The sequence below is a fragment of the Bacillus sp. 179-C3.3 HS genome (assembly GCF_047229225.1).
In the GTDB taxonomy this organism is placed as follows: domain Bacteria; phylum Bacillota; class Bacilli; order Bacillales; family Bacillaceae; genus Bacillus.
On sequence record NZ_JBFEFT010000020.1, the window covers coordinates 1 to 57,671 of the forward strand.

Annotated in this window: 57 protein-coding genes, 3 pseudogenes and 1 other annotated feature (1 of these 61 running past the window's edge); of the genes and pseudogenes, 10 read left to right on the forward strand and 50 right to left on the reverse strand. The window is 41.3% G+C overall.

Going from position 1 to position 57,671, the window contains the following annotated elements; all coding sequences use genetic code 11:
• Positions 1-96 precede the first annotated feature (96 nt).
• Entirely contained in the window at positions 97-1,056 is a 960-nt protein-coding gene (coaA, locus tag AB1K80_RS12580; protein ID WP_412856967.1) for a type I pantothenate kinase, read from the reverse strand.
• Positions 1,057-1,235: 179 nt separating this feature from the next.
• Here coaA and AB1K80_RS12585 point away from each other — a divergent pair, with 179 nt between their 5' ends.
• Entirely contained in the window at positions 1,236-2,564 is a 1,329-nt protein-coding gene (locus AB1K80_RS12585) for a CoA-disulfide reductase (protein ID WP_412856968.1), read from the forward strand.
• 84 nt (positions 2,565-2,648) lie between these two features.
• Here the strand turns inward: AB1K80_RS12585 and AB1K80_RS12590 are convergent, their stop codons facing one another.
• Both AB1K80_RS12590 and AB1K80_RS12595 read right to left on the reverse strand, forming a co-directional pair.
• Positions 2,649-3,425: an SDR family NAD(P)-dependent oxidoreductase gene (locus AB1K80_RS12590; protein WP_412856969.1), complete on the reverse strand. Its 777-nt coding sequence runs from the start codon at positions 3,423-3,425 to the stop codon at positions 2,649-2,651.
• Between the two features lie 13 nt (positions 3,426-3,438).
• The gene (locus AB1K80_RS12595; protein ID WP_412856970.1) at positions 3,439-4,389 is read right to left on the reverse strand and encodes an MBL fold metallo-hydrolase; all 951 of its coding nucleotides are present in this window, start codon (positions 4,387-4,389) and stop codon (positions 3,439-3,441) included.
• Between the two features lie 154 nt (positions 4,390-4,543).
• Positions 4,544-4,755: a binding site (T-box leader), on the forward strand.
• A 41-nt stretch (positions 4,756-4,796) separates the two neighbouring features.
• On the opposite strand from AB1K80_RS12595, the gene proC reads away from it, so the two are divergent.
• Positions 4,797-5,624 carry a pyrroline-5-carboxylate reductase gene (proC, locus tag AB1K80_RS12600; RefSeq protein WP_412856971.1) on the forward strand — a complete coding sequence of 276 codons (828 nt, stop codon included), beginning with the start codon at positions 4,797-4,799 and terminating at the stop codon, positions 5,622-5,624.
• A 66-nt stretch (positions 5,625-5,690) separates the two neighbouring features.
• Here proC and AB1K80_RS12605 read toward each other — a convergent pair whose 3' ends face one another.
• Together AB1K80_RS12605 and AB1K80_RS12610 are read right to left on the reverse strand one after the other, a co-directional pair.
• A complete protein-coding gene (locus AB1K80_RS12605; RefSeq protein WP_412856972.1) occupies positions 5,691-6,179 on the reverse strand; it encodes a DinB family protein in 489 nt (162 codons plus the stop codon).
• 44 nt (positions 6,180-6,223) lie between these two features.
• The gene (locus AB1K80_RS12610; protein ID WP_412856973.1) at positions 6,224-7,855 is read right to left on the reverse strand and encodes a M20/M25/M40 family metallo-hydrolase; all 1,632 of its coding nucleotides are present in this window, start codon (positions 7,853-7,855) and stop codon (positions 6,224-6,226) included.
• Positions 7,856-7,997: 142 nt separating this feature from the next.
• Here AB1K80_RS12610 and namA point away from each other — a divergent pair, with 142 nt between their 5' ends.
• Positions 7,998-9,014, forward strand: a complete 1,017-nt coding sequence (namA, locus tag AB1K80_RS12615; RefSeq protein WP_412857041.1) for an NADPH dehydrogenase NamA — start codon at positions 7,998-8,000, stop codon at positions 9,012-9,014.
• Between the two features lie 118 nt (positions 9,015-9,132).
• The gene (locus AB1K80_RS12620) at positions 9,133-9,897 is read left to right on the forward strand and encodes an alpha/beta fold hydrolase (protein WP_412856974.1); all 765 of its coding nucleotides are present in this window, start codon (positions 9,133-9,135) and stop codon (positions 9,895-9,897) included.
• Positions 9,898-9,940: 43 nt separating this feature from the next.
• Here AB1K80_RS12620 and AB1K80_RS12625 read toward each other — a convergent pair whose 3' ends face one another.
• Together AB1K80_RS12625 and rnz are read right to left on the reverse strand one after the other, a co-directional pair.
• Complete coding sequence (locus tag AB1K80_RS12625; protein ID WP_412856975.1) at positions 9,941-11,248, reverse strand: aminotransferase class I/II-fold pyridoxal phosphate-dependent enzyme; 1,308 nt, start codon at positions 11,246-11,248, stop codon at positions 9,941-9,943.
• Positions 11,249-11,389: 141 nt separating this feature from the next.
• Positions 11,390-12,322: a ribonuclease Z gene (gene rnz / locus AB1K80_RS12630; RefSeq protein ID WP_412856977.1), complete on the reverse strand. Its 933-nt coding sequence runs from the start codon at positions 12,320-12,322 to the stop codon at positions 11,390-11,392.
• 193 nt (positions 12,323-12,515) lie between these two features.
• On the opposite strand from rnz, the gene zwf reads away from it, so the two are divergent.
• On the forward strand, positions 12,516-13,991 hold the full coding sequence (gene zwf / locus AB1K80_RS12635; protein WP_412856978.1) for a glucose-6-phosphate dehydrogenase: 1,476 nt from the start codon (positions 12,516-12,518) through the stop codon (positions 13,989-13,991).
• Positions 13,992-14,114: 123 nt separating this feature from the next.
• On the opposite strand, the gene gndA is transcribed toward zwf, so the two are convergent.
• Complete coding sequence (gene gndA / locus AB1K80_RS12640) at positions 14,115-15,524, reverse strand: NADP-dependent phosphogluconate dehydrogenase (protein WP_412856979.1); 1,410 nt, start codon at positions 15,522-15,524, stop codon at positions 14,115-14,117.
• A 97-nt stretch (positions 15,525-15,621) separates the two neighbouring features.
• Positions 15,622-16,878: a DNA polymerase IV gene (locus AB1K80_RS12645; RefSeq protein ID WP_412856981.1), complete on the reverse strand. Its 1,257-nt coding sequence runs from the start codon at positions 16,876-16,878 to the stop codon at positions 15,622-15,624.
• Positions 16,879-16,996: 118 nt separating this feature from the next.
• Between AB1K80_RS12645 and AB1K80_RS12650 the strand changes: the two genes are divergently transcribed.
• Both AB1K80_RS12650 and AB1K80_RS12655 read left to right on the forward strand, forming a co-directional pair.
• Positions 16,997-17,278, forward strand: coding sequence for a hypothetical protein (locus AB1K80_RS12650; RefSeq protein ID WP_412856983.1), 282 nt, complete (start codon positions 16,997-16,999; stop codon positions 17,276-17,278).
• A 26-nt stretch (positions 17,279-17,304) separates the two neighbouring features.
• Positions 17,305-18,123 carry a membrane protein insertase YidC gene (locus AB1K80_RS12655; protein WP_412856984.1) on the forward strand — a complete coding sequence of 273 codons (819 nt, stop codon included), beginning with the start codon at positions 17,305-17,307 and terminating at the stop codon, positions 18,121-18,123.
• Between the two features lie 144 nt (positions 18,124-18,267).
• On the opposite strand, the gene AB1K80_RS12660 is transcribed toward AB1K80_RS12655, so the two are convergent.
• The 4 genes from AB1K80_RS12660 to mce are packed head-to-tail and all read right to left on the reverse strand — an operon-like array spanning position 18,268 to position 21,764.
• Entirely contained in the window at positions 18,268-18,732 is a 465-nt protein-coding gene (locus AB1K80_RS12660) for a chemotaxis protein CheW (protein WP_412856986.1), read from the reverse strand.
• A gap of 14 nt (positions 18,733-18,746) precedes the next feature.
• Complete coding sequence (locus tag AB1K80_RS12665; protein ID WP_412856987.1) at positions 18,747-19,868, reverse strand: tripeptidase T; 1,122 nt, start codon at positions 19,866-19,868, stop codon at positions 18,747-18,749.
• A 16-nt stretch (positions 19,869-19,884) separates the two neighbouring features.
• Complete coding sequence (locus tag AB1K80_RS12670; RefSeq protein WP_412856989.1) at positions 19,885-21,354, reverse strand: acyl-CoA carboxylase subunit beta; 1,470 nt, start codon at positions 21,352-21,354, stop codon at positions 19,885-19,887.
• Positions 21,351-21,764 (reverse strand): methylmalonyl-CoA epimerase, encoded by a 414-nt coding sequence (gene mce, locus AB1K80_RS12675; protein WP_412856991.1) that lies wholly within the window; start codon positions 21,762-21,764, stop codon positions 21,351-21,353. The genes AB1K80_RS12670 and mce overlap by 4 nt, the downstream gene beginning before the upstream one ends.
• A 101-nt stretch (positions 21,765-21,865) precedes the next feature.
• Between mce and prli42 the strand changes: the two genes are divergently transcribed.
• Positions 21,866-21,958, forward strand: coding sequence for a stressosome-associated protein Prli42 (gene prli42 / locus AB1K80_RS12680; protein WP_149865350.1), 93 nt, complete (start codon positions 21,866-21,868; stop codon positions 21,956-21,958).
• A 35-nt stretch (positions 21,959-21,993) separates the two neighbouring features.
• Here the strand turns inward: prli42 and AB1K80_RS12685 are convergent, their stop codons facing one another.
• The 6 genes from AB1K80_RS12685 to AB1K80_RS12710 form a co-directional block, all read right to left on the reverse strand.
• Positions 21,994-22,506 carry a L,D-transpeptidase gene (locus tag AB1K80_RS12685; RefSeq protein WP_412856993.1) on the reverse strand — a complete coding sequence of 171 codons (513 nt, stop codon included), beginning with the start codon at positions 22,504-22,506 and terminating at the stop codon, positions 21,994-21,996.
• Positions 22,507-22,559: 53 nt separating this feature from the next.
• Positions 22,560-23,513, reverse strand: coding sequence for an aromatic acid exporter family protein (locus tag AB1K80_RS12690; RefSeq protein WP_412856994.1), 954 nt, complete (start codon positions 23,511-23,513; stop codon positions 22,560-22,562).
• 118 nt (positions 23,514-23,631) lie between these two features.
• Positions 23,632-24,354: an amino acid ABC transporter ATP-binding protein gene (locus AB1K80_RS12695; protein WP_412856995.1), complete on the reverse strand. Its 723-nt coding sequence runs from the start codon at positions 24,352-24,354 to the stop codon at positions 23,632-23,634.
• Positions 24,347-25,000, reverse strand: coding sequence for an amino acid ABC transporter permease (locus AB1K80_RS12700; protein ID WP_412856996.1), 654 nt, complete (start codon positions 24,998-25,000; stop codon positions 24,347-24,349). Before AB1K80_RS12700 ends, AB1K80_RS12695 begins: the two co-directional genes overlap by 8 nt.
• A 114-nt stretch (positions 25,001-25,114) precedes the next feature.
• Complete coding sequence (locus AB1K80_RS12705; RefSeq protein WP_412856998.1) at positions 25,115-25,882, reverse strand: transporter substrate-binding domain-containing protein; 768 nt, start codon at positions 25,880-25,882, stop codon at positions 25,115-25,117.
• 199 nt (positions 25,883-26,081) lie between these two features.
• The gene (locus tag AB1K80_RS12710; protein WP_412857000.1) at positions 26,082-26,519 is read right to left on the reverse strand and encodes a BrxA/BrxB family bacilliredoxin; all 438 of its coding nucleotides are present in this window, start codon (positions 26,517-26,519) and stop codon (positions 26,082-26,084) included.
• 168 nt (positions 26,520-26,687) lie between these two features.
• Between AB1K80_RS12710 and AB1K80_RS12715 the strand changes: the two genes are divergently transcribed.
• Entirely contained in the window at positions 26,688-27,581 is an 894-nt protein-coding gene (locus AB1K80_RS12715; protein ID WP_412857001.1) for a YegS/Rv2252/BmrU family lipid kinase, read from the forward strand.
• 12 nt (positions 27,582-27,593) lie between these two features.
• Here the strand turns inward: AB1K80_RS12715 and AB1K80_RS12720 are convergent, their stop codons facing one another.
• From AB1K80_RS12720 to AB1K80_RS12765, 10 genes and pseudogenes are all read right to left on the reverse strand, one after another.
• On the reverse strand, positions 27,594-27,887 hold the full coding sequence (locus AB1K80_RS12720; RefSeq protein WP_412857002.1) for a YesK family protein: 294 nt from the start codon (positions 27,885-27,887) through the stop codon (positions 27,594-27,596).
• 71 nt (positions 27,888-27,958) lie between these two features.
• Positions 27,959-28,897, reverse strand: a pseudogene (locus AB1K80_RS12725) (dihydrolipoamide acetyltransferase family protein); the annotation flags it as partial.
• Between the two features lie 147 nt (positions 28,898-29,044).
• A pseudogene (locus AB1K80_RS12730) lies at positions 29,045-29,215 on the reverse strand (biotin/lipoyl-containing protein); the annotation flags it as partial.
• A gap of 18 nt (positions 29,216-29,233) precedes the next feature.
• Entirely contained in the window at positions 29,234-30,217 is a 984-nt protein-coding gene (locus AB1K80_RS12735; protein ID WP_412857004.1) for an alpha-ketoacid dehydrogenase subunit beta, read from the reverse strand.
• A gap of 12 nt (positions 30,218-30,229) precedes the next feature.
• Positions 30,230-31,222 carry a thiamine pyrophosphate-dependent dehydrogenase E1 component subunit alpha gene (locus AB1K80_RS12740; protein WP_412857005.1) on the reverse strand — a complete coding sequence of 331 codons (993 nt, stop codon included), beginning with the start codon at positions 31,220-31,222 and terminating at the stop codon, positions 30,230-30,232.
• A 17-nt stretch (positions 31,223-31,239) separates the two neighbouring features.
• Complete coding sequence (lpdA, locus tag AB1K80_RS12745) at positions 31,240-32,664, reverse strand: dihydrolipoyl dehydrogenase (protein WP_412857006.1); 1,425 nt, start codon at positions 32,662-32,664, stop codon at positions 31,240-31,242.
• Positions 32,654-33,775 carry a butyrate kinase gene (gene buk, locus AB1K80_RS12750; protein WP_412857007.1) on the reverse strand — a complete coding sequence of 374 codons (1,122 nt, stop codon included), beginning with the start codon at positions 33,773-33,775 and terminating at the stop codon, positions 32,654-32,656. Before buk ends, lpdA begins: the two co-directional genes overlap by 11 nt.
• A gap of 34 nt (positions 33,776-33,809) precedes the next feature.
• Positions 33,810-34,904, reverse strand: a complete 1,095-nt coding sequence (gene bcd / locus AB1K80_RS12755; RefSeq protein ID WP_412857008.1) for a branched-chain amino acid dehydrogenase — start codon at positions 34,902-34,904, stop codon at positions 33,810-33,812.
• Between the two features lie 25 nt (positions 34,905-34,929).
• Positions 34,930-35,823, reverse strand: coding sequence for a phosphate butyryltransferase (gene yqiS / locus AB1K80_RS12760; protein ID WP_412857010.1), 894 nt, complete (start codon positions 35,821-35,823; stop codon positions 34,930-34,932).
• A 125-nt stretch (positions 35,824-35,948) separates the two neighbouring features.
• Entirely contained in the window at positions 35,949-38,024 is a 2,076-nt protein-coding gene (locus tag AB1K80_RS12765; RefSeq protein ID WP_412857011.1) for a sigma 54-interacting transcriptional regulator, read from the reverse strand.
• A gap of 149 nt (positions 38,025-38,173) precedes the next feature.
• On the opposite strand from AB1K80_RS12765, the gene AB1K80_RS12770 reads away from it, so the two are divergent.
• Positions 38,174-38,434, forward strand: coding sequence for a DUF2627 domain-containing protein (locus AB1K80_RS12770; RefSeq protein ID WP_412857012.1), 261 nt, complete (start codon positions 38,174-38,176; stop codon positions 38,432-38,434).
• Here the strand turns inward: AB1K80_RS12770 and AB1K80_RS12775 are convergent.
• The 21 genes and pseudogenes from AB1K80_RS12775 to spoIIIAF form a co-directional block, all read right to left on the reverse strand.
• The gene (locus tag AB1K80_RS12775; protein ID WP_412857013.1) at positions 38,431-39,183 is read right to left on the reverse strand and encodes a glycerophosphodiester phosphodiesterase; all 753 of its coding nucleotides are present in this window, start codon (positions 39,181-39,183) and stop codon (positions 38,431-38,433) included. The genes AB1K80_RS12770 and AB1K80_RS12775 overlap by 4 nt on opposite strands.
• Positions 39,184-39,407: 224 nt before the next feature.
• A complete protein-coding gene (locus AB1K80_RS12780) occupies positions 39,408-40,508 on the reverse strand; it encodes a tetratricopeptide repeat protein (RefSeq protein WP_412857015.1) in 1,101 nt (366 codons plus the stop codon).
• Between the two features lie 486 nt (positions 40,509-40,994).
• Complete coding sequence (locus tag AB1K80_RS12785; RefSeq protein WP_412857016.1) at positions 40,995-41,507, reverse strand: hypothetical protein; 513 nt, start codon at positions 41,505-41,507, stop codon at positions 40,995-40,997.
• Positions 41,508-41,534: 27 nt separating this feature from the next.
• Positions 41,535-41,770: pseudogene (locus AB1K80_RS12790) on the reverse strand (IS1595 family transposase); the annotation flags it as partial.
• Positions 41,771-41,850: 80 nt separating this feature from the next.
• Positions 41,851-42,651 carry a sporulation transcription factor Spo0A gene (gene spo0A, locus AB1K80_RS12795; protein WP_412857017.1) on the reverse strand — a complete coding sequence of 267 codons (801 nt, stop codon included), beginning with the start codon at positions 42,649-42,651 and terminating at the stop codon, positions 41,851-41,853.
• Between the two features lie 285 nt (positions 42,652-42,936).
• A complete protein-coding gene (spoIVB, locus tag AB1K80_RS12800) occupies positions 42,937-44,214 on the reverse strand; it encodes a SpoIVB peptidase (protein WP_412857018.1) in 1,278 nt (425 codons plus the stop codon).
• Positions 44,215-44,410: 196 nt separating this feature from the next.
• A complete protein-coding gene (recN, locus tag AB1K80_RS12805) occupies positions 44,411-46,147 on the reverse strand; it encodes a DNA repair protein RecN (RefSeq protein ID WP_412857019.1) in 1,737 nt (578 codons plus the stop codon).
• Positions 46,148-46,182: 35 nt separating this feature from the next.
• Positions 46,183-46,632 carry a transcriptional regulator AhrC/ArgR gene (ahrC, locus tag AB1K80_RS12810; RefSeq protein ID WP_412857021.1) on the reverse strand — a complete coding sequence of 150 codons (450 nt, stop codon included), beginning with the start codon at positions 46,630-46,632 and terminating at the stop codon, positions 46,183-46,185.
• A 151-nt stretch (positions 46,633-46,783) separates the two neighbouring features.
• Entirely contained in the window at positions 46,784-47,647 is an 864-nt protein-coding gene (locus AB1K80_RS12815) for a TlyA family RNA methyltransferase (RefSeq protein WP_412857022.1), read from the reverse strand.
• Entirely contained in the window at positions 47,644-49,545 is a 1,902-nt protein-coding gene (dxs, locus tag AB1K80_RS12820) for a 1-deoxy-D-xylulose-5-phosphate synthase (protein WP_412857023.1), read from the reverse strand. Before dxs ends, AB1K80_RS12815 begins: the two co-directional genes overlap by 4 nt.
• 150 nt (positions 49,546-49,695) lie before the next feature.
• On the reverse strand, positions 49,696-50,592 hold the full coding sequence (locus tag AB1K80_RS12825) for a polyprenyl synthetase family protein (RefSeq protein ID WP_412857024.1): 897 nt from the start codon (positions 50,590-50,592) through the stop codon (positions 49,696-49,698).
• Positions 50,576-50,836: an exodeoxyribonuclease VII small subunit gene (locus tag AB1K80_RS12830; protein ID WP_412857025.1), complete on the reverse strand. Its 261-nt coding sequence runs from the start codon at positions 50,834-50,836 to the stop codon at positions 50,576-50,578. Before AB1K80_RS12830 ends, AB1K80_RS12825 begins: the two co-directional genes overlap by 17 nt.
• Positions 50,833-52,179 carry an exodeoxyribonuclease VII large subunit gene (gene xseA / locus AB1K80_RS12835; protein WP_412857027.1) on the reverse strand — a complete coding sequence of 449 codons (1,347 nt, stop codon included), beginning with the start codon at positions 52,177-52,179 and terminating at the stop codon, positions 50,833-50,835. The genes AB1K80_RS12830 and xseA overlap by 4 nt, the downstream gene beginning before the upstream one ends.
• Positions 52,180-52,250: 71 nt before the next feature.
• Entirely contained in the window at positions 52,251-53,102 is an 852-nt protein-coding gene (gene folD, locus AB1K80_RS12840; protein WP_412857028.1) for a bifunctional methylenetetrahydrofolate dehydrogenase/methenyltetrahydrofolate cyclohydrolase FolD, read from the reverse strand.
• Positions 53,103-53,116: 14 nt separating this feature from the next.
• On the reverse strand, positions 53,117-53,509 hold the full coding sequence (gene nusB / locus AB1K80_RS12845) for a transcription antitermination factor NusB (RefSeq protein WP_412857029.1): 393 nt from the start codon (positions 53,507-53,509) through the stop codon (positions 53,117-53,119).
• A gap of 210 nt (positions 53,510-53,719) precedes the next feature.
• Complete coding sequence (locus tag AB1K80_RS12850) at positions 53,720-54,127, reverse strand: Asp23/Gls24 family envelope stress response protein (protein WP_412857030.1); 408 nt, start codon at positions 54,125-54,127, stop codon at positions 53,720-53,722.
• A gap of 22 nt (positions 54,128-54,149) precedes the next feature.
• Positions 54,150-55,502, reverse strand: coding sequence for an acetyl-CoA carboxylase biotin carboxylase subunit (gene accC / locus AB1K80_RS12855; protein WP_412857031.1), 1,353 nt, complete (start codon positions 55,500-55,502; stop codon positions 54,150-54,152).
• An 11-nt stretch (positions 55,503-55,513) separates the two neighbouring features.
• A complete protein-coding gene (gene accB / locus AB1K80_RS12860) occupies positions 55,514-55,990 on the reverse strand; it encodes an acetyl-CoA carboxylase biotin carboxyl carrier protein (protein ID WP_412857032.1) in 477 nt (158 codons plus the stop codon).
• Between the two features lie 193 nt (positions 55,991-56,183).
• Positions 56,184-56,819 (reverse strand): SpoIIIAH-like family protein, encoded by a 636-nt coding sequence (locus AB1K80_RS12865; protein WP_412857042.1) that lies wholly within the window; start codon positions 56,817-56,819, stop codon positions 56,184-56,186.
• The gene (gene spoIIIAG / locus AB1K80_RS12870; protein ID WP_412857033.1) at positions 56,819-57,490 is read right to left on the reverse strand and encodes a stage III sporulation protein AG; all 672 of its coding nucleotides are present in this window, start codon (positions 57,488-57,490) and stop codon (positions 56,819-56,821) included. The genes AB1K80_RS12865 and spoIIIAG overlap by 1 nt, the downstream gene beginning before the upstream one ends.
• Positions 57,483-57,671, reverse strand: partial view of a stage III sporulation protein AF gene (gene spoIIIAF, locus AB1K80_RS12875; RefSeq protein WP_412857035.1) — the final stretch only. It continues 444 nt past the right edge of the window; the window shows 189 of its 633 coding nt (coding positions 445-633); its start codon lies beyond the right edge, outside the window — the gene reads right to left on this strand; the stop codon is at positions 57,483-57,485. The genes spoIIIAG and spoIIIAF overlap by 8 nt, the downstream gene beginning before the upstream one ends.

Here is a 57,671-nt window from a genome sequence, read left to right on the forward strand (position 1 = left end):
CCCTCCTAATTAACACTTTGTTTAAGTGTATCACTAGAAGGGTGTTTTTTTATGTCCCATTTGACTAGGTTAGTCTACTTCAATGAGCGGCTTTTTTTATACACGGCGGATCGCGATCTCCTTCACCTTATGGTGATCCCCTTTTTTCAAAATCAAATCAGCTCTATATTTGGTTGGCAGTATGTTTTCATATAAATTAGGTCGATTCACTGTATTCCAAATCTTGCTGGCCATCTGATCTGCCTCTTCATCTGTTAAATCTTTGTATTGATGAAAGAAAGATTCAGGGTCTTGGAAAGCCGTTTCTCGAAGCAAGCGGAAGCGTTCTTTATACCAAGATTGAATTTGTGTTTCATCAGCATCCACATAGATAGAGAAATCAAAGAAATCTGAAACAAATACGCGCGGTTCACCTTTCAAATCGTCTAGCGCCGGTGATTGAAGAACATTAATTCCTTCAATGATCACAATATCTGCATCCTCCACCGTTTCATAGATGCCTTCAAGCCGATCATAGGTTAGATGCGAATAAACCGGTGCCTGGACGTTCTCCTTCCCCGATTTCAATTCATTCAAAAAGGACAGCAATGCTTTAACATCATAGCTTTCCGGGAATCCCTTTCTTTCCATCAAGCCTCGGTCCTTTAGCTCTTTTTGTGGATACAAAAACCCATCCGTTGTGACAAGACTGACCTTTAATCCATCTCCAATCCTTGATAAGAGCGTCTCAATGATTCGTGCTGTCGTACTTTTTCCAACGGCCACACTTCCAGAAATCCCAATTAAAAAGGGAATTTTCGCGTGATGCGGGTAATTCAAAAAAGCATTGACATGTTGGTTTTTTTGTTTTTCCGCAAAAACATGTAATGTCAGAAAACGAATCAGTGGTATGTAAATATCTTGTACTTCTTCAAGTGATAAATAATCGTTTAATCCTTGAAGCGCCCTTGCTTCTTCTTCTGAAACTGATACGGGCATATATTCTCCAAGAGCAGCCCAAGCCTCTCTCGTATGGCGTGTATATAGCGTATTAAAATTCAGTCGCTCGTCACCCAATGTCTTTCCCACCAATCTTTACTAAAATCGTAACCTAAAAGACGATAATCCGATTGTAGCTTAAAATGAAGGCGCTGTCTTTATTTTTCATCTAACTTCTTTTGAAAAAAAGCATGAAAAAATGGAAGTGAGGGTAAATAAGAGTATTCAGTGTCATAAACAGAAGGGAGCACGCCAACATGAAATATGTGATCATTGGGGGCGATGCAGCCGGAATGAGCTGCGCCATGCAAATATATCGAGAGGACCCAGACGCGCATATTGTCGCTTTGGAAAAAGGGGATATTTTCTCATATGGTCAGTGTGGTCTCCCCTACTTCATAGGTGGCCTCATTGATCACCATGAGAAACTCATCGCACGCAGCGCTGAAACCTTTCGTGACAAATATGGGATTGATGCCAGATGCTCGCACGAGGTGACGTCGATTCACCCTGATCAAAAAACCGTGTCAGGGATCCATACAAAAACAAAAAAACCTTTTACGGAAACATATGAACGCTTATTAATTGCAACTGGGGCAAGCCCTGTTACGCTTGATGCCGATAGTCATTCTTTAGAAGGCGTACACGTATTAAAAACAATCCCCCATGCGCTGTCCATTGTAAGCCAATTAAAGAAGAACGTCTCACATATCACCATTATCGGTGGGGGTTATATCGGCTTAGAAATGGCCGAAAACTTAAAAGCATTAGGAAAAGACGTCCATATCGTCCAGCGCGGATCAACACTTGGTCCAGGATTTGACCGAGATATGGCAAAACACCTTGAAGAAGAAGCAACCGCTCAAGGGATTCACGTCGTATTCAATGAAACAGTGCAACATGTCGTAGGAGAAACGCATGTAACTGCTATGAAAACAGATAAACAAACGATAAAAACCGATCTAGTGATATTGGCCATCGGGGTCACACCGAATACATCATTTCTTGATGGGACAGAAATTCATCGCCTTGAAAATGGGGCAATTGCTGTCGATCAATACATGCAAACCAATGTAACAGACATTTATGCTGCGGGTGATTGTGCTGCTACTTATCACCGCTTGAAAAAAAGACTAGATTATATTCCACTTGGAACGACAGCCAATAAACAAGGAAGAATTGCAGGCTTTCACATGACTGGCACAGCTCGGCCTTTTCAAGGCGTTACCGGAACATCGATAATGAAATTGATGGACATGACAGCAGGACGCACAGGCTTATCCGAAAAAGAAGCAAAAGAAGAAGGCATCCCCTACTCGACAATCACAATTGAGAGTACTGACCACGCTGGATATTATCCAAATGCCCAGAAAATGAAAGTGAAACTACTTTATAGAAGCGACTGTCACACACTGCTCGGCGCGCAAATCATCGGTAAAAACGGTGTTGATAAACGAATTGATGTCATGGCAACCGCACTTTATCAAGAACTCACCATCACAGATCTCGAAGATCTAGATATCAGCTATGCTCCCCCATTTAATAGTGTATGGGACCCGCTCCAGCAAGCGGCTAGACGAATATAGAATCCTGCGGTTTGATGATATGCAAAAAGGTGTTATACACTCTGCAAACAAAAAGAAACCAGTTCATGACCGGTTTCTTTTTGTTTATTTTTTCATCATCGCTTTTCGTGCTACTTTTTCAAATAGAAACGGGAATAATTGATACAACTTACTGCCGGCATTCATCCAGCCAGGTAAGTTAATTTCTCTTTTCTTCGTCATCATGGCTGCTACGATCTTTCCGGCGACCTTGTCTGGATTCAGCATCATGAAATCAACATTTTTCACATATTCACCGCTGCGATCTGCGATCGTAAAGAAATCTGTCGCAATCGGTCCTGGATTCACTGTTGTCACATGAATGCCGCAGTCTACTAATTCCATTCTAAGGCTGTTTGAAAATCCGAGAACAGCATGCTTTGAAGCGGAGTAAATCGCTGATTTAGGGGTGGCAATCTTTCCTGCTTGAGACGCAATGTTGATAATATGTCCCTGTCCTCTTTGTTTCATATCTGGAATGACCTTTTTCGTGCAAGCGATTAAGCCAATGACGTTGACCTCGAACATTGACACCATTTCTTCAATAGACGCATCCTCTACAAGATCGAACACACCAAAACCGGCGTTGTTCACCAAAATGTCTACCGCACCAACTTCCTGATACGCCCGATCAATGTTCTCAAGCTGGCTGACATCGAGCTGAACGATGCGGCACTTCCCCCCATGATTGACGATCTTTTCTTTCACACGCTCAAGCTTTTCAATTCGTCTTGCAGAAATAATAATTTCTGCTCCTTGCGCTGATGCGAGGTAAGCCATCTTTTCACCGATTCCGCCAGATGCCCCCGTTATCCATATTCTCTTCCCTTTTAATCGCTCCATGTACTACAACTCCTTACATTGCTCGGTAATAAATGACACCATCTCTTTGTCGTTCTTCAATTTGACCCGCTGCTAAAAGAACATCGAGCTGTCCGACTGTTTCCGACAGTGTTAAAAATAATGCCTCTTCATATAGCACTGGAAATAAGGTGCGACAAAGATGAAACGCCGTCATCTCTTGTTGTTTGAGTAGCTGATAAATGGTATTCGCACGTTTCTCTTGTTTTTTAAATCTTTCTTCAATCAATTCTTGATGTTTTGTAATGAGCTGTCCGTGCCCTGGGTAGATGGTCTTGATCGGCAATGTCAACAATCGTGTCAGTGACGTTTTATATTGAAGCAGTGATTTTTGACGCTCTTGTCCTTCAGCAGGTGCTTCCATTAACGGGTTTGAAGAAATGGTCGTTAATAGCAAGTCACCACCAATGAAACGTCCCGTCCCTTCATCTAAGAAAGAAAGATGTGATTGTGCATGCCCAGGCGTCTCCATCACAAGGAAGTGTTCATGTCCACTAAGTCGATCTCCTTCTTTTAACACGCCGTCTATATGTGCGTGACAAGAATATGTATACGATTCCTTGACGATTCTTTCACATTCATGCCTATGAAGCGGGACACCTAATTGCTGCAGGAACCCATTCATATAGTCAATTTGGCGTTGCATAAACACAGGATCCTGACTAATATAAGGTTCGTTCAACGCATGGCCAAGCACACGAACATGAGGTTTCATCATATTTAAAAGACCCACATGATCTGCATGGTGATGGGTCAACACCACTTGATCAATATCATCAATGGATAAACGATGTTCTTTTAACTGTGTGACAAAGGCATGTTGTGCTTCATTAGTCATTGGCCCGCAATCTACTAACGTCAAGGCCTCTCCTTTTAATAGATAAGCATGGATATCCCCAACGGCAAACGGTGTGGGGATGGATAATTGAATGATTTCTTCTTTCACTTTGATATGTCATCTCCTGATTTTCGACTCATATGTCATCGCTCTTTATTCATTGTATCTTGCAATTGGAAGCCTGTCATGCGGTTTGGATCGTCAATTTTTATTTCTCCTCTTGACACACACTTGTCCATCGTTGCATAATGAACAACATATAAAATGCGCGATGACAAGGATGAGTAAGCAAAATAATGATGCAAGAGATTGAGGTCCACTGGCTGTAAGACTTCATCATCCCCTTATTTGCTGAACCTGCCCTTTGAGCTGTTAGGCAAACCTAAACGTTTCCCGCGTTAAGGGACTAGAGCTGAGTATGCCTATTTGCATGCTAATTGAGGGTGGTACCGCGAAAAACCTTTCGTCCTTTGCAGACGAGAGGCTTTTTTATTTTCTACAAGGAGGAGCAGCTTATGAGTAAAATTGGATTTATCGGTGCTGGATCGATGGCTGAGTCAATGATAAAAGGTTTATTAAAAAGTGGGATCATGTCAAACGAGGACATTATCGTAACAAATAAAACGAACGAAAAACGGTTAGAGGAATTAAACGAACGTTACGGGGTCAAAACCGATTTTTCTCGTTCCTTTATTTATCAGGAAGCAGATATCCTTGTGTTTGCTTTAAAACCAAAGGATGCGGAAAGCGGAATCACTGAGGTGCGTCCTCATCTAAATGGACAGCTCATCGTATCCATTTTGGCTGGGATTTCTATCGAGACGATTCAATATTATGCAGGAGACAAAACGGCGGTCGTTCGTGCCATGCCAAATACATCAGCAGCCATTCAGCAATCTGCCACAGGTCTTGCTGTCAGTCAGGAAGTCTCAGAAAAACAGAAGGCACAAGCGGTGGAGCTGTTTGAAACAATCGGTCATGTGACAGTGTTAGATGAATCACAGCTAAATGCTGTCACAGCTATCGCAGGTAGCGGACCAGCATTCATTTATCATTTTATTGAAGGTATGGAAAGAGGCGCGTCTGAGCTTGGGATGGATTCAGCAACTGCTAAATTACTCATATGTCAAATGATTGCAGGTGCGGCAAATATGCTGCAAGTGAGCGGAAAAGAACCTGCTGAACTACGAAAAGACATCACAAGTGAAGGTGGAACGACAGAAGCTGGACTAAAGACACTGGCTTCCTATCAATTCGAAGAAGCGGTTGTCGATTGTGTAAAAACAGCGACAAAACGAGCAGTGGAATTAAACGACATGTTTTCAGCCAATACCTATAAGTAATCGGAAAAGCACCTGTTTTGATCCAGGTGCTTTTTTTTTGAATTCTTTCGATTCCTCATCAGAGACTCAAGTACTCGTGGCATTTTTAGACAGGATGGTTTTGATTTGGGACAAATGATGTTGTTCATGTAAAGCAATTGTTTCAGCCAACATTTGAACCGTCATGATCCCCTCTTCCGGATGCATACCAGATTGATCCCATATCCCCTGTTCTAATAATTGAAGTGTGTCACTTCTTCTTTCTTTGAAGCGATTGATGAGCGCTTTTAACTCCTCCATCGTATACAATTCATAAGCTCTTTCCTTCACATACATTTCAGGGTCATACGATTGAAAAACGGTATCATCTCTTAATATCACCTGCTCAATCCTTTTTGACCAGACTTCTTCCGTATCATACAAATGTCCGATGATTTGTTGAATGGACCACTTGCTTTCTCCCATCGCTTGTTTGAATGAATCGACATCACATGTCAGCACCAGCTCTTCAAGCTCTCTGATACTCTGTTTAAGCGATTGAATGATGTCTGTCTTTGTTAATTGCCCCGTTTCCATGATAAATTGAAGTCTCCCTTCAGATTCTATTTTGGCGCACCCCTCTATGATCCTTTGGCTTTCTCACTTTTCTCTAGTAAGGAATGGATCGTTGACTCCAACAATTCTGGCAAAATACCAAATGTGAATGGCATATGTACCCGTTCTGTCCACTTGTGTGGGTCTTTTCCTAACGGTCCCACGTTAATGACCGGTACATATAGTAACTCCTTTTCTCCATGTGGTAATGCATATCCTTTTTTGTAGAGTGGCATATTGGTGGTATAATCGTCGATCTGTTGTTTTTCTAGTTGCAGATAACTTAAATCTGATAGTCCGGGGAAATATCTCACTTCTTCTATTTCCAGTCCATAGACCTCCTTTGCCTCCTTTTGAATCTTTTGCAAGGTCTTCTGGATATGCGGATCATCTGTTGAGGACACTGAAGGATAAAATGGCGGGCTATAAAACAGGACGATGAGTGGACCATCTTCTTTACAAAGGGTCGTCAGCTCTGAGACGATTTTCGTTGAAACATCACGATCTCCTAGCCCACCTCGATTGGCATAAGTAGCTTGGATCATTTGTTCGACCTCCTGCGCGCCTGATCGTTCCATGGCTTTTTGATACAGTTCACGATACGTGAGAACCGTGATATGTGTATCAATGGGTGTAAAATGGGTAAAGCGCTGAAATGCAGTTGTTTTCTGTCTAAGATCGTCCTCCATTTGAACGGCTGCTTGTTTTGCTGTTTCATAGAGCAGTCCATGAAGCTGTTCACTTGAACGTTGCATCACAAGCACATTAAATAAAGACACGGCCATGTGTGGTGTTTGAACGGAATAGGCTTCCTTTAGGTCCTTTTGCATCAAATTCGTTGGAGGGGGTGTCATCTCACCATCTACCTCCTCACAAAAATCATGATTCATCTCTAATAAACGATTTAAAACGGATACCATGAAATTGGCATTGATTCCCGAAAACGGCTCTCCTACGTGCGTTTCAATCCCTTTACAAAAAAATCCTGCGAGCACCTTTCCTATACTACCTGTGTAAATATAATAATTCATATCACCAGGGTACTTTTCAAACATAGGCTCACTGTTTAAACAAGCCGTATACTCTAGCCCGTTCTCCTCCATAATTTCCTTTAGCTTTGGGACAGCCTCTAGCATGCCTTGTGAGTTGACTTCCTCATCTGGAACGGTGATAAGAAGAACATTCCCTTCAAACCTCCCATTCATCGCTCTTTCTAACATGGAGAGCTGCACGGTAAGTCCTGCCTTCATATCCATGGCTCCTCTCCCAAACAACCAATCGCCAGAAGCTAAGTCTTCTTTTACTCTTGTTGGCAGTAGATCACGTTTTCTTAGGAAAGCGGTCATCAATTCTTCAGGCTTACACGCCATCTGTTGACATTCACCGTAATCCTCTGTATCGACCACATCAACATGACTAAGCAGCAACACAGTTTGAGGCAGATCGCTGCGTTTCACAAGAGCCGTTACATAATGCCTGCCATCCTTCATCCGATGTAACCCTAATTCTTTAGGGTTTTGTTTAAAATAAGGACGTTCCCTCAACAACTCATACACATATTCCACTATTGCCATTTCACCCTTCGTACCAGAAATACTTTCATACTGTATGAGAGCTGTGAGCAGGTCTATTTGTTCACTCTCTGTCTGCCATTTCATCGCCTTTCCCCCTTTGATGTCTCTTCATCTCCATTATATAAAATTGGCTATCCTATCCATATTCTTTGAGCATCTTTTATGACGAAATGGATAAAGGGCTGTTATAATCGGCTATACAATTCAAGCAGGAGGCGAAGTTATGTTGGAAACAAAACTCTTTTCACCTTGGACATTAAAAGGTGTGACACTTAAAAATCGTATCGTGATGTCACCAATGTGTATGTATTCATCTTATGAGCGTGATGGAAAATTACAGCCTTTCCACTTTGCACATTATATTTCCCGCGCCCAAGGTCAAGCAGGTCTGATTATGGTCGAGGCAAGTGCGGTTTCACCTGAGGGAAGAATTAGTGATCAAGACCTCGGAATTTGGAGCGATGAACACATTGAAGGATTCGCTTCATTAAATGAACAAATCAAAGCATATGGAACAAAAACAGCTATCCAGTTAGCCCATGCGGGACGCAAAGCTGAACTAGATGGTGACATCCTTGCTCCATCCAGTATTCCATTTGATGAGAAGTCAAAAACACCTGTAGAGATGTCTGTCGATCAAATCAAAGACACCATTCAGGCGTTTCAAGATGCAGCAGTTCGAGCGAAAAAAGCCTGCTTTGACATTATAGAGATTCACGGTGCACATGGCTATTTGATCAACGAATTCCTGTCACCGCTTGCGAATCATCGAACAGATGAATATGGTGGTTCTCCAGAAAATCGTTATCGTTTCTTAAAGGAAATTGTTGATGCTGTTAATGAAGTATGGGATGGACCTTTATTTGTTCGTGTCTCTGCTTCTGACTACACAACAAAAGGACTTGATATCGCTGATTATATCGGCATCGCTACTTGGTTAAAAGAACAAGGTGTCGATCTCATTGATGTCAGCTCAGGCGCTGTCGTTCAAGCGCACATTCATACGTTCCCTGGATACCAAGTGAGCTTTGCAGAGAAAATCAAAGATGGCGCCGGCATTCAAACAGGCGCTGTCGGTCTGATCACATCGGGTATTCAGGCAGAAGAGATTTTACAAAATGGTCGCGCAGATTTAATCTTCATCGGCAGAGAATTTTTGCGAAATCCTTATTTCCCGAAAACAGCCGCAAAGGAGCTTCGTACATCGATTGAAGGTCCGCGTCAATATGATCGTGCTTGGTAAAACATGATCAAAAAAGGTGTCTATTTTTTGAAATAGGCATCTTTTTTGTTTAATGAAGAAACATTTCCGCATTTGTAGCCGTCTTTTAGCTAAAGAAACACTTTGAGGAGATGAAAGCATGAATTCGGCAATCATTGAAAGAACTTATCATATAAATGGCCATCATTTTGATACAAAGCATCGGCAAGCAAGACGGCAAGCGACGATTATCTTTGAAGCAGGATACGGGGTTTCTGGAGATACATGGACGTCGATAGCCCGTGATATAGATCCAGAGCTTGGGGTTTTCTTATATGACCGGTTAGGGACTGGAAACAGCAGTAAAAGACCTGCAGGAAGAACCCTCCATGACCTAGCAGATGATTTAGACGCGTTATTACACAAAGCAAATATAAAGCCGCCGTATCTCATTGTGGCTCACTCATTCGGTTCTCTTGTCAGCCGATTATGGGCAAATCGTAGAAAAAAAGATGTCATTGGCATGGTTCTCCTAGATCCAGCGAGTGAATACCAAGAGGACGTCATTCTGCCCTTATTATCAAAAGAAGAGCATGCCACTTACATGGAACAATTCACAGGAGAATGTACGCATCGGGACTTTCAACAAATGCTAAGCACGGTCAAGCATGTGCAAACGCATTATGGGATGATGCCGCTCCTAGTGCTCTCCTCAGGGAAAAGTCGCTTGTTCCATCCAGCACATGAAGCTTGGCTCATGCTTCATAAAAGAATGCTGTCACTGTCATCACAAAGTGGGTGGATTCAAGCGCAGAACAGTTCTCACTATATTCATCATGACGAACCGCATATTGTGCAGCTCGCCATCTATGATGTATGGTGTGCAGCAAAACAGCCTGTTTCCTACTACCAAGCCGCTAATTAAAGACAAAAACTCCTTGACGTATACGAGTCAAGGAGTTTTTGATTTATGCCATTGTGGTCGATTGATTTTTTTCGGCAAGAAGCTTTTCAATGCTGACAAGCTGAACACATAACGTAAAGATGTCAATCGCTTGCTCAAGTTCCTCAAGTGATGGGAACGTTGGAGCAATACGGATATTACGATCCAGTGGGTCTTTTCCATATGGATATGTTGCCCCTGCTCCTGTTAATGTCACGCCCGCGTCTTTTGCCTTTTTGACAACGGCTTTGGCACAGTGATCCAGTGTATTTAAACTGATGAAATATCCACCATTTGGCTTGTGCCACTCAGCGATTTCTTTTCCTCCAAGTTTTTCATCAAGGATGGACAGAACGAGGTCAAACTTCGGTTTAATGATCTCTGCATGTTTTTTCATATGTTTTTTCAAGCCTTCTACATCTTTGAAGAAGCGAAGGTGTCTTAATTGATTGATTTTATCTGGTCCGATTGTTTGCACAGACAATTGCTTTTCAGTCAAGCGCACATTCTCATGACTTGACGCCATCAGTGCAACACCTGAACCAGGGAATGTGATTTTAGAAGTGGAGGCAAACATGAACACACGGTTTGGATGTCCTGCTTCCTCTACTGCTTGGAAGATATCTTTTAACGTATCTGGTGTATCTGTTAAATGATGAACAGCATATGCATCATCCCAGAAAATACGGAAGTCCTCTGCTTTTGTTTTCATCGAAGCAAGACGATCGACTACTTGATCAGAATACGTAATACCATCTGGGTTGCTGTATTTAGGTACACACCAAATTCCTTTAATGGCTTCGTCTTCTGCAACCAATTTTTCCACCTGATCCATATCAGGTCCATCGGCTTTCATATCAACCGTAATCATCTCTATGTTAAATAGCTCACAAATGGCAAAATGACGATCATACCCTGGACTTGGTGCAAGGAATTTAACCTTTGGCAACTCGCCCCAAGGTGTTTGACTGCCATATACGCCATGAGCCATGGCACGTGCAATCGTATCATGCATCAGATTTAAACTAGAATTCCCACCGATGATGATTTGTTCTGGTTTTAGATGCAACACATCCGCAAAGAATTTCTTCGTTTCAGGAAGGCCCGTCAAACCGCCATAGTTACGTACATCTGTACCATCCTCTGCTGTCATCACATCTTTTGATGTCACAACATCCAGCATCCCCATTGACAAATCGAGTTGTGTTGGCGAAGGCTTACCTCTAGACATGTCTAAATGTAAGTTTTTACTTTTGTACGTTTCGTATTCATTTTGTAGAGTGGAATATAGCTCATTCAATTCTGCTTCACTTAACGCTGTAAAACTGCTCATTTTTGATTGTGCCTCCCGTTTCCTTCGTAATTTGATTCGTCATTTGTTTTTTCTACACCATTTTACCACTACCTGAAAAAGTGCGTCATCATAAAAATCAAAAAAATCGCACAACTATTTTTGACGTTTCATCCGATTTTTTTATAGAGACCTGCGGTGAATGATAAAAGAAGAGAAATCATGTGCAGCTTCTGTCTGCGGAAAAATATCGCGGGCTTCTTTCAATAATTGATTGAGTGCCTCGTTCCCTTGGTACCTTGCACTAATATGGGTCAAAATGAGGCTTTTTGCGCCTGCTTCCTGCGCTGTTTTTGCTGCTTGCTCTGTCGTACTGTGATAATAATTGTAGGCTAGTTCTGCATCTTCTCGACCGAATGTGGCTTCATGTACAAGCACATCCGCGTTCTTCGCTAGCTTTGTTATATTCTCGCACAAACGAGTATCTCCTGAAAATGCAACAATCCTCCCCTTTTTAGGGGGTTCTAAATAATCGGTTCCATCAATGATTCTTCCATCTTCTAGGGTCACGGTTTCCCCATTCTTTAGTTTCTGATATAAAGGTCCAGGTTTTACACCGATTTCTTTTAATTCAGTCGCTTTTAACGCACCCGGTACATCTTTTTCAACGACGCGATAACCGTATGCAGGAATGCCGTGAGACACACGTTTCGCTTCTACTTGAAACGAATCATCCTCAAACACGATCCCTTCGTCAATTTCTATAATATGCAATGGATATGTCAAATGCGTTTGTGTAGCAGACAGAGTGGCATCGACAAAGGCTTTGATTCCGCTCGGTCCATAGATCGTGAGCTCATCTTCTCCACCTTGAAAGGATCTGCTGCCAAGTAAACCTGGCAATCCGTATACATGATCTCCGTGCATATGTGTGATGAATATTTTCTCGATCTTTCTTGGTTTAATGGTTGTATGTAATATTTGATGCTGCGTCGCTTCCCCGCAATCAAAAAGCCACACTGCTTTTCTCTCTTCTAAAAGCTTGAGGGCGATGCATGTGACATTTCTTTGTTTGGCAGGAATGCCTGCGCCTGTTCCTAAAAAAAGCAATTCCATGACTTTACCTCCTTACAGCCGGTATACAATCTCTCTATTCATATAGAATACATGAAGACAGGATAAAAGTGAATTCAGTTAAAAAGTCGAATCAAATGTTTGCTTTACGTACAATGAACCTTTAAAATAAAGAAAATGTACATACATTCTCAGTTTTTACTACAAATGCTATGAATAAAGTGAGGTACTTCTCGTGAATACACAAACTAACCAACCAAAAGCAGTAATTGTCATTTTCGGCGCAACAGGAGATCTTGCTAAGCGCAAGCTCTATCCTTCTATACATAGACTGTATCATAGCGGCAAGCTTGGAGATCAATTCGCCGTTGTCGGTGTCGGGCGTCGCCCGTGGTCTCACGAGGATCTCAGAGCTGTGGTGAAAGAAGCAGTCTCTCATGATGATGCAGAAGCGAAAGCAGAAGAATTCATTTCTCATTTCTACTATCATGATTTTGACGTATCAAGCCCTGCATCATACCAAGAGCTCAACACCCTTCTGACAGGACTTGAGGATACATACAGTATCCCAAATAACCGTATGTTCTATTTAGCGATGGCTCCGGAATTCTTCGGTACGATTGCGAAGTTCTTAAAGAGCGAAGGGGTTTCAGAGACTACTGGCTGGTCAAGACTTGTAATTGAAAAACCATTTGGTCATGACTTACCTAGTGCAAAAACGTTAAATGAAGAAATTCGTGATGCGTTTACAGAAGATCAAATTTACCGTATTGACCATTATCTTGGCAAACAAATGGTTCAAAATATTGAAGTGATTCGATTTGCAAATGCCATCTTTGAACCACTTTGGACAAACCGTTATATTTCAAACATCCAGATTACATCTAGCGAATCTCTTGGCGTAGAAGACCGTGCTCGATATTATGAGAACTCTGGTGCGCTAAGAGACATGGTCCAAAACCATATGCTTCAGATGGTCGCACTTTTAGCCATGGAGCCACCAATCAAGCTGAACACAGAGGAAATCCGTAGCGAAAAACGGAAAGTATTGCGTGCCCTTCGTCCATTCTCTAAAGATGAAGTGGATCAATTCTTCGTACGTGGTCAATATGATACTGGGTCCATTGATGGCAACATGGTGCCTTCCTATCTTAAAGAGCAAAATGTGGATCCAAACTCAAATACTGAAACATTTGTCGCAGGAAAACTATTGATTGATAACTTCAGATGGGCTGGCGTGCCATTTTACATTCGTACAGGAAAACGATTAGAAAAGAAATCTACTCAAATCGTCGTACAATTTAAAGACATTCCGATGAACCTGTACTATGGAAACGGTAATTCCATGCATCCAAACTTACTGGTCATTCATATTCAGCCAGATGAAGGAATTACGCTTCACTTAAACGCTCGAAAACTAGACGGTGGAACGTATGCCGAGCCTATTAAGCTCGACTATCAAACGAACCATAATGACATCATGAATACACCAGAAGCTTACGAAAAGCTGATTCATGACTGTCTATTAGGTGATGCAACCAACTTTGCACACTGGGATGAAGTGGCACTCTCTTGGAACTTTGTTGATCCAATTTCCGAGAAGTGGGCTGAAAACAAAACATTAAAACCAAACTACCCTGCTGGTTCCATGGGACCAAAAGAAGCAGATCAGCTTCTAGAAAAAGATGGGTATCATTGGTGGAATATCTAATGAACATGAAAAAGAGCAGTCCCTTCGAGGAGCTGCTCTTTTTTTAAACGCTTGAACAGAAAGGCCAATACGAAACAAACGCAAAAAACCTTACCGTTTGGTAAGGTTTTTCGTGTTTTATTTTTATTTCATCCATTCTGTATGGAATACGCCCTCTTTATCAGTACGTTCATACGTATGTGCACCGAAATAGTCACGCTGCGCTTGGATTAAGTTCGCAGGAAGGACAGCTGTACGATAACTATCAAAGTAAGCAAGTGCACTTGAGAATGAAGGAACAGGAACCCCTTGTTCAACCGCAAGTGAAATGACTTTACGTAGTGATGATTGATAGCTTTCAACGATATTCTTAAAGTAAGGGTCAAGCAATAAGTTCTTCAATTCTGGGTTGCGGTCATACGCTTCTTTGATCTGTTGTAAGAATGCCGCACGAATGATACATCCACCGCGGAAGATCATGGCAATTTCACCGTATTTCAGATCCCAGTTATATTCATCAGAAGCTGCTTTCATTTGTGCAAAACCTTGTGCATATGAGCAAATTTTACTCATGAATAATGCTTTGCGTACAGCTTCGATAAGTGCTTCCTTATCTTCAGTTGATTGTGCCGGATTTGGACCTTGAATCAATTTGCTAGCTTCCACACGCTCGTCTTTCATGGCGGAAATGAAGCGGGCGAAAACAGACTCTGTAATGATTGGAAGTGGTACACCAAGATCAAGTGAGCTTTGGCTTGTCCATTTTCCTGTCCCTTTTTGTCCAGCTTTATCTAAAATCACATCAACCAATGGCTGGTTTGTTTCCTCATCTATTTTTGTGAAGATATCTGCTGTAATTTCAATGAGATAGCTGTCAAGCTCGCCTTTATTCCACTCTGAGAAGACTTCATGAAGCTCTTGTGCCGATAGACCAGCGATATGCTTCAAGATAAAGTATGATTCAGAGATCAGCTGCATGTCTCCGTATTCAATTCCATTATGGACCATTTTCACATAGTGTCCTGCTCCATCTGGACCGATATACGTCGTACAAGCTTCACCATCGACTTTAGCGGAGATCGCTTCTAGGATTGGCTTTACAAGCTCATGCGCTTCTTTCTGACCACCAGGCATGATAGATGGGCCTTTAAGTGCGCCTTCTTCACCGCCAGATACACCCGTACCAATGAAGTGAATACCACTTTCTGCAAGCTCTTGATTACGTCTTTGTGTATCCTTGTAATATGTATTTCCACCATCAATTAAGATGTCACCTTTTTCTAAGTGAGGAAGTAATGATTGGATGGTTGCATCAGTTGCTGCACCAGCCTTGACCATCAACAAGATTTTACGTGGTGCTTCAAGCGACTGAACAAATTCTTCAATGCTGTAAGTTCCAACCACGTTTTTCCCTTTTGATTCTTGAAGAAACTCTTCCGTTTTGCTGCTAGATCTGTTATAAACGGACACGGAGAAACCGCGACTTTCAATATTCAGGGCAAGGTTTTTTCCCATAACGGCTAATCCAACGACACCGATTTGTTGTTTTGACATATTCTGACGTCCCTTCTAACACACTATATTCATTACTGCTAAAATGATGTACTCTTTGAAATTACCACAACATCACCTCAATTATCAAGTTTTCAGGCTAGTCATTTCCTCTTTCGTCCTGAAAAAAATCTTTATTGAAGCTCGTACCACTTGTTTTGCTCTCTTTTTCCTTCATTGTCACCCCTCTTTGAACCAATGATTTTCCATATTTCTCTTTCAATCCATCTAAAATTGTTTGGAGAGGTTCCTCTTTCGCATCTTCTGTATATGAAAATAAATCTAGCTGTTTGACGGCGGCTGTTCGTTCGACTAGATCTGTGCCTGTAATGCCGAGAAGCCTCACAGGCTGATCATCCCAATGCTTGAGAAAAAGCTCCTTTGCTGCCTGAAAGATCTCTTCTTGTCGATCGGTTGGATTTTGTAGTGTCATGCTTCGCGTGATATTCTTCCAGTTTGCATACCGAATCATCATCAACAACCGTTGCGCCATGACTTCTTTTCGTCTAAGCCTTGCACTGACTGAATGCGAGAGCTTATCTAACAATGCGATCAATTCATCTGTATCGTCTGAATCATGAGGGAGTGTGGATGAATTGCCAACTGATTTAAATTCATATATCCTCTCTGGATCCACAATGCCATCATGCTCTCCGTTTGCTTTTTGTTTTAATCTCGGGCCATTGATGCCTAATAATTCTTTTAATGCATATTCATTCGCTTTCGCTAAATCTTCAATCGTGTGAATACCAATGGTCTTCAATTTATCAGCGGTTTTTTGACCAACGCCATGCATATCACCTGCCGGAAGCGGCCAAAGCATTTGCGGGACATCCCGTTTTCGTAAGATCGTAATCCCCATTGGCTTTTTCCAATTAGACGCCATTTTTGCTAGAAATTTATTTGGTGCGATTCCAATACTCGATGGAAGCATGAGCTCTTCTACAAGTCTAGATTGGATATCATGTGCCGTTTTGACAGCATGCTGTGCGTAGGCTGTATCCGTTAAATCAATATAGCCTTCATCGATGGATACCGGTTCGACCAATTCGCTATATTCTCTTAAAATGGTAAACATTTCTCGTGAGGAGTTTCGATATCGGTCAAAGTTTGGTGTTCGCACAATCAAGTTAGGGCAAAGCCGTCTCGCTTCCCAGAGTGGCATGGGCGGCTTGACACCTAGCGCCCTCGCCTCGTAACTACATGTCACCACAATCCCTTTACGTTCTTTCGCATTTCCGCTAATGGCCAACGGTTTTCCTCTCAAAGAAGGATCATATGCCATTTCAACCGATGCGTAAAAACTATTCATATCAATATGAAAAATAATGCGTCCCTTCCTTTGAGAATCAGCCATTTGCTTCCCTCCTTCATCCATGTCATCTTGACAATAGTACGTCTGTTGACCTATTTGTTCCAATAGACTTTTCATTAGGTGTATAGTACACTGTGAGTAATGAATGGATGTGATCATCATGTTTATTGATACATTCAACGAAGTCTTTTTCCTTGTTGAATTCTTTACGATTATTCTACCCGCGTTAACAGCCATCGGTGTTGCATTCTTATTAAAAGATTGCCGATTGCACGAGCACCTCGGTGGACAGCATGTAGAAGAACTAAACGCATCTTTATCAAACCGAACAAACTTTCTATTTATCATATATAATCGCATTACAACATGGATTAGTAAAGTCATTCGAATCAAAAGATCATCAAATGATGATGAAGATCATTCGCTTCCTCTCTTTTTTTAAATTGTTCATAAAGAGGAGGAAACGAATTGAAACGAGGATTTACTACCATTGTGACTTTATTTTTAATGTTGATGGCTTCACCTGCATATGCTGCAACTGCACCATCAAATACAACTGCTGATGGATTTTTCCATCATTTTTTTGTACAGCCTTTTTCCGAGTTGATCATTTGGCTTGCGAATTTCTTTCATGATGACTATGGATTATCTATTATGTTTGTGACATTGATGGTTCGCCTGCTTATTTTCCCGCTTTTTGCGAATCAATTTAAGAAGCAAAAACAAATGCAGGAAAAAATGACACGCATCAAGCCACAAATTGACCAAATCCAGAGCAAATTAAAAAAGACGAAAGAACCCGAAAAGCAAAAAGAATTGCAAATGGAAATGATAAACGTATACAAAGAGAATCATGTCAATCCACTTGCAATGGGTTGTCTACCGATGCTCATTCAACTGCCAATTATATTAGGCTTTTACTCTGCTATTCGCTCAACACCTGAAATTGCGTCACATTCGTTTTTATGGTTTAACCTTGGACAAACCGACCTTCTAGTGGCGATCTTTGCGGGTGCAATGTATTTCCTACAATTTTACGTGACCCAAAGGTTCGCAAAGCAATCAGGTACACAAACAGAAAGTGCCTTAAAACAAGCGAGTATAATGGGGATGATCTTTCCGGTCATGATGTTCTTTCTCTCATTGAATACACCGGCGGCTCTTCCTTTATATTGGATGACAAGTGGGTTTTTACTCACAGTTCAAACCATCATCTTAAATTTGATGCACCAAAAAACAAAAACGAAAGCGGCCACAGACGAACAAGTAAAGCCTGCTGCTGAATAAAGAATCAGCCCCCTTTGACCAGACAAGGGGGCTTTATTGTCTACATAAACATGTAAGGCTTCAATCGACGTCAAAGAAGACAAAGAGCTAAAATCAAATGCATTTTAGCTCTTTGTCGTTCCTACAGATAGGAGGATCATATGATTACGCCAATTCTTCTTTCATTCGTTGTGGAATTTCATCCAAGTTCTCGATTTTCCCAAGAAACTTCATTGGATCCACTTGTAGAATCATTTTGTCTCCTTTTTCAATGACCCCATAGAAATAATCGGACGCTTTTGTGTTCATATGAAACGGTCTAATCTCGTTCATGTCGATATCAATGATATCTTTTGCATCTGACACTAGGCAACCGATCATTTGGTTGTCTAGTTCAAATAGTAGAACTTTGGACTGCTCGGTGACATCAAGTGGTTGACCGTGAAGCATCATTCCTGTGTCACTGACTGGAATGACTTCCCCTCTTAATGACATCAGCCCTTTAATCTCTTGTGGAAGGTTTGACACCTCTTGTAAATAAGGAACCTTTTCAATTGAGCGAATAAATTCGACACTGATGCCAAAATCCTCTTGTCCCACTTGGAATATAATGATTTTTTGTGTGCTCACAGTTTCCCCTACCTTTACGATGGATTTGTCGTCTCTTCTATAATAGCGAGAACCATTTCAGCTGTTTTCACGAGCTCTTCAATTGGCATTTTCTCATTTTTTGTATGAATTTCTTCATATCCAACTGCAAGGTTAACGGTCGGAATGCCGTTTCCAGCAATGACGTTGGCATCACTGCCTCCCCCGCTTGTTTGTAATTCAGAAGGACGGCCAATTCTAGTAGCCGCTTTTTTGGCTACTTCCACAACATGATCGCCGTGGGAAAATTTAAAGCCAGGATACATGATGTCAATTTCTACATCGGCACTTCCGCCCATTTCTTTAGCCGTTTTTTCAAAGGCTTCTTTCATTTTCGCTACTTGCGCTTCCATTTTTGCAGGTTCTAATGAACGGGCTTCAGCTAAAATATCTACTTGATCACAGACAATATTTGTTTGTGATCCCCCTTCAAAACGGCCAATATTCGCTGTTGTTTCCTCATCAATACGGCCTAGCGGCATGCTTGAGATTGCTTTCGCTGCAATCGTGATGGCAGAAACGCCCTTTTCAGGTGCAACACCTGCGTGCGCTGTTTTGCCGTAAATGGTTGCGCGTACTTTTGCTTGTGTTGGTGCAGCAACGATAATCGTACCGACTTGACCATCTGAATCTAATGCATAACCGTATGTAGCTGTCATACTTTTTGGATCTAACGCTTTAGCACCGACAAGTCCTGATTCCTCACCTGCTGTAATGACAAATTCAATCGTTCCATGCGGCAGTTGCTTCTCTTTCAGTACCCGAATGGCTTCAAACATTGCGGCAAGGCCTGCTTTATCATCCGCTCCAAGAATGGTCGTTCCATCTGTTTTGACATAGCCGTTTTCAACTACTGGCTTCACACCATTCCCTGGAACGACAGTATCCATATGTGAGGTGAAATAGATCGTATCAACTTCTTGATTGCCTTTTAGTGTGCAGATAAGGTTTCCTGCACCGTGCCCCGTTACCGCTTTTGAATCGTCTTCAACCACTTGAAGTCCTAGCTGCGTGAATTTTTCTTTTAATACTTCTACAATTTTTTCTTCATGTTTTGTTTCAGAATCGATTTGTACCAATTCTAAAAATTCATCTAATAAACGTTTTTCGTTGATCATCATCATGCTCCTCCTCTTATAGTGGCATGTTCCCATGCTTTTTTAATGGTCTATCTTCTTGTTTATTGCGTAGCAGGTCAAAAGAATGAATCAATCTGTCTCTTGTTTCAGCGGGCGTTAAAATATCGTCTATCAGCCCTGATTGAGCGGCTTTCATTACATTTGGCTCTTCGCTCTCTACACGCATATCAGGATGGACAATTTCAGCTGCGAATGCTTTGCCCATGACATCAATTTCTGCTTCTGGCCACGCATAGACAAAATCAGCTCCTAAGCCTTTACTATTCATGGCGACATATGCACCCCCGAAGGCTTTTCTTAAAATGACCGTGATTTTGGGAACGGTTGCTTCAGCATATGCATATAGCAGCTTCGCTCCGTGGCGGATGATCCCCGCATGTTCTGCCTTCTCCCCTGGTAAAAAACCAGGAACGTCAACAAGGGTTAGGATGGGGATATGGAACGCATCACAAAAACGAATAAACCTTGCCGCTTTATCCGCTGCGTCAAGATCAAGACTTCCTGCCAGCACTTTAGGTTGATTCGCCACAATTCCAATGGAAGCGCCTTGTAATCTCGCAAAACCTGTGACAATATTTTTTGAGAAACAAGCTTGCGTTTCAAAAAATGAGCCGGAATCAGTGATTGCCTTCACCATTTGTTTGACATCATAGGTGCGTGAGGCATCCTTTGGCATGATTGTAGCTGGATCGATGGCATCGTGATGAACGGATGCGGTCACACGAGTTTCAGCCGTTTGTTTTGTTGGTATGTACGTTAAAAGGGTGCGAACAGCTTTTAACACATCTTTCTCATCTTTTCCGGTATAGTGTACGTTTCCGCTTGTCTGATGCTGAACAGATGCACCTCCAAGCCGCTCAGGACAAACCGATTCTCCTGTTGCCTTTTCTATGACTTTAGGACCTGTGAGAAACATGTGAGCCGTTTGCTCAGTCATGAATACAAAATCGGTCAACGCAGGAGAGTAGACAGCACCACCTGCACATGAGCCTAAAATAACGGATATTTGCGGGATTTGACCAGAGTACAGTACGTTCCGTTTAAAAATCTGACCGTAGCCTTCTAATGATAACACACCCTCTTGAATTCTCGCACCACCGGAGTCTTTTAGACCGATGATAGGCATGTCATTTCTAGCTGCAAGATCCATTAATGAGATAATTTTTTTAGCATGCATGTCACCTAATGATCCGCCATATACCGTTGCATCTTGGGCATATACACAGACTGGTCTTCCGCCGATGAGACCGGTTCCAATCTTGACACCATCACCGAGATGCTGCGAACAATGCCCTTTTGCAAACGCCTGAATTTCTTTAAAACTCCCTTCGTCTAACAATTCATTGAGTCGTTCGCTTAGAGTAAGCTTGCCTTTGTTTTGATGAGCCTTTCGCCTCTTTTCTCCACCGCCTAAAGCAGCTTGTCTTCGCCATTCATCCACGTCTATTGATTCGTTCATTGTCATATTCCCTCTCCTTTCAAGGGTTCGCACAATTCAACCAACACACCTGCGGTTTCCTTTGGAGAAATAAAAGCGATCCGTTTCCCAAAAGCCCCCATTTGTGCTGTTTTTTGCAACAGCTTTATGTTTAGACGATCAAGATGAGAAAGATCATGTGATATCTCTTCTGTCTTTAATGCAATATGATGGAGACCCTCGCCTCTTTTGGTCAAAAAGGTATGTAATTTGCTTTGTTCTGACAGCGGTTCAATCAATTCAATGTGCACGTCGCCTAGCTTAGCGAAGGACACCTTGACCTCTTGCGTAGGGATTTCTTTTATGGCTGAAAATTGCCACTGAAACAGGTGCTGTAGCGTTTGACTAGTTTCTTTAATAGAAAAAACTGCGATGGCGATATGATCGATTTGGTTCATCCATTCACTTCCTTTGTTAATTACTTGTCCAGTCGAACAAAACCATATAAAATGAAGGAAAGTGCGCTTGTCGCAAAAATCTTCGGTATTAGGGGTGCGATATGTCTCAGAAATTTATGAAATTCATGGTCTTGCTCATGATTAGCTTGCTGTTAATCTCTTCACTTTTAGCAGGAGCGGCCACGTTCTTATAATGCACATTTGAAAAAGGAGACAAGCAGGCGATTTCTTACTCAAGAATGGCCTGTTTGTCTTTGGCAAGCTTTTCAAACGACTCGTTTGATGTGGTAATCCACACTCTTGTTCCAATCTGTATTTGATCAAATAACGTTTCAACATCTTGATTATGAAGTCTCACACAGCCTGCTGTGATAAATTTTCCAATCGAGGTTTCGTCACTTGTTCCATGAATCCCATAAGTTCTCCCATCTGTCCCCCGAGCATCAAACCCCATCCACCTCCGGCCAAGAGGGTTGTTCTTTGCTCCACCTTCGATATTCTTTTTTCGATAGAAAGGATCTTTTGCTTTGATCATAATGGTAAATTCACCTTCTGGGGTCAATTCAGCCGACTTCCCTGTCGATGCAGGATACACTGCTTGTATTTTGCCTTGATTGATATAAGCGAGCTCATTCGTCTGCTTATTGATGATCACAAATGGATCCCCTGGAAGCGGATTTTGTCCGAGTGGCCAAATGGGCGAAAGAGACATTGTCAATATCGTTAAAAATAAAAGACGCATCGGCTCCTCCTTTTTTCATTAGATTGACCAATGAAGGAGAAACTCATGCGTCTCTATTCTTTCATCCCTTTAAAATAGCTCTTCAATACTAAATATTGCTCCATTTCTCCGAGGAAATGAAAAAGTGCCGCTCTTGCCTCAAATTCTTCTCTTGTTTTCGGAAGCGGAAGGGCATCAAATTCTTTTTTCATATCAATGAGACGTCTTAAAAACTTATGCGCTGTGTTGCCTGGATGAATATGCTCGCGCAAGTCTCTGATGTACTCTGCAATGATTTGTCCGTGTTCTGTTGTAATGGAAATAGACGTGATTTTCGGAAGAACACGCTCGATGATTTCAAATTGTTTTTGTCTCATATTGAAATAGTGATAATACAAATTTTCATGTCTAAGAACATGGTTTTCAACATCACGGTACGCTAAGGCTTTCGCCTCTTTGATCAATTGATCTGTTTCCGGAATTTCTTTCCCTGTCCAATCTTGCTTCCCTGTGATTAAGTATTGCTCGATTTCTTCAAAAATCTTGGCGAAATTGGCTTCAATTTGTTCACTGTATCGTTTCAGCTTTTGATCGACGCTTGGCATGTATAGGTTCATGACGAGTGCGACACCGACACCAATCGTAATTAATAGAAGCTCGTTCCAAATCAATCCAAGCGTGATGCCACCAGACATATATAAGTGAAGGATGATCACAGAACTTGTGACAATCCCTTCTTTTACGCGCAGGAGAACGGTGGTAGGAATAAAGACAAGGAGCATCAAACCTATGACGAAAGGATGATAACCAATCAAATCGAAAAATAAATATGAAAACAAAATGGCTAGACTGCATGCAGCAAAACGAGCACCAGATGCTACGAGGGAGCGTTTCTTTGTCACTTGTATACAAAGAATCGTGATAATGCCCGCAGCTGAATAGTTCTCCAACCCAAGCATTTGTGCAATATAAATGGCGATGGCTGTTCCTAAAGCTGTTTTTAATGTTCTGTAGCCGATTTTAAACATGATGTGTTTCACTCTTTTCTGTCGTGTCTCGATTCATTTTTGTAAAGTGATGAACTTTTTTACTTTCCCCATGATCATCAAAAAAAGAAGAAGATGTTCAGTCTCCTTCTCTTTTTCTCTATAGTATTTTTTGTAAGAAGTCTTTTGCACGCTGTGAAGAAGGTGTTTCGAAGAATTGCACAGGGTTGGCATCTTCAACAATCTTCCCATCGTCCATAAAGATCACCCGGTCAGCTACTTCTTTTGCAAAGCCCATTTCATGTGTGACGATCATGAGCGTCATCCCTGATTGAGCCAGCTCTTTCATTACTTCTAATACTTCTTTGACCATTTCTGGATCAAGTGCAGATGTTGGTTCATCAAACAGCATCATTTCTGGTTTCATCGCTAGCGCACGTGCAATGGCTACACGCTGTTTTTGACCACCAGATAATCGGTTTGGATAATCATTTTTCTTTTCCAATAGCCCTACCTTTTTTAATAGGTCTTCAGCTTGTTTGATGCTCTCTTCCTTTGATTGCTTCTTCACATTCATAGGAGCATACGTGATATTTTCTAACACTGTTTTATGTGGGAACAAATGAAAGTGCTGAAACACCATGCCGATGTTTTCACGTACTTTTAAGGCATTTGTTTTTGGATTTGTGATGTCCGTATCTTTAATCGTAATGACACCTGACGTCGGCTTTTCTAGCAAATTGATGCAGCGAAGGAATGTCGATTTCCCTGAGCCCGATGGTCCAATGACTGCAACGACTTCTCCTTCGTGAATGGTGGTATCAATTCCTTTTAGTACATCATTTTTACCAAAAGACTTGGTCAGTTTCTCTATTTTAATCATTTGATTTTAACTTCCTTTCCACCGATTTGCCAACAAATGTGAGAACGAGCACGATCACATAATAGATCAGACCAGCAAAAATAAGTGGTTCAAGATAATTATACGTAACAGCACCTGCTTGATACGCTCGCCTCATCACATCGCCCAGTCCAATGACGGTTACAATGGCTGATTCTTTTGTCAGTGTAATTGTTTCGTTCACAAGCGCAGGTGAAATATTCTTAAATGCTTGCGGAAGCAATAAGTCCTTCATCATTTTAGCATAAGGGATTCCTAACGCAACTGCCGCTTCTTTCTGTCCTTTATCAATGGCATTGATACCGGCACGAATAATTTCTGATACGTATGCAGCAGAGTTCAATGAAAATGCTGCGACAGCCGCCCAGTATTGATCAATTTGAAAACCGAGTAATTGGGGCATTCCAAAATAGATAATCAAAAGCTGAAGCACGAGCGGTGTACCGCGGAAAATGGATGTATAAAAATCTGCGAACCAAATGAGAGGTTTAAAGACACTGATTTTGCATAACGTTAATAATATTCCAAGGATAAACCCAAGGATTAGAGACACGGCCACAATAGAAAGTGTGACCTGAAGCCCTTCTAAAATAAAGGGCATTTGAGGAATGACATTTTTAAAATCCATCTAAATTCTCCTTTTTTTGCCTTCATCTAAACGAAACAGGAAAAAAAGTTCAACAATACGTTGAACTTTTCAGCGTTTTCTTTTGTTCATTCATGACGCTGTCCTTTATCCGACTTACTTTTTATCATCAAACCATTTTTTGATTAACTTATCAAGTTCGCCATTTTCTTGCATTTCTTTTAATGATTTATTGAATTTCTCTGTTAAGTCGCTACCTTTTTTAAATGCAATGGCAGACCCTTTGTCTGTTGATCCAGCGATATCAAAAGCTTGAAAGTCTTTTTCTTTCTCTAAATATCCTGATGCTACCTTATCTTCAATAATCGCTGCATCGAAACGACCTGCTTTGATCTCTTGAATGAGGTCAGAGATTTTATTACGATCCTCTACTTTGAAGTTGTATGTCTTTTTCATTTCGTTCGCATCATCTTGTTGAATAGAACCTAATTGAACACCAACTGTTTTGTCTTTTAAATCTTTCTCCGTTTTAATTCCACTGTTTTTCTTTGTCACAATCAAGTTTTTAGCATTGTAATAAATGTCGGAGAAATCAACTTGCTTTTTACGTTTCTCATCTGGTGTCATTCCTGCAAGGACAATATCTGCTTTGTTTGTTTTCAGTGCTGTCACAAGGCTTGCAAAGTCCATATCTTGAATTTCTAGCTTGTAGCCGTTCTTTTCTGCAAGTGCTTTTGCAAGATCGACATCAAAGCCGACAATTTCATTTCCATCTTTTGATTCAAAAGGCGGGTAATCTGCTGAAGTCGCCATGACGAGTGTTTTGTCATCGCCTGATGCGTTTGAATTATTTGAAGAAGTTCCACAAGCTGCTAGTGCAACTGCTAAACCAGCTGTCATAAGTAATAATAACCACTTTTTCATATGATAATGCCTCCCAGTATTTTATATACAACGATTAGTTTGAATATTTATTCACTATAATGTATTTTAAACACTTTCTTTTTGATATGCAATAGTATTTTGCTAAAATTTTTTGATTCGATTGTCTGATAAAAAGAAAAAAACAGTCCGACTTAAGTAACCAGACTGTTTCTTTATGATTCAACGAAAGGAAGTTCTTTTACATTTCTTCACAATGTTCATCAAAAGCCGCTTGGAGCTTTGAGACAACTTCCATTGGTTCGTGTCCTTCAATTTCATGACGTTCCACCATTTTAATGATTTTCCCGTCCTTTAAAAGTGCAAATGATGGAGAGGATGGTGGATACCCTTCAAAGAATTCTCTCGCTCTAGCAGTTGCCTCTTTATCCTGTCCAGCAAATACCGTCAGTAATTGATCTGGGCGCTTGTCATAATGAACTGAGTAGCCGGCAGCCGGTCTTGCAATTCCCCCTGCACATCCGCATACGGAATTCACCATCACAAGTGCAGTTCCTTTTTTCGATAGCGCTTCATCCACTTCTTCAGCCGTTGTCAATTCAGTGTAGCCTGCTTGTTGTATTTCTTCTCTCGCTTGCTTCACAATATCATTCATAAATAAATTAAAATCAATATTCATCTCGACCACTCCTTCTACGTGCCTCACCAATTTTATTTCCATCATATCAAGGATTGCGCCAGCGGGCAAATGTGTTGTTTGATCATTCTCTTCTATTTTCTCACTCGTTTATGAGCTGTCCGTTTAGGGAAAAGTGATGAAGAAAGAGTAAAAAGGGAGAACTGTATGATGGCACATTTTAAAAAAGCGATGCTCATTTATAATGGGAACGCAGGACAAAAAAACATTGAAAAAATATTAGGTCAAACGGTACCAATCCTCTCTCCTCATATTGATGAACTGATTCTGAAGCCAACGAGAGAGCCTCAGGATGCCTATCATTTTTGCCGTATCATCGATGAAACGATTGAGCTGCTCATCATTTTAGGCGGGGATGGAACCGTTCATGAATGTATAAATGGAATTGGCGGCTTATCAAGGAGACCAGCTGTTGCGATATTACCTGGCGGAACATGTAATGACTTTTCTAGAACGCTTGGCATTCCACAGCAAATGCAAAAAGCAGCCCAAATGATTGTAGAGGGTGAGAAGAAAAAGGTCGACTTGATCAAAGCGGGAGATCGATACTTTTTAAACTTTTGGGGGATCGGACTCATTGCAGACACCTCTAATAATATCAACGACAAAGAGAAAGCGATACTCGGTAAAATCAGCTACTTCACGAGTGCCATTCGCACCCTGCAACAAGCAGATCCTTTTCGTGTCCATATTCAAACTGAAGAAGAAGAGTGGCAAGAAGAAGCCGTCATCGTCCTTGTAATCAATGGACAATTTATCGGTACGAATAAAATCAACTTACCAAATGCGGCAATTGATGATGGGAAGGTCGAAATCCTCATTTGTAGGCAAACGAGTTTCTCCGCTTTAAAAGAAATTCTTACTATGAATAGAGAAGAACTCGAAGATTTTACTGGTGATCTTTCACTCATACAAGCATCCCGTATTCAAATTCAGACGGACAAAGAGATGGATGCTGATACGGATGGAGAAGTTTATATGACAGCTCCGGCTAGCCTCAAGGTATTACAGCAACATGTCACCTTTATGGTTCCACCTGAATAAAAGCGCCCGATCTCATTTAGATTCGGGCGCTTTTTTAATATAACGTCTGTATAAATATTCAAGGGCATAACCAAGCAGGGTGCCGACTAGAAGTGAGGCACCCAAAAAGCTGTTTGCCACTCCTTTAAATCCACCTATGATCAGCAAGCAGTATGCCATTTGAATAATTGATACAATAATCATGATGTTCAATAACCTTTTAGGATGATTGCGTGTTGATGAGATATACCGAAGAAACGCGAAGGCAATTGCTGTCATAAACATAATTCCAATGGTTAAAAATGCAAAAAAGTCTAATCCAGACATTCATTCAAACTCCTTTCTCTTTCATCACGAAATCCCCCTCGACAAATTGCAGGGGGATCGGGTCATGTAGTTTAATAGACAGATGTCTGTTCATCGACCTCTTCAAGAATTTGTTTCACTCGTTGAAGGAATCGGCCACAGACAAGACCATCAAGAACCCTGTGGTCTAATGATAGGCAAAGATTCACCATATCCCGTGCCGCTATCATTCCATTTACAATCATCGGACGTTTCACAATGGATTCGACCTGTAAAATGGCCGCTTGTGGATAATTAATGATTCCCATCGATTGAACAGAACCAAATGATCCCGTATTGTTGACGGTGAAAGTACCGCCTTCCATATCACTTTGCTTCAGCTTGCCTTGACGGACTTTATCAGCTAGCTCATGAATATCTTTGGCAATCCCTTTGATTGTTTTTTCATCGGCATCTTTAATGACTGGGACAAACAATGCGTCATCTGTAGCGACCGCAATGGATATGTTGATCGCTTTCTTTTGAACAATTTTATCTCCAGCCCACATGCTGTTCATTTCCGGGAATTCCTTCAATGCTTGCGCTACTGCTTTCACAAAGAAAGCAAAGAATGTCAGATTATAGCCCTCTTTTGCTTTAAATTGATCCTTCAGCTGATTTCTTCGTGTCACAAGGTTTGTGACATCGACCTCCATCATGGTCCACGCATGCGGAATTTCATGTTTACTTCTCAACATATTCGCTGCAATCGCCTGTCTAATCGGTGTTACAGGTAACTCAACGTCTCCTGGCATTGATGACACGGATGGGGCAGCTTTTGCATTTGTTGGCTCCGGTTGTGATGTTTGAACGGTTGGTTCATCTACGAACACCGACTGTTCAGGAACACCCCCACTTTCGATCAGCGTAAGCAAATCTTTTCTTGTGATTCGTCCACCTGCTCCTGTCCCTTCAACAACTGACAAATCAATGTTGTGTTCATCTGCTAAACGAAGGACGGCTGGAGAGTAGCGTTTCTTTTGACTTTGATCTGTTTTTACTTTGTCATCCGTCTGCGCTTCTTTTTGAACAGATGCTGTTTGTTCTTCTGTCTGCTGCTTCTCGCTGCCCTCTACTTCAATTTCACAAAATACTTCTCCTACTTGAAGGGTATCCCCCTCCTCTGCCGACAGCTTTGTGATCGTCCCTGTAAAGGATGACGGAACCTCCGCATTTACTTTGTCTGTCATCACTTCTGCAATGGGATCGTATTTATTGACATGATCGCCAGGTGAAACGAGCCATTTGCTAATCGTTCCTTCTGTCACACTTTCACCCAGCTGAGGCATTTTCATTTGTTCAGTTGCCATTTGAAACCCTCCTCTTTCTTAAAACGCCGCTAGTTCTCTCATTTCAGCTTCTACTTTATCCGGGTTCACCATGAAAAATTTCTCCATTGTCGGTGCATAAGGCATGGCTGGTATATCGGGACCTGCTAGACGTCTAATAGGTGCGTCTAAATCAAATAAACAATGCTCCGAAATGATCGCTGCGACCTCACTCATGATGCTTCCTTCTTTTGTATCTTCCGTTAAAAGAAGAACTTTTCCGGTTTTCGATGCCGCTTTAATGATCGCTTCCTGATCCAGCGGATATACCGTTCTCAAATCGAGAATGTGTGCGGAAATGCCATCCTTCGCGAGGCGTTCTGCTGCTTGCAGCGCAAAGTGTACACACAGACCATATGTGATGACCGTGATATCGTCTCCTTCTCGCTTCACATCTGCTTTCCCGATCGGAAGTGTATAATCATCCTCTGGCACTTCTCCTTTGATCAGTCGGTATGCGCGCTTGTGTTCAAAGAATAATACAGGATCTGGATCCCGTACCGCTGCTTTTAACAGCCCTTTGACATCATAAGGAGTAGATGGCATGACGATTTTCAATCCTGGCTGATTGGCAAAAATCGCTTCGACTGATTGTGAATGATAAAGCGCTCCATGAACACCACCACCATATGGGGCACGAATGACCATCGGGCAGCTCCAGTCATTATTTGAACGGTAACGAATTTTAGCAGCCTCTGAAATGATTTGGTTCACAGCAGGCATAATGAAATCCGCAAATTGCATCTCTGCAATTGGTCGCATTCCATACATCGCTGCTCCAATGCCCACACCAGCAATTGCTGATTCAGCAAGTGGTGTATCCATCACACGCGCTTCTCCAAATTGCTCATAAAGACCCGCTGTCGCTTTAAATACGCCACCTTTTTTCCCGACATCCTCTCCAAGCACAAACACTTTCGGATCTCGTTCCATTTCCTCTTTCATCGCCAGTGTAATGGCGTCTATATATGACATAACAGGCATTTTTCTTCCCCCTTACTCCGCATAGACATAACGAAGCGCGCTTTCGGCATCGGCATATGCAGCGTTTTCCGCTTCATCAGTGGCTTCGTTTACGATTTGCATGATTTCTTTCGTGATCTCTTCTTTCATTTCAGCAGTCATCACGTTTCCTTCGATCAGGTATGTTTCATACTGAATCATCGGATCTTTCTTTCTCGCTTCTAGCACTTCTTCTTTTTCACGATAGCTTGAATCATCGTCATCACTCGAATGGGCAGTTAATCGGTAAGAAATCGTCTCAATCAAAGTTGGGCCTTCGCCTCTTGCCGCACGTTCTCTTGCTTCTTTCACTACTGCATACACTTCAAGCGGATCATTTCCATCGACTGTCACACCAGGCATGCCGTAACCAATCGCACGGTCGGAAATCCGTTCACATGCCACTTGTTTTTCATATGGAACGGAAATCGCATACTTGTTGTTCTCACACATGAAAATGACAGGCAGCTTATGGACAGCTGCAAAGTTGGCACCTTCATGGAAATCACCTTGGTTGGAAGAGCCCTCTCCAAATGTGACAAAGCTGACAAAGTTTTTCTGTTCTAAACGTCCACCCAGTGCAATCCCAACTGCATGAGGCACCTGCGTTGTGACAGGAGATGAACCTGTGACAATTCGGTTTGATTTTTGTCCAAAGTGCCCCGGCATTTGCCTTCCACCTGAATTCGGGTCGTCTTTTTTCGCAAACCCAGACATCATTAAATCTTTGGCGGTCATCCCAAATGCTAGAACAACCCCCATATCGCGGTAATAAGGTAGGACGTAATCTTCTTCTCTATTTAACGCAAAGGCAGCACCGACTTGCTGCGCTTCCTGTCCTTGACAAGAAATAACGAATGGGATTTTCCCAGAACGGTTTAAAAGCCACATCCGTTCATCAATTTTCCTTGCTAGTAGCATTGTTTTATATATATCAATGGCTTGCTCATCTGATAATCCTAATTCCTGATGACGCATGTTACCCATTATGTTTCCCTCCTTCATTAAAAATGGATCGCCTTTCCATCCACTGCAAGTGCCGCTTCGCCAATTGCCTCTGACAAGGTTGGGTGCGGATGAATGGTTTGCCCCACTTCCCACGGCGTTGCATCCAGCACTTTGGCCAATCCAGCTTCAGATATCATATCTGTTACATGAGGACCAATCATATGAATCCCTAAAATGTCGTCCGTGTGTTGATCGGCAATGATTTTGACAAACCCATCTGTCTCACCAAATACAAGCGCTTTTCCAATCGCCATGAATGGAAATTGACCGATCTTTACTTCAAAGCCTTTCTCTTTGGCTTCTTGTTCAGTGAGTCCAACACTTGCGGCTTCTGGATGAGAGTAGACACATTTGGATACAAGTGTCTCATCTAGCGGCTTCGGATTCTTGCCTGCCATGTGTTCCACTGCAATGATGCCTTCATGTGAAGCAACATGCGCTAGCTGAAGCCCTCCAATGACATCTCCAATCGCATAAATATGCGATTCTTTCGTTTGATAATGTTCATTCACGACAATACCGTGTGTTTCAGTTTGGATCTCAGTGTTCTCAAGCCCTATTCCTTCGATATTCGGTACACGTCCGACTGAAAGCAATAGTTTTTCTGCTTCAAACGACTGAATGTCTCCATCTTTGTCAACTTGAATAGTGACATGGTTGTCGTGCTTTCCTACTGTATCCGGCAGTACTTTCGCCTGTTTGATAAAGGTAATGCCTTTTTTGGACAGAAGCTTTTCCATTTCTTTAGAAATGTCCTCATCTTCTGTTGGTAATATTCGATCCGCATACTCAACCACCGTGACATTCACTCCAAAATCATGCAGCATTGATGCCCACTCAATTCCTATGACACCGCCGCCTACGATAAGCATTGATTGCGGGAGTTCTTGTAATTCAAGCGCCTCATCCGATGTGAGAATGCGCGTACCATCTGGCTCAAGCCCTGGTAGTACACGGGGTCTTGATCCTGTCGCAACGATGACCTGTTTTGGAATCAGCATCTCGTTCTCATCGCCATTTGCCATTTCAACCGAGATCGTACCTGGCATCGGTGAGAAAATGGATGGGCCCAAAATTCGGCCAATTCCTTCATAGACATCAATTTTCCCTTGCTTCATGAGATGTTTGACTCCGCCAGCTAATTTCTCAACGATATCTGATTTTCTTTTTTGTACATTTGCAAATTGTAAGCCGATTCCGCTGGCATCTACGCCAAATTCTGCGGCCCGCTTCACCGTTTGATACACTTCTGCGCTTCTCAGCAAAGCTTTAGACGGGATACATCCTTTATGAAGGCAAGTACCGCCAAGCTTTGACTTTTCTACGACGGCTGTTTTCAATCCAAGTTGAGAGGCACGAATAGCTGCTACATAGCCGCCAGTGCCTCCACCAAGAATGACGAGGTCATATTCAGTTGCCATGACGTGTCACTCCTTTCTGATTCCTTTGATCATTAGGGTATTCTTTCGGTGATTCTTCTTCTTTTAAAATACGAAGTGCACCTTCTGCTAAAGATTGCAATTCGTTCTCACCTGGGTAGACCACAACATCTGAAATCCAGTCGATGTATCCTCTAATATTTGAAGTGATCATTTTACTGTACGCTAGCCCGCCTGTTAACACAATGACGTCTACTGCGCCTTTTAAAACCGCGCTAGCCGCACCGATCTCCTTGGCAATTTGGTAGCACATGGCCTCATAAATGAGACGCGCGTCTTCATCGCCTTCTTCTATCATGCGCTCGACTTTCACCGCATCTGTTGTGCCGAGATAGCCAGCAAGACCCCCTGCACCAATAATGCGTTTCAGCATTTCCTCTTGCGTGTATTGTCCAGAGAAGCAAAGATTGACCAAATCACCTGTTGGAAGTGTCCCTGCTCGCTCCGGACTAAATGGACCTTCTCCGTGAAGGCCGTTATTGACATCAATGACTTTGCCTTTTTCGTGAATGCCAATTGTAATGCCGCCACCCATATGGGTAATGATCATATTTAAATCTTCATAACGCTTTCCAAAAGAAGCGGCGGTTCTTCTTGCCACTGCTTTTTGATTTAAGGCATGAAAAATACTTTTTCGTTCAATGGTCGGTAAACCTGAAATTCGAGCGATCGGCTGTAATTCATCTACGACAACCGGGTCTACAATAAATGCAGGAATATTGAGGCCAAGTGCAATCTCTCTTGCGATAATCCCGCCTAGGTTCGATGCATGCTGTCCTGCGTACCCTTCTCTCAGATCCTTCACCATCTGCTCATTTACTTCATACGTGCCACCTTCAATCGGACGAAGAAGACCGCCTCGCGCACAAACCGCATCAAACTTTGAGATGTTCATCCCTTGATCATGGAGCGTTTTAAGAATCGTTTCTTTTCGAAATGAAAATTGATCAATGATATGTGGATACCGCTTTAATTCCTCATCCGTATGCCTAAGTGATGTTTCAAAAATGGATCGCTCATTATGAAACACACCAATTTTTGTTGAAGTCGAGCCAGGATTAATCGTGAGTATACGCCATTCTTTTGTCAGCAATAACAAAACCTCCGTTTCAACTCATGCTTCACAATTAGCGTCGGTTTAAAATGTGTTGACCATTTTGAAGGAATTGACTTCTTGACTTACGCATTCTTTCAATTCGTTCTTCTGCCAAACGATCTGCTGCTTTATATGTTGGGATGGCATCGCGGTTTGAAATTTCGATCACACGTTCAATATTTTGATAAATGCCCTCTACTTTTTTCATGGCACGATCAGCATTATAGCCATATAGCTCATCAGCTACGTTAATCACGCCACCAGCATTGATCACATAATCCGGTGCGTACACGATACCCATTTCATGAATAAGATCTCCATGATGCGTTTCTTTTAACTGGTTATTCGCCGCACCTGCGATGACTTTTGCTTTGATTTTCGGAATCGTCACATCGTTAATCGTTGCACCAAGAGCACATGGTGCATAAATATCACAGTCTTGTTCATAAATATCATTAGGATCTACAGCTTTCGCGCCAAAATCATCTACTGCACGTTGAACGGACTCTTTATTGATGTCTGTCACAATCAGGTTCGCGCCTTCTGCATGTAGATGTTTACAAAGGTTATAGGCGACATTTCCCACACCTTGTACAGCGATTGTTTTTCCTTCTAATGAATCTGTGCCAAAAGCGGCTTTTGCAGCGGCTTTCATCCCTTTATACACACCATAAGCTGTGACAGGGGATGGGTTACCGGATGATCCAAATGCAGGTGAAATTCCTGTGACATAGTCTGTTTCTTCATGAATGAGGTCCATATCCTCTACAGTCGTTCCTACATCTTCAGCTGTGATATAGCGGCCATTCAGTCCTTGAATGTAACGGCCAAATGCACGGAACATCTCTTCATTTTTGTCTTTTTTCGGATCACCAATGATCACGGTTTTTCCTCCACCTAAATTAAGACCAGCTGCAGCATTTTTATATGTCATTCCTTTAGCAAGTCGCAACGCATCTTCAATCGCTGCTTCTTCGTTTTCATATGTCCACATTCTTGTTCCACCTAGTGCTGGTCCAAGTGTCGTATCATGAATCGCAATAATTGCTTTTAAACCTGATTGTTCATCCTGACAAAATACTAGTTGTTCGTAATCGTATCGTTCCATATATTTAAAAATTTCCATTGTGTATTCCTCCTATTGTTTCCACTTAATTTGATGTACAAATGGCAAGCGCAATTGAATACAGCTTGCTTTCTGCTGAATCAGACCGGCTTGTTAAAGCAATCGGCGCCTTCGCTCCTGCGACGACAGCCCCCACTTTTGCGTGTGCAAAATAGATGAGGGATTTATATAAGATGTTTCCTGCTTCAATTGTTGGCACAAGTAAAATATCTGCATGTCCGGCTACATCACTCGTTATATTTTTATGAGAAGCCGCTGTTTGTGAAATGGCATTGTCTAAAGCCAGTGGACCATCAATGAGACAGCCTGAAATTTGACCTCTACGATTCATTTGCGTCAGACTAGCAGCAGTTAAGGTCGAATCCATAGCTGGGTTCACTACCTCTACCGCCGATAACACCGCCACTTTTGGCATATCATTGCCAACGTCATGTGCTACTTGGACGGCATTGATGGTAATTTCTTTCAGCATATTAATATCCGGTGCAATATTCATTGCAGAATCTGTCACATAAATAAATCGATCGAATCCAGGCACTTCAAATGCTGCGACATGTGATAAGACGCTTGCTGTACGGAGCCCATATTCTTTATTTAATACGGCTTTTAACAGCACTGCTGTTGGCACATGCCCTTTCATTAAGATATCTGCATGGTTCTCACTGACTGCCTGAACAGCAATTTTTGCAGATTCTTCTGGTGAATCAGAATGAATGATGTCTATCCAGTCTTCATTCATCTCATGCTGTTTGACTAGTTCTTTCAGGTTGCGCTTATTTCCAACTAACAAAAAGCGAGCGACCTTTCGTTCAATTGCCATGTTGATGGCATGAAGCACTTCTTCGTCTTCTGCATGAGCCACAGCTGCTGTTTTATTTTGCAACTGTGAGGCTTTCGTAATCAGATCGTCAAGCTTCATACATGCCCACCTTTCTTTATGTTCGGTTCATCTTTTATGATGCAAGTTTCGTGCCAGCTTTTCGTTCAAGTCAAATGGCGAATTCGATCAGGATTCAATGCAACTTTTTGCAGGTAACGCGCATATTATTGCATGCTATCTTTTGCAAGCTGGTATTTATCCATTTTATAGTAAAGGTTACGAATACTAATCCCTAACGTTTTTGCTGTTTTTGTCCGATTGAATTGATGTTTTTCCAACGTTTGCTTGATAAGCTGCGCTTCAAAGGCTTCAACAGCATCCGAAAGCGTCTCGCCCTCAAATTGCCCTACAGCAAGTTCCTGTTTCGCTTCTTTTTCTTCATTTTCTTCTGATTCCATGAACGCAATGTGTCCTTCATCTATCCATTCTTCTTGCGGGTTTAAAAAGATCATTGCTCGTCCAAGAACATTTTCAAGCTCTCTCACATTACCTGGCCAGCTGTACGAGCGAAGCCTATGTATAGCATTCTCCGTTAAGCCGCGGACATTCCGACCATAATCTAAATTGATCTTTTGGATCAGGCGTTTACTTAGCGATTCAATATCTTCAAGACGTTGTCTTAGTGGTGGAATTGATATTGGATATCGATTCATTCGATAATATAAATCTTCACGAAATTTGCCTTCCGCCATCGCTTTTTCGATATTGACATTTGTCGCCGTAATCACACGGACATCTACCGGTATTGCTTTTGTTCCGCCTACTCTCACAATTTCTTTCTCTTGCATGACACGCAGTAATTTCGCTTGGGTACTTGGAGACATCTCGCCGATTTCATCTAGAAAGATACTGCCTTGATTCGCTTCTTCAAACAGTCCTTTTTTGCCGCCTCGTCTTGCACCAGAGAACGCTCCATCTTCATAGCCAAATAGCTCTGATTCTAAAAGAGTCTCCGATAACGCTGCACAATTCACTCTCACAAATCGGTTATATTTCCTGTCACTTTCATTGTGAATAGCGTGGGCAAACAGCTCTTTTCCTGTTCCTGATTCTCCCCGGAGTAGGATGGTAGCTGGTGTTTTCGCACCAAGCTTCGCTTGCTCTAGCGCAACCAGCATTTGTTCACTCTCTCCTATGATGTCTTCAAACGTGTACTTCGCCTCAAGGGTACGAATGAGTTGTCTTGCTTTATTTAATTCATGGGTGAGCGCTTGAATTTCAGACACGTCATGAATGACCCCGACACTGCCTTTCAGAATGCCATCAACGATCACAGGCGCAACGTTTACGATGACTTCTTTTTTGTTCGGTCCTACCTTCATTCTCGCGCCTCGAACAGGTCTTCTTGTTTCAAGGACCTTCAAATGCATGCTTTCTCCTTCAGAGATATCTGCGCCGGCTGGTTTTCCTACGATTTCCTTGTCCGTTAAACCGGTCATTTTCGTATATGCGCGGTTAATTAATATACCTTTTCCCTGCTCATCGACAACAGAGATGGCTTCATCTGATGATTGAATGATGGCCTCAAGCATCGTACGGACTTCTTTTAGATTGGTCACTTCCTCAGCAAGCTCAACGGCATCTGTAATATCTTTAAAGATGGATAAAGCGCCAAGCATTCTTCCCGCGTCATCAATAATCGGGAGACGCGTCGTGACAATTTGGAATTGCTGATTTAAAAACTGTTTCTGATTAAACTCCGGCTCTCTTGACCTTAAAATATCAGGAAGTTTTGTATTCGGAATGACTTCTTTAATGTGACGGCCGATGGCATCTTGTTGTGTGCAACCAACCATCTTCGCTGCCGACCGATTAAACAAAACCACTTCTTCATCCATATTGATAAAGATCATGCCATCATTCGTCGCATTAAAAATGCGGTCATGTTTATAGGTTTGCTCCTTAAGCATTTGAATGAGCTCTTGCTTCTTTGCCATTAATTCCGACATCACATAGGCCATTGAACTCGGCACAATGACGGTCGATTCTAGCTTTTCTTCAATGAGTTCTTTTAGCACGGCCGAACGGCCTGTTGTTTCTATGATGATATCAATGTCTGCTTTTATGTAATCTTTCCAATCGGTTGTTGTCCTAATGCCATTCTTTTTCGCTTCTACCATCCCCGGTGCCCCGTGATCAAGGTCGGCGATCGCAACGATTTGAATCATATTTGTTTTCAGCATTGTTTCAAGTAAAGCTGATCCACCTTGTCCTGCACCAACAATTAAGACTCTCTGCATCCCGTTACCCCTTTATATGAAAAATTTTGCACACTATATTTTTCCGTTGCAAAAAATTGCACAACTCTTATATTACCACGTTTTCCTTTCTTGACAAAATATTTTTTGAATTAGACAATGGAAGTAAATGACGATTAAGGGGACATTTGATGGGGAGAATACTTGCATTAGTAATTATTTTAATACCTGGCGCCTTTGCAGCTCTTGGGATTAAGCTGCTTCGCGACACTGTTTTTGGGATCATCATCGCGCCATTTCCATTTTTATGGCTGCAAGGAATTGCAGGGTTGTTATTTTTAGGAGCAGGTCTTTATGTGGTTGCAGGATTTATTTTATACAGAGACCGTAAACGGAATAAAGTCACCGCTCGTTTCAAACAAAATCGAGCAATCAAAAAAGACCTGCCTTAATCAGCAGGTCTTTCTTTCATATTCTCCCTTATTTTCACTGCACGGTCAGGGAAATCAGTGAAAATTCCATCTACACCTAATGAAAACATGGACGCCATTTGTTTCTCACTATTCACCGTAAACGGCCTGATCACTTGATCAGTCGCATGAAGTGCAGATACAACTTCTTTTGTCACACCGGCTCCCTTTATATTCGGGTGATACCCTTTGGCCGGGATCGTTTTTAAATACATGTCCGGCTGATGAATGACATCCATCGTCAGGACAGACAGTTCAATATGCGGCATTTGTTGATGAAAAAGAGCTAAACTTCCGTGGTGGAATGAAGAAACAATGACACGATCCTCGATTTGATAGTGTTCAATTTGCGCTTTCACCTTCTCCTCAATGCCCGGATATCGATAAACTGAATTTTTCATTTCAATATTGATCACACAAGACGTATGATGTGAGACAAGCTCTAATACTTCTTCTAATATCGGGATGGATACAGCACCTGTTTCTTCATAAAAAGAATGACTCGCATCCCCCGCCTTTAATTCTTCATATGTATGGTCTTTTACTAGTCCTTTTAAATTCGTTGTCCTGTTTAACTTCTCATCGTGAATAACAGCCAATCTGCCGTCTTTCGTCAACTGAACATCAAGCTCAATTCCGTCTGCCCCAGAATGTAATGCATGTTCAAATGCAATCATGGTGTTTTCAGGATATATGCCTTTAAAGCCTCTATGTGCAAATATTTTCGTCATGTGTCACCTCTCAAAATGATGATCATCTTTATTATGACGTGTCTTTTATTGTTTTTCCAGTTTGAACATAAAAAAAGACCTCTTCCTACTGACAGAAGAGGTTAGACATAAATTCGATCACGTAATCGCTCTGATGGCTTGCTCTGTCGTCTCTGCGTCAAGAGCAAAAAGGGAAGAAACAACTGCGACTGCTGCAACGATTGTTACACCTAACAACAACTTTTTCATAGAATAACCTCCACTTTCTTTTGAAGTATTTGTGCATCGAATTTCTTTTCAAGAAAACGAATGGCTTGTTGGTAGTCATTTCGCTCCTTGAAGTATTTCGATATTTGTTCAGACAAATCCTCAAGTTCTACATATAGTCTATTTTTTTCTATGTAGTCTAATTTTTCAGAGAATAAGTCTGCTGCTCCACTATTTTCGCACATCAAATCTAAAATTTCAAATTTTGCTAAATATTCATGATTTTGGATGTCGCAACTATAATGAATTCCTTCTTTTATGTACACGTCTGCCTCCCGATGCCCTAAATGAACCAAAGCATTGGCAAGTACGTATAGAGACTGAATGTAGTAATGACGATTTTCTCGATGCATTTGAATACTCATGCCCTTTTTCGCATATTCAGCGCATTTCTCATAATCAGGCTTTGCATAATAAAGCACAGCCAAGTTATGATAGCACTTCCCAATGAGCACTTCATTGTTGATATGCTTACTTTTTTGAAGAGCCTCTTGATATTTCTTCTCTGCCTCATCGAATTGGAATAAATCAATACAATTACTTGCATGTAAAATTAAACTGTCAATCGCTTGCGCTGTATATTCTTCATGCGCTTTGAATGTATCAATTGCTTTTTTAATATGATTAATGGAAATAAAATTTTGTTTGAGTTCATAATAAACAGATGCGACTTTGTGGTGAAAAGTCCCTACTTCAAGGTCTTCATTCACCCGTTTCAGACGCTGTTCTGCAATTTTGTAAAAGCTAATGGCCTCATCATACTTCTTCACATAAGCCGCATATTGGCCCTTATAAAAGTAAAAATAAAAATTAATAATGTCATCTGCTTTCTCATCTAGCGTTCCGACACTTTTCATGATTTGATTGGCTTTTTCTATATTACCAAGTAACATTTCATGTCTACCGTTCACAAGTTGATAATACAGAAGAACTTCTCGGTCTTCATCTATATTTTTTAGCAAATTCTGAATTTTCTCTTTATAAACAGCAGATTTCTCCAGGTCATTTTGAGAAATGACCCTCGTCCACTTGCTAATTTCATTCGCAACCTCAGCAGAGTGGATTTTCAGCTTTCCCATAACCTCACCCTCTTCTTTTCATTATTATAGCATAGTAAAAGAATGTGAAAATTATTAAATTCGACAATGGGAATATTCAGTTCAAATGGCACATTTTATATAGAGCCAGTGACTTTAAAACGTGAATCAATCATGCCAATAGAAATAGAACTTTCGATCTTATTTGATGATTTTTCCAATTTCATCAGACCTTTTCCTCTCACCCTTTTACTTACATGGGCGGCTCATTCTCGTTTCACATGTCACTTTTGATTGATTGACGTTGCTGATTATTACTACTTTATGTCATGTTCATTTCATTCATTCTACCTTTTTCATTTTATTCTGAAAATAAAACAACCCATTTGCCGATTTGAATACAATGATTATCTTATCAACGAAACCATTTTTTTACAAGATTTTCATTTTTTAAAAATAGACTCTTTTAAATAACACTCTTGATTTTTATAAAAAATTAAGGACCTATTTTTTGGTCCTTTTCAGATTTTATTTCCCCCAATATTCGATTGTGACATCTGAGTATTCGTCCTCGCTTAAAACAAACCCGAAATTGGATTCCTCTGAAACAACAACCAAATCATCGTGCATTTCTAACATCAATTTCATAGCAAAATTTTTGCATTCTAATAATGGTAGTGTTAAGGCAATTGGATAATCAAGATAGAGTTGGTTACTACTCTTAAAGTAAAAACCAAATGTAGAAGGGTAAAGCAGAACGTCTTCCTGTTCGTAATTCTTAAAGTAATCAAAAATAAAATCAATCTTTGACTTTATTGTTTCTTCATTATAAGGGAATTTAAAAGATTGGATTTCTTCAGTTTTTATTCGGTTATAAACTTTTTTATGCACTTCTTCAGATTTTGAATAATCGACAAACTCTTTATCGGAAATATCTATGTCGTGGTAATTCTTTAAATCGTCTACAAGCTGTATCTTTGCATTTTTTACTTTGTTTTTATTCAGTAACTTCTCTAACTGAATTTTTCTATCATTTGTCATAATATCACCCTATTACAAGACGTTGTTTTATTCAATCGTTTTATAAATGATAAGCTGCAATCTGAGCTTATCATAAGTCATATTTGTTGAGAAAAAAACTATCAACAATCATTTAGCTTACAGTGGTATTATCATTGCGGTGTTTGATCATTTGCAGAAATTGAAACCAGGTCAAATCATTATTGTCGAGGTATTCCATTGAAACGGTTTATACAACCCTTTAGGAGACTGTGATAGTTATTTACGTTTTGAATATGGTATAGACTTCATTTAACCAAATATCAAAAGAGACTAAAAATAAAAAAACGTCTCATGTTAGAAACGTTTTTTTAAGTCATTTGTTTTAGCTTGCTCGATGTTCTAGACGTAAACGATCGGCAACCATTGCAATAAACTCTGAGTTGGTCGGTTTTGCTTTTGACATGCTGACTGTGTAGCCAAACAGCGAGGAAATGGAATCAATGTTTCCTCTACTCCAAGCCACTTCAATCGCATGACGAATGGCTCGTTCTACTCGGCTGGCAGTCGTGTTAAATTTCTTCGCAATGTCTGGGTATAACACTTTTGTGATGCTACCGAGTAGCTCAATGTCATTGTATACCATTGAAATCGCTTCTCTTAAGTATAAGTAGCCTTTAATATGAGCAGGTACTCCGATCTCATGTATAATGGTTGTAATGCTCGCATCTAAGTTTTTACGTTTTGGTTCCGGTTTATTTCGAAGGACACTGTTTTGGATAGATGAAGAGCGATGCGTGACTTGTGTACCGTTTCCACTGACTTGACGAATATGCCCAACTAAGTTTTCCATGTCAAATGGCTTTAGAATGAAGTAAGAGGCGCCTAAATCGACCGCCTTTTTCGTCACATCTTCTTGTCCAAATGCTGTCAACATAATGACACTTGGTTGTTTTGACATGTCAGAATCACGAAGACGTTCCAGTACCGCAAGACCGTCTAAATGAGGCATGATAATATCTAAGAGGAGAACGTCGGGCTCTTTATCTTTCAATAAGGTCAGACATTCCTGACCATTATATGCCACACCAAGCACTTCCATATCTTCCTGTCCTTCAATATACTCTGTCAAAAGGCCAACAAGCTCTCGATTATCATCCGCTACACACACTTTAATTTTCTCCACGTTCTTTCCTCCCCAATGTCGATTCCTTTAGTCTTTTGCAATTGTCTTCTGAGTGTTCAATTCGACAAAACCATGCTATCCCCTTTAAAAAACTTTTATTTTCCGAATAATAGAGGTTTATCTTGTTTTTTCTAGGTTTTTCTCAATGAATCGACGATTATCACAATTTGACAATAGGTTCTTTTCCAGTTTGTCGAAAAATCTCTTTTTCCTTATTTTATAACACGTTTATCAAGAATGAAAGGGGAGAAAAAAAACTGCCGGTGGATGTCGGCAGTTTTTTCATCAGCTGGCTTTTTTGTTTTTTTGATATAGATCAATTCCTGCTTCTGACAGCATCCATTCAATATGGACACCATATCCGCTTGTTGGGTCATTGACGAATACGTGAGTGACCGCTCCAATGATCTTCCCATTTTGAATAATTGGACTTCCGCTCATCCCTTGAACGATTCCACCCGTTTTATTCAATAATCGATCATCTGTGACCTTTACCACCATTCCTTTTGTTGCTGGGAATTTTTGCGGTGTGGTGCTGACAATTTTAATATCGAATTTTTCCACTTTGTCATGGTCTACAACCGTCAAAATTTCCGCCGGTCCTTCTTTGACTTCGTGGGATAAAGCGACTGGAAGCGCTTTGTCTGCTACATGGTTTTCAAGGTTTTCGGTTAATTTACCGAAAATACCGAATGGACTGTTACGTGAGATATCACCAATGGTCTTTCGTTCAGAAGAAAACCGAGCTAATTTTTCTCCCGGGTTTCCACCTGTGCCTTTTTCAATAGATGTCACAGTTGATCTAACGATTTCACCATTATCGACAACGATTGGTTTTTTTGTATCCATGTCTGAAATCACATGCCCAAGGGCACCATATTTTTTAGATGTTGGGTCAAAGAATGTCATCGTTCCAATTCCAGCAGCAGAATCGCGAATGTAAAGACCAATACGGTATGTGCCTTCACTTGCATCTTTTGCTGGTGTTAAAGTGGTTTGAAATGTTTTATGATCTCGTTTAATGAGTAAATCAAGCGTTTCCCCTGTTTTACCCGCTTTTTGAATAAATGGTGTGAGGTCATTCATTTTCTCCATTTTTTGGCCATTGATTTCGATGATCATATCCCCTGTTTGAATGCCGGCTGCTTCACCTGGTGATTTTTTGCCGTCTGTTGTTGTGATTTGATGAAAACCAACAACGAGAACTCCTACAGAGTGGAGCTTTACACCGATTGATTGTCCTCCTGGAACGACTTTTAGTTCTGGAAGAACATCGACTTTTGTTTTCTTAATAGGAAATCCTTTAAAATCATAAACAATTTCGGCCTTTCCCGCCTTTTCTCCAGTCACTTCTAGTTGGTTCTTCTTTTCTGCAAGACGAAAGGCTGGTGAAGAAGCATTTGCGGTCGCTTCAATGGAGGTTTCGATCGATTGCTTCTCATGTTCAAATACGGCGATATTTGTTGGAATGTTGATATATTCTTTCACTATGCTCATAAACCCTGTACTGATTAAAGAAACAAGGAGAATCACACCAATGGCTTTTCTCATCTTTTCGGGCATTCATTTTTCACTCTCCTCGCTCCTACCCACACCAGAACAATCATGTTTTGGCTACATCATTACTTTTGCCTTCTTCGTGTTGATTTATAACCGACTCATTTAGAAAATGATTGGATAAATTGATAAAAGAAAAAGACGATTTCCTGCGTATAGAAAGCAAATGTGAGACAAACGAAAAAGGCAGCTGATCATTCAGCTACCCTGTTGTTTTCACATCACTTGCTTGGTGTAATAATTCTTTTGCGTGTTGCTTTGTTAAGTCCGTAACTTCTACACCTGCAATCATCCGTCCAATTTCATTCACTTTTTCTTGATCATTCAATGGTTTGACACTCGTTAACGTTCTACCGGCTTTCGACCGTTTTGAAATAAACAAGTGTGTGTCTGCCATCGCTGCTACTTGAGGTAAATGTGTGATGCAGAGCACTTGTGAACCAATCGCCACTTTATATATTTTCTCCGCAATCGCCTGTGCTACTCTTCCACTGACACCTGTATCGACTTCATCAAAAATAATCGACGTCACCTCTTGTTTAGCGGAGAAAATACTCTTCACTGCTAGCATGACACGTGAAATTTCTCCTCCTGATGCCACTTTTGATAAAGATTTCATTGGTTCACCCGTATTTGTTGAAATGACAAACTGCGCTTGATCTATGCCGTTTTTACCAAGCTGGACAGGTTTACCGTCTAAAAGCGGACAATCGGCGCTATGCTCAAAAGAAGCATAGCGAACGGAAAAAGCCGTATCAAAAGATGATTTTTCCATATACAAGTCCTTTAATTCAACTTGTATTTGCTTCGCTAGTCGTTTTGCCCATTTTTTACGGAGTTCTGACACATTGACTGCTTCCAGTAGTGCATCACGACTTAGCGCATCAAGCTTGTTTTTGAGCGTTTGCACATGACTGTCTCGATTTTGAATTTGATCAATTTCTTCTTCAACCTTTGCTGCGTACTCTAGAATGTCTTCCACAGTGGTTCCATATTTTCTCTTTAACTGCTTCATTTCATTCAATCTGGACTCGATGAAATCTAGACGCGCTGGGTCAAATTCTAATTGATCTAGCAAGTTCCTCATCTGAAATGTGGAATCCTCTAATAAGTAAAAGGAATTCGACACTTGTTCAGAGAGCTTTTTTAAATCTTCATTGATCTCTGATACCTGCTCTAGCTCACTTGTTGACATACCAACCCAATCTAATCCTCCTTGTTCATTGCGTAACGCATTATACGCATTTTGAAGAGAGGAATAAATTTTTTCGTAGTTACTAATTTGATGGCGTTCTTCTTGAAGCTTCTCATCTTCACCTGGCTCCAGCTGAGCCGCTTCAATTTCCTCTAGTTGAAATTGCAGTAAGTCTAAACGATGCGCCATTTCTTGCTCATTTTCAGAAAGTTGCTTTAACTTATTCGCTGTCTTGACATACTGATCATATGCTTCTCGATATTGTGCTAAAGCAGGTGCAATCTCATCTGCCCCAAATTGATCAAGCAGGTGCAAATGATTTTCGTCTTCCATCAATAACTGATTATCATGCTGTCCATGAATATCGAGCAAAAGCCGCCCGACCTCTCTTAATAGTGAGATGGTGACAAGTTTGCCATTAATCCGGCAAATACTTTTCCCATTTTGATTGATATCACGATGAAGAACCATCATTTCATCAGATGCGTCAATCCCGTGTTCTTCACATAATGAATACACAGGATGATCGGAAGGAACGAGAAAGAGGCCTTCTAGCTCCGCTTTTTTTTCACCGTAACGAACAAATTCAGACGATCCTCTTCCTCCTACAAGAAGTGAGACTGCATCAATGATGATTGATTTTCCAGCACCTGTTTCCCCTGTCAGAACTGTGAGTCCTTTTTCAAATGAAACCGTTAACTCTTCAATGATTGCAAAGTTTTTAATGGTTAGTTCTGCTAACACTCATTTGACACCTCTTTTTGTAAACCAGATGGTTCTTATAAAAGCTCTAAAATCTTCGTTGATACTGTTTCCGTATCGTCTGGAGTGCGGCAAATGATGAGAATGGTATCATCTCCACAAATCGTCCCCATGATTTCTTCCCAGTCTAAATTATCCATTAAAGCCCCGATCGCTTGGGCATTTCCAGGCATCGTTTTCAAAACGATTAAGTGACTGGCTGCATCCAATTTAATAAACGCATCCATTAAGGAACGCTTCAACTTAGATAACGGATTGAAACGTTGGTCTGCAGGAAGGCTATATTTATATGTGCCATTATTTGTTGGCACTTTCACTAAATGCAGTTCTTTTATATCGCGTGAAACTGTAGCTTGCGTGATGTTATATCCATCCGCTTTCAAGATATCGACTAACTCATCTTGCGTTTCAATTTCTTGGCTTGCAATGATTTCTCTTATTTTGATATGCCTTTGACCTTTATTCATTTTGACCCCCCTAGGCGTACATTCTCAGATTGTCTTTACGTTCTATGTTATATGATGCACACTTTAAAAAACAAGCATGACATGTGAAATCATCCATTCTCGTGTTTTCACCATGTAAAAAGGAATAATAGCGAGCTATTATTCCTTTTGTTCAACGGTCTGATGTGTCAGTCAGCTCAGGACTATTTTTCTTTTCTTTCAGTACAGCATGGGCTTCCTTGACCACTTGTTCAAGCGAAGAAGTTGGCAGTGACGCATTCTCCTCTTGATCAGGGCGAAGCACCAAATGAAGCAGGAATTCAATATTCCCATCTCCACCTGTAATAGGAGAAAACGACACATCCGTCACATCATAACCTTCTTTTGCAGCGAATTGATTCATTTCTTCTAGTACACCGAGGTGAACAGCTGGTTCACGCACAATCCCCTTTTTCCCGACAAGTTCTCTACCTGCTTCAAATTGAGGTTTGACTAGCGCGATACAGTCTCCACCTGGGACAAGAATATGCTTTAATGCTGGGAGAATAAGTTTGAGTGAAATAAACGACACATCAATTGACGCTACTTCCGGCAACCCTTCAGTAAAATCAGCTGGAACAGAGTGGCGGAAATTGGTGCGTTCCATTACGACGACACGCTCATCCTGCCTTAACTTCCATGCCAGTTGATTGTACCCAACATCAACAGCATATGATTTCACTGCCCCGTTTTGCAGTGCACAATCGGTAAAACCACCCGTCGATGAACCAATATCAATGAGTAGCTTCCCTTCTACTGTTAAATCAAATTCTTTTAACGCTTTTTCGAGCTTTAGTCCACCACGGCTGACATATTTCAGCGGGTTTCCTTTTACGATAAGCGGTGTATCGCGTGCAATTTTTTCTCCTGGTTTATCCAAACGGTTTTCGTTTGAATAAACAATCCCTGCCATGATGGCGCGCTTTGCTTTTTCTCTCGTTTCCATTAGTCCTTGTTCCACTAATAGAACGTCAAGTCTTTCTTTCTTTGATGTCATGATCCAATTCCTTTTCTTGGTGCTGCGGGAAACAGGTCACGTAATCGTTGTGCTGCCTGCGTTTTCGTCAGACCAATTTCTTCAAGTAGTGCATCGACACTTCCATGCTCAATAAATTCATCTGGAATGCCCATTCGTTCTACTTTTACATGTGTTGCTTTCTTATCATGTAGATATTCTAAGACGCTGCTTCCAAATCCACCTTGGAGAACTGCTTCTTCAATGGTTAAAATCGGAATTCCTTCACCTAGAATCTCATCTAACATGTGTTCGTCTAGTGGCTTAATAAAACGTGCATTCACTACACGAATGGACTTTCCTTCTTTTTGCAATTCTTCAGCGGCGTGCATCGCCATTTTGATTGTTGTACCAAAGGTTAAAATGACGGCATCCGTACCTGGACGAAGCACTTCCCAAGTTCCAATCGGAATTGTTTTGAGCTGTTCATCCATTTTCACGCCTAGTCCATTTCCGCGCGGGAAACGCATAGCAATTGGACCATCATCATATTGAACCGCTGTATGAACCATATGCTGTCCTTCGTTTTCATCTTTTGGCATCATGAGCACCATGTTTGGCATGTGACGCATAAAAGCAATATCAAACACACCTTGATGTGTTTCACCATCAGCGCCAACAAGACCTGCACGGTCAATTCCGATGAACACATTTAAATTCTGACGGCAAATATCGTGCAGTACCTGATCATAGGCTCTTTGAAGGAAGGTTGAATAAATAGCTAAAAATGGTTTCATGTTTTGCGTTGCCAGTCCAGCTGCCATTGTTGCGGCATGCTGTTCTGCTATTCCTACATCAAACATTCGCTCAGGAAATTCTTTTGCAAATCCTTCAAGCTTGGAACCAACAGGCATAGCAGGAGTAATCGCAACAATGCGTTCATCTTCTCGCGCTAACTTTCTGACTGTTTCACTGACTAGTCCGCTCCACGAAGGCGCCACCGCTGCCGGTTTCACAAAATCTCCTGTTTCTATTTTGTAAGGACCTGTACCATGCCAAGTGCCAATTTTATCAGATTCTGCCGGCTTATAGCCTTTTCCTTTTTTGGTGATCACATGAAGGAGGACAGGACCTTTTGTTTTCTTCGCATACTCAAGATTTTCAAATAAATCTTCATACGAATGACCATCTACTGGACCTAAGTACGTGAATCCCATCTCTTCAAAAAACATACCTGACACTAGCAAGTATTTTAGGCTGTCTTTAATGCGCTCTGCTGTTGCTGCTAGCTTTCCACCAACTGCTGGGATGCGCTTGAATAAATATTCGAGCTCGTCCTTTACCCAGTGGTATTTACCAGCTGTACGCAATCTGCCAAGCATTGTGTGAATCGCACCCACATTTGGGGCGATACTCATTTCATTGTCATTTAAGATGACGATCATGTCTTTCTTTTCATCACCAATGTGGTTGAGCGCTTCTAATGCCATACCACCTGTTAACGCCCCATCACCAATGATCGGGAGAATGTATTCGTCAGTCCCTTTGATATCTCTTGCGGCTGCCATTCCCATCGCACCAGATAATGAGGTTGAACTATGACCCGTCTCCCACACATCATGTTCACTTTCATTTCGTTTAGGAAAACCGCAAAGTCCTTTATATTGGCGAAGCGTATCAAACTCTGCGCCTCTTCCCGTTAATAACTTGTGAACATAAGATTGATGTCCAACATCCCATAAGAATTTATCTTTCGGGCTGTCAAATACTTTGTGAAGGGCAATGGTCAATTCGACAACGCCTAGATTAGGGCCGATGTGCCCGCCAGAGTTCGCTAAGGACTCAATTAAAAACGTACGAATGTCAGCACTTAGCTCCTCTAATTCTGCGTTTGACATTCCTTTTAGAAACGTTGGATTTTTTATTGATAAAAGATCCAATCAGGATCAACTCGCTTTCAACAAAATTTCTACATACATCTATCATGCCTTATCCCTACAAAAACAAAAAAGGAATAAGAGTTGTCTCATCAGATAAACTGTTTACAGTTTACCACAATTGCTTGAAGACCCTCAAATCTAGGCTGTTTTTTAATGATCTCTTGACGCAATGAGATCACATAGCTCATGCAATAATTCCTGCTTGATGGGAAGTTGTGAGACAATCTCTTTTGCACGCATTATATGTTCATTTAGTTTTTCCTTTGCTCCTGAAAGCGTTAATAAAGAAGGGTACGTTGTCTTTTCATTTGCTGTATCTGAGCCAACACGTTTTCCTATTTTTTCTTCGCTTCCTTCAAGGTCTAAAATATCATCACGAATTTGGAATGCGATTCCGATGTGATAGCTGAATTCTTTTAACTGTTCGATGTCACGTTGGGGTGCCCCTGCTAATAGCGCTCCTGCTGTTACACTAAAGGCAAGAAGTTTTCCTGTTTTTCGGGCATGGATGGATTCTAATTCTTCAAGTGATACTTGTTTTTCTTCTGCTTCCATGTCATCAAATTGTCCGCCTACCATACCTAATGCACCTGCCGCTTTGACAAGTTCATCAATGATGCGGAGCTTTTGTTCAGCTGTTACCTCATCGGATAATTGGGAAGAAATGAGGTGAAAGCTTTCCGTTAAAAGTGCGTCTCCTGCCAGAATAGCTGTTGCTTCACCGTATACTTTGTGGTTGGTCGGCTTTCCTCTTCGAAGATCATCATCATCCATACTTGGAAGGTCATCGTGAATCAAAGAATACGTATGAATCATTTCCACCGCACAGCCTACCGGAATCCCATCTTCCTCTTTTTTTCCATACGCATTCATGAGTGCAAGGACGAGAACAGGACGCAGCCTTTTCCCGCCTGCCTTTAATGAATAAAGCATAGATGATTTCAGCTCTTGGGGAATCTGTAACTCCTCCACATATGTAAACAGATACTCTTCAATGAACTGCTTTCTTGTCGTCAAAAATTCATTCAAATTACTTGTCACCAGCATCTGCCTCCTTCACTGTAAAAGGAGCCAGCTCACCGTCCTCTTTTAAAATGAAATCCATTTGCTTTTCGACATGCTGAAGTTTTTCATGACAAAGCTTTGACAGTGTCATCCCTTCCTGGAAATAATGAATGGCTTGTTCAAGCGGTACATCTCCTTCTTCGAGCTTCCCCACTATTTCTTCAAGTCCTTTCATGGCCTCTTCAAATGACATTTGTTCTTCTTTTGTCTTTTTCGATTCTGTCATGATGATTGCCCCTCCTTCTTGATTACCTCACAAATGAGACGTCCATCTTTCATCGTAATGGTCAGTTCGTCCTTTGTTTCTACTTGCTCGACACTTTTAATTAGTTCCTCTTCTTTGTAAGCTAAACTGTAGCCTCTCTCCATCACTTGTAGTGGATTTAATGCATTCAGTTTACCAAGAACCGATTGGAACTGCGAATGAATTGTTTTTATTTGCACATTCATACTTCGAATGAGTTGATCTGTTTCACTAGCATGTCGTTTCTTTGCGTGAAGCAATTGCTCCTTCGGGTGAAGTGGCTTGAGCCTATATGTCTGGCGGTCAAGTTGACTGCGTTTTTGTTCGATTTGTCTTGCCATCTGCTTTTGGAATCGATCAAAAATGAGATCAAATTGTTGCTCTTTTTGCTCCTGTAAACGTTTTGGGAAGCGGAAAGCATAAGACGATTGAAGCGCGACAAGGCGTTCTTTCGCTTGTGACGTTCGATTTTTCACCGCTCTTGTTAACCGGATGTCGATTGTTTTTATACGTTCGATCAAATCATCTGTATTTGGAACTGCGAGTTCGGCTGCTCCTGTTGGTGTGGGTGCTCTCATGTCTGCAGTGAAATCACTGATGGTAAAGTCCGTTTCATGCCCAACTGCAGAAATGATGGGAATATCTGACGCAAAAATTGCCCTTGCGACTGCTTCTTCATTAAATGCCCAAAGCTCCTCAATAGATCCACCGCCCCTACCGACGATTAAGACATCACACAATTTCTTTTTATTTGCTTCTTTAATTCGTTCAACAATCGAACGAGTGGCATTTTCTCCTTGAACTAACGCCGGAAGCACAATGATTTTCGCTTGCCTGTAGCGCCGGTTGATGGTTGTCAAGACATCTCGAACAGCCGCACCTGTTGGCGATGTAATCACACCCACAACTTCTGGATATGTAGGAATTTGCTTCTTATAACGCTCGTCAAATAACCCTTCATTTGCGAGCTTTTTCTTCAACTCTTCATACGCAAGATGAAGAGCACCAACACCATCAGGTTGCATTTCTTTTGCATATAATTGATAGCTTCCGCTCGGTTCGTAGACTTGAATTCCGCCACGCACGAACACCTTCATCCCGCTCTTCGGGGAAAAAGGAAGCTTAGATGCGGATCGTTGGAACATCACCGCTTGCATGCGCGCATTTTCGTCTTTTAACGTGAAGTACACGTGACCTCGTGAATGAATTTTGACATTCGATAACTCACCTTTGATCCAAATGTCCTCTAAATGAGGGTCAACATCGAATTTTCTTTTAATATATTTTGTCAGGGCTGTGACCGTCACAAAGGCTTTTTCACTCATGACGTATTCCTCCTCTTCAGAAACGCACATTCATCCACCAGCAGCATGCAGGTGGATGAATGGAATAAAGCTTATGCTAATGTACGTTTTGCTGATTTGACAGTATTATGTGCAAGCATCGTGATCGTCATTGGACCGACTCCGCCAGGGACTGGTGTAATATATGAAGCTTTCTTGCTCGCTTCCTCAAAATCAACATCGCCCACAAGTTTTCCGGTATCCAATCGATTGACGCCTACGTCGATGACAATCGCACCTTCTTTGATCTGGTCAGCTTTTATAAAGGTTGCTCGACCGACGGCAACAACTAAAATATCTGCTTTTAACGTATGTTCTGAAATGTTTGCCGTTCTTGAATGACAGTATGTGACTGTTGCATTTTCGTTTAATAACAATTGTCCAACTGGTTTGCCGACAATGTTGCTTCGTCCAACAACAACCACTTCTTTCCCAGAAAGGTCTACACCTGTTTTATGTAACAGCTCAATAATTCCTGCTGGTGTACAAGGAAGAAACGTGTCTTCCCCAAGTAGCATTTTCCCGATATTTAACGGATGAAAACCATCTACATCTTTCTCTGGTGAAATACGTTCAATGACGGCTTTTTCAGAAATATGCTTTGGCAGTGGAAGCTGCACAAGAATTCCGTGATATTGATCATTTTCATTATACTGATCAATGAGCTGAAGCAATTCTTTTTCTGTTAATGAGGCATCTAAGTGATCTAGTTGAAAATGCATTCCCATCGCTTCTGCTGCTTTTTTCTTTCCGCGCACATAAGAAAGTGAAGCCGGGTCATCACCAATTAGAATAACGGCCAGACCAGGAGTGACTCCTTGTTTCTTTAGTTCTTCTACTTCTTGTGCTAATTGTTCACGCTTTTCTTTTGCTGTTTCTTTTCCATCAATGATCGTTGCTGTCATGTCGAATCCTCCTATTACTGCTTTAGGTCGTTTTTAATATTCGATAGTACACCATTCACGAATTTTGGTGCTTTGTCATCACCAAACATTTTGGCCAGCTCAATGGCCTCATTCATTGAGACACTAACTGGTATGTCTTCTTGATACACCATTTCGTACGCAGACAGCCTTAAAATCGCTCTATCTACATTCGCAATACGATCGAGTTTCCAATTGACAAGATGCTTTGAAATCATTTCATCTAGCTTGTCCTTTTGTTCAAGCACACCGAAAACCAGCTCCTCAAAAAATGGATCTGATTCTTGTTCATCTAACGCATGTGTCATTGCTTCATTCGGATCAATATTGCTGACGTCAATTTGAAATAGTGTTTGTAGCGCCTTTTCTCTTGCAGTTCTTCTTTTCATTATTAACTCCTTTAACCACTTTATCCGTTTGTCGTTAAGCCATAGAGAAATCATAACATATTTTGACCGTAGTCGCACCAAGATCAATATGGACTTTGATGAAAAACGAATAAATGAACATGTAACAATCTCAATATTCGGAACTCATCCAAAAAAGGCGTTAAAAAACCAAAGAGGGGATGCCTCCTTGGTTTCATTTCAAACCTCTTTTTACATTTCTTGATCTACTTCAGTTTCAGAGGTTTTTGTATCAAACTGAATGCCAACAACATGAATGTTAATTTCATTAATCGTTAAGGCAGTCATGTTTAACAGGGTTTGACGGATATTTTCTTGAACAGCAGTGGATACCTTTGGAATGGATAAGCCAAATTCAACCACACAATATACGTCAATTGTGATACCCTCATCTGACACATCTACTTTTACACCTTTACGGTGATTTTTTTTACCAAAACGTTCTGCTACATCAGCAGCGAAATTGCCACGCATTTCGGCAATCCCTTCAACTTCTGATGCGGCAATTCCCGCAATGACTTCAATCACTTCTGGCGCAATTTGTACTTTCCCTAACTGATCTTCATCTAGGTTCATTTCAAGCAAATTGTGTTCTGACACGTTCATTCACCTCCGAAAACTGTTATGAATTCATGATTTGATACGTTTCTAAAAACTTCGTATTAAAGTGACCGCTCACAAATGTTTCATGCTCGAGTAATCTGAGGTGGAATGGGATGGTCGTGTAAACACCTTCAATGACGAATTCTTGAAGCGCTCGTTTCATCCTTGCAATGGCTTCTTCCCTCGTCTTACCATACGTGATGACTTTGGCAATCATGCTATCGTAATATGGCGGAATCACATAACCTGGATAAGCAGCCGAATCAACACGTACACCTAGTCCGCCTGGCGGAAGATACATTTTGATTTCACCAGCAGACGGCATGAAGTTTTTCTCTGGGTTTTCTGCATTTATACGGCATTCAATGGCCCAGCCATCATACGTTACATCAGCTTGTGTAAGAGAAAGCGGCTCACCAGATGCGACTTTGATTTGTTCTTTGATCAAATCAACACCTGTGACCATTTCAGTAACAGGATGCTCTACTTGAATCCGTGTATTCATTTCCATGAAGTAAAACTTCTCTTCATTATAATCATATATAAATTCGACTGTTCCTGCACCAGTGTATTCCACAGCCTCAGCTGCTTTTACTGCTGCTTCACCCATTTGCTCACGGATGTCAGCATTTAGTGCTGGTGATGGTGTTTCTTCTAGTAGCTTTTGCATTCTTCTTTGAATGGAGCAATCACGTTCACCAAGGTGAATTGTGTGACCATGCTGATCTGCAAGCACCTGAATTTCCACGTGTCTAAAGTCTTCGATGAATTTCTCCAAGTAGACACCTGGGTTTCCGAAGTTTTGTGCAGCTTCTTGCTGTGTAATGGTCACGCCGTTGATAAGCTCTTCTTCATTACGAGCGACACGGATCCCTTTACCGCCGCCGCCAGCCGTTGCTTTGATAATGACAGGATACCCAATACTTGTTGCAGTTGATACTGCATCGTCAAGGTCTTTCACAATTCCTTGTGAGCCAGGGACAATCGGTACACCTGCTTGTTTCATTGTGTCTCTCGCTACATCTTTTGTTCCCATTTTAGAAATGGCGGATGCAGTTGGTCCAACAAAGATGACATTACACTCTTCACAAAGCTCTGCAAAGTCTGCATTTTCAGCTAGAAATCCATATCCTGGATGAATGGCATCTGTACCTGTTAGTTTTGCAACACTGACAATATTTGTGACATTTAAATAACTGTCCTTTGATGCAGTCGGTCCAATGCAATAGGCTTCATCAGCCATCTGTACATGCAATGCATCACGATCTGCTTCAGAAAATACTGCCACTGTTTCAATTCCTAGCTCTTTGCAAGCGCGGATGATTCTTACTGCGATTTCTCCTCTGTTTGCAATTAATAGCTTTTTAATCATGATCGTACTCCTTACTCTGCTTTCACTAGAAAGAGGGGTTGTCCGAATTCTACGAGCTGACCGTTTTCAGCTAATACTTCGACGATTTCACCTTTTACTTCTGCTTCAATTTCGTTGAACAGTTTCATCGCCTCAACGATACATACCACAGAGTTTTCCTTCACCTTAGAACCTGTTGTCACGTATGGATCTGCTTCTGGTGAAGATGAAGCATAAAATGTGCCAACCATTGGAGATGTAATTTTATGCAGATTTTCAGACGCCGTTTCCTGAGGGGCTTCGGTCTGAGCTGGAGCTTGTGCTTTAGGAGCTTGTTGAGCTGGAGCTGCTTGGACAGGAGCCACTGGTGCTTGTGCCGCAACTTGCTGAACGACTTCTTTATTTTTCTTTAATTTAATTTTTGCACCTTCATTTTCGTACGTAAATTCGTCGATTGTAGATTCGTCAATTAATTTAATCAGTTCATGAATTTCTTCAATTTTCAACATGGATTTGCACCCCTATGTATGGATTTATCTTTTTTTATAGGCTAGTACTAAAACTACGTACTATAACCATCTTACAGCAGGATTTCATTGAATTCAACTACTATTGTGCTCAGACAGATGCGAGAGGCACCTGCTAGAGGGCATAAAACCGCATCAAAAAACGCCCTTTTGGCAAGGACGTTTTTTAATTTTTTTATTGGTTGGATGGTTCAAAAGTGACGGCAACGTTATCAAGACCTTTAATTTCATTTGTGACGAGGTCTATAATGTCTGCTGCTTGAGACTTAGATTTTTTGTCAGAACGGACAGTGATACTGACTTTATCCCCTTCTGCACTGACTAGCGCATCTTTATATCCTTTTGTTTTGATCAATGTCTCTAGCTGACGCTCTGTTCCTTCTGCATCGCTAAGGGCAGTCATTTGATCATATGCTTCACTTTTTTCTTGTGCAGTTGCATTGTCACTTGAAACGATTTCGTTAAATTCTTCGCGCTGTTTGCTTCGTTTATCTTCTAGCTCTAACCTGTAAGTTGTAAAGAGCTCATCGTCTGTTTGCTCTGAAACGACTTTTCCTTCTTCACCACTTGTTTCAACATCCTCTTGTTTGCCGTTTGTTTCTTTGTCTTTTGTTTCTTTGTCAGTGGACTTCTCTTCCGTACCTTTTTCCATCCCTTTTTCTGTTTCCGTCTTTTTCTCTTCAACGCCTTTTGGCTTTGTATCTTCTACCGTCACTGCGTTCTCACCTTGTGGCGACATGATATAATACACACTTAATACGACAACTAAACTTAGCATCGTTAATAGCCAAACCGTTTGTTTTTTTAACATCATTCCGAATCCTCCTTGATTTTTTTAGGGGCAACAGCCACTCTATGGCTCGGTACATCAAGCACTCGTGTAACAGCTTCAATGATGGTTTTTTTTATTTGAACGTTGTCAACTCCTTGAGCAACAACGAGGACACCTCGTATTTCCGGTTTTTTCGTTTGGACAACGACCGGCGTTTCTTCATTGCCATTTTTAATGATGACAATCTCTTCTTCTTTTGTTTGATCTGTTACACTTCGCACGCCGCCTTCTTTATCGGTTTCTTCGGTCGTTGTGCTTTTATTGGACTTGTTTTTTTCATAGATTTTTAATGAAGTCGCATCTACATTGACGACGATGGAAACATCTTCTACTCCAATGATCGTCTCCAATATTTCTTTTAACTGATTCTCATATTCACGCTCAACATCTTCAATCGAGCCCTTTGATTGACCAGATGAAGTAGGTTTGAATACTGCCTGCTCGTTAGAGGTTGGTTTATTAGATGTTGGGATGACGTCCTTTTCATGATTTGATGGCGGTGAGAGAATTTGACTGACGAGCATGAATGACACGCCGACGATGAAGACGAGTAACAAGTAATGATGCTTTGTTAATTTCGGTTTCCCCTCACCCTTTTCAGATGCTTGGAAAATAGCTTTCAGCTTCTGTTTCCAGTCTTGTTTATTCATGTTCTGTCGTGTCACCTCCCTCAATTTGCAATGTAATCTGTTTAGGACTCGTATTCCAAACATCTGCAAGTGTTTCTTTCACTCGCATCTCCTCTTTCATTGAAGCGGCAGCGCCTTCCTCCTTATGCTTATCGAGGTCAATCTCTACTTTTGCCACAGTTTCTACCGCACCCTCTGTAAG

Coding starts and splice junctions, on each gene's coding strand:
- AB1K80_RS12770 (WP_412857012.1), top strand. CDS start 38,174: ATGGGGAGAATACTTGCATTAGTAATTATTTTAATACCTGGCGCCTTT.
- spoIVB (WP_412857018.1), bottom strand. CDS start 44,214: ATGCCCGAAAAGATGAGAAAAGCCATTGGTGTGATTCTCCTTGTTTCT.
- spoIIIAG (WP_412857033.1), bottom strand. CDS start 57,490: ATGAATAAACAAGACTGGAAACAGAAGCTGAAAGCTATTTTCCAAGCA.
- folD (WP_412857028.1), bottom strand. CDS start 53,102: ATGACAGCAACGATCATTGATGGAAAAGAAACAGCAAAAGAAAAGCGT.
- yqiS (WP_412857010.1), bottom strand. CDS start 35,823: ATGAAGCTTGACGATCTGATTACGAAAGCCTCACAGTTGCAAAATAAA.
- AB1K80_RS12785 (WP_412857016.1), bottom strand. CDS start 41,507: ATGACAAATGATAGAAAAATTCAGTTAGAGAAGTTACTGAATAAAAAC.
- AB1K80_RS12590 (WP_412856969.1), bottom strand. CDS start 3,425: ATGGAGCGATTAAAAGGGAAGAGAATATGGATAACGGGGGCATCTGGC.
- proC (WP_412856971.1), top strand. CDS start 4,797: ATGAGTAAAATTGGATTTATCGGTGCTGGATCGATGGCTGAGTCAATG.
- accB (WP_412857032.1), bottom strand. CDS start 55,990: ATGTTGAAAATTGAAGAAATTCATGAACTGATTAAATTAATTGACGAA.
- AB1K80_RS12620 (WP_412856974.1), top strand. CDS start 9,133: ATGAATTCGGCAATCATTGAAAGAACTTATCATATAAATGGCCATCAT.
- ahrC (WP_412857021.1), bottom strand. CDS start 46,632: ATGAATAAAGGTCAAAGGCATATCAAAATAAGAGAAATCATTGCAAGC.
- AB1K80_RS12765 (WP_412857011.1), bottom strand. CDS start 38,024: ATGCAGAGAGTCTTAATTGTTGGTGCAGGACAAGGTGGATCAGCTTTA.
- AB1K80_RS12610 (WP_412856973.1), bottom strand. CDS start 7,855: ATGAAATGGCAGACAGAGAGTGAACAAATAGACCTGCTCACAGCTCTC.
- AB1K80_RS12605 (WP_412856972.1), bottom strand. CDS start 6,179: ATGGAAACGGGGCAATTAACAAAGACAGACATCATTCAATCGCTTAAA.
- AB1K80_RS12735 (WP_412857004.1), bottom strand. CDS start 30,217: ATGCCTGTTATGTCATATATAGACGCCATTACACTGGCGATGAAAGAG.
- AB1K80_RS12710 (WP_412857000.1), bottom strand. CDS start 26,519: ATGAATATTGATTTTAATTTATTTATGAATGATATTGTGAAGCAAGCG.
- AB1K80_RS12700 (WP_412856996.1), bottom strand. CDS start 25,000: ATGGATTTTAAAAATGTCATTCCTCAAATGCCCTTTATTTTAGAAGGG.
- AB1K80_RS12705 (WP_412856998.1), bottom strand. CDS start 25,882: ATGAAAAAGTGGTTATTATTACTTATGACAGCTGGTTTAGCAGTTGCA.
- accC (WP_412857031.1), bottom strand. CDS start 55,502: ATGATTAAAAAGCTATTAATTGCAAACAGAGGAGAAATCGCAGTAAGA.
- AB1K80_RS12695 (WP_412856995.1), bottom strand. CDS start 24,354: ATGATTAAAATAGAGAAACTGACCAAGTCTTTTGGTAAAAATGATGTA.
- AB1K80_RS12690 (WP_412856994.1), bottom strand. CDS start 23,513: ATGTTTAAAATCGGCTACAGAACATTAAAAACAGCTTTAGGAACAGCC.
- AB1K80_RS12830 (WP_412857025.1), bottom strand. CDS start 50,836: ATGACAGAATCGAAAAAGACAAAAGAAGAACAAATGTCATTTGAAGAG.
- AB1K80_RS12665 (WP_412856987.1), bottom strand. CDS start 19,868: ATGATCAACGAAAAACGTTTATTAGATGAATTTTTAGAATTGGTACAA.
- AB1K80_RS12780 (WP_412857015.1), bottom strand. CDS start 40,508: ATGGGAAAGCTGAAAATCCACTCTGCTGAGGTTGCGAATGAAATTAGC.
- AB1K80_RS12585 (WP_412856968.1), top strand. CDS start 1,236: ATGAAATATGTGATCATTGGGGGCGATGCAGCCGGAATGAGCTGCGCC.
- AB1K80_RS12740 (WP_412857005.1), bottom strand. CDS start 31,222: ATGGGTAACATGCGTCATCAGGAATTAGGATTATCAGATGAGCAAGCC.
- AB1K80_RS12815 (WP_412857022.1), bottom strand. CDS start 47,647: ATGACATCAAAGAAAGAAAGACTTGACGTTCTATTAGTGGAACAAGGA.
- lpdA (WP_412857006.1), bottom strand. CDS start 32,664: ATGGCAACTGAATATGACCTCGTCATTCTTGGTGGAGGCACTGGCGGC.
- AB1K80_RS12775 (WP_412857013.1), bottom strand. CDS start 39,183: ATGACGAAAATATTTGCACATAGAGGCTTTAAAGGCATATATCCTGAA.
- rnz (WP_412856977.1), bottom strand. CDS start 12,322: ATGGAATTGCTTTTTTTAGGAACAGGCGCAGGCATTCCTGCCAAACAA.
- AB1K80_RS12715 (WP_412857001.1), top strand. CDS start 26,688: ATGGCACATTTTAAAAAAGCGATGCTCATTTATAATGGGAACGCAGGA.
- xseA (WP_412857027.1), bottom strand. CDS start 52,179: ATGAGTGAAAAAGCCTTTGTGACGGTCACAGCCCTGACAAAATATATT.
- AB1K80_RS12645 (WP_412856981.1), bottom strand. CDS start 16,878: ATGGCTGATTCTCAAAGGAAGGGACGCATTATTTTTCATATTGATATG.
- AB1K80_RS12685 (WP_412856993.1), bottom strand. CDS start 22,506: ATGCGTCTTTTATTTTTAACGATATTGACAATGTCTCTTTCGCCCATT.
- prli42 (WP_149865350.1), top strand. CDS start 21,866: ATGTCTCAGAAATTTATGAAATTCATGGTCTTGCTCATGATTAGCTTG.
- bcd (WP_412857008.1), bottom strand. CDS start 34,904: ATGGAAATTTTTAAATATATGGAACGATACGATTACGAACAACTAGTA.
- AB1K80_RS12650 (WP_412856983.1), top strand. CDS start 16,997: ATGTTTATTGATACATTCAACGAAGTCTTTTTCCTTGTTGAATTCTTT.
- AB1K80_RS12625 (WP_412856975.1), bottom strand. CDS start 11,248: ATGAGCAGTTTTACAGCGTTAAGTGAAGCAGAATTGAATGAGCTATAT.
- nusB (WP_412857029.1), bottom strand. CDS start 53,509: ATGAAAAGAAGAACTGCAAGAGAAAAGGCGCTACAAACACTATTTCAA.
- AB1K80_RS12825 (WP_412857024.1), bottom strand. CDS start 50,592: ATGCTGGTGACAAGTAATTTGAATGAATTTTTGACGACAAGAAAGCAG.
- AB1K80_RS12670 (WP_412856989.1), bottom strand. CDS start 21,354: ATGACAATGAACGAATCAATAGACGTGGATGAATGGCGAAGACAAGCT.
- gndA (WP_412856979.1), bottom strand. CDS start 15,524: ATGTCAAAACAACAAATCGGTGTCGTTGGATTAGCCGTTATGGGAAAA.
- mce (WP_412856991.1), bottom strand. CDS start 21,764: ATGAACCAAATCGATCATATCGCCATCGCAGTTTTTTCTATTAAAGAA.
- AB1K80_RS12720 (WP_412857002.1), bottom strand. CDS start 27,887: ATGTCTGGATTAGACTTTTTTGCATTTTTAACCATTGGAATTATGTTT.
- AB1K80_RS12865 (WP_412857042.1), bottom strand. CDS start 56,819: ATGTTAAAAAAACAAACGGTTTGGCTATTAACGATGCTAAGTTTAGTT.